Source organism: Kribbella sp. NPDC056345 (assembly GCF_042262745.1).
Taxonomy (GTDB): domain Bacteria; phylum Actinomycetota; class Actinomycetes; order Propionibacteriales; family Kribbellaceae; genus Kribbella.
Window position 1 is genome coordinate 1 of record NZ_JBHJQQ010000006.1, and the last position, 57,671, is coordinate 57,671.

Sequence of the window (57,671 nt, forward strand, 5' to 3'; positions counted from 1 at the left end):
GCTCTACGAACACGCCGAGCTCTACGAACACGCCGAGCTCTACGAACACGCCGAGCTCGACCAACACGCCGAGCTCTACGAACACGCCTGCATCGCAGACGTCGCCGAAGCTGGACTCGCTCCAGCCGACGCCGGGAACGCCGAACACGCCGGGAACCCCGAACACCCCGAACACGCCGACGTCGACCCACACGCCGGGGACGCCGAGCTCGACGCACACGCCGACCTCGACCAACACGCCGAGTTCCACGCACACGCCGACCTCGACCAACACGCCGAGTTCCACGCACACGCCGACGACTCCGGATGCGCCGTCGACGCCGTCGAGCACGCACACGCCGGACACCGTCTCACCGCAGACACGTGCTCCGGAGGCGCCGGCCGCGCGGGCCGCCGACCCGGTGACGCCGATGCCGATGAACACCGGCACGCCCATGCACGGCGGCACCCCGAACACAGGGACGCCGAACACCGGCAGCCCGGACGCACCTCGTACGCCGGACGCACGCCGTACTCCGGATGCACCGCGCACCCCCGATGCACCGCGTACGCCGGATGCTCCGGTCCGCCCCGGCCGGACGCCGGACGCGGAGGCGCCGCGCACGCGTGGCGACTACGACGCGGACGCGCCACGCCGTACCGACAGCGACGCGGATGCCCCGCGGCGTACGCCGGATGAGCCGAACAGGCCGAACCAGACGATCGGCGAGCGGCTCGACGGCAAGGAGCCCACGATCGGGCAGCGCCTGGAGCCCGACGGCCCGGTCCGGCCGACTCCCCGCCAGTCGATCGCCGACCGCCTGGACGGCAAGGAGCCCACGATCGGCGAGCGCCTCGACGGCGTCCCACCGGTCGGCTCCCGCACCCCGGACACCCCGCGCACCCCAGACGGCACGCGCACGCCGGATGGCACTCGCACTCCCGATGGCAGCCGTACGCCGGATGGTTCGCGTACTCCGGACGGCAGCCGTACGCCGGATGGTTCGCGTACTCCGGACGGCAGCCGTACGCCGGATGGTTCGCGTACTCCGGACGGCAGCCGTACGCCGGATGGTTCGCGTACTCCGGACGGCAGCCGCACGCCCGATGGCCCTCGTACCCCCGACGGCACGCGTGCTCCCGATGGCACGCGGACGCCGGATGGGCCGCGGACTCGGGAAGGGCAGCCGGTTCGGCCGCGGGGGGAGGACCCGCTGTTCCCGCAGGGGGATCGTCGGCACGAGGGATGGGAGTCGCCGGACTACCGCGACCCGTCGGGTCTGAACAACACGCCGGGCCGGCCGCACCAGCCGGACTACGGGCCGGAGCCCGACCTGACCGACCCGAAGAACCTGCCGTTCGACTACGACCCCAAGAACCCGCCCCCGCAGTTCAACCTGTGGGAGCAGCGCGCCCCCGATTTCGACCCGGACGCGGTACGCCGGACGCCGGATCACCCCGACGCCGCGAACGACCCGCACTGGGACAGCCCGCTGAACCGTCAGCGCGAGATCGACGCGATGAAGCCGGACTACCTGCGCCCGGAGCCGGGCAAGCCGCGGAACCAGGTCGACCCGCACTCGTTCATCGACCCCGACCCGCGGGACGTCCGCCGGGGCGAGCTGCGCGACTCGGTCGGCGACCCGCCGCACAGCAACCCTGAGGTCTGGGCCGACAACATCAACCCGGACTACCACCGCAGCGAGCACTACCGGATGAACTGCGCGGACGTCTCGCGCCGGACCGCGGATACTCTCAACGGCGACACCCCGGACCTGGCCTCCGGCCGGAAGATGGCGAGGGGTGAGGACCCCGAAGGCACGCTCGAGTGGATGGACCTGGAGAACTTCCCGGCCGAGAACCAGATGCGGGCGGATCCGTCGCGCCCGCCGGCCGAGTTCACCAACGCCGCCTACCAGCGGCTGCACGACGCGCTGGCCGGCCGGAAGCCGGGTACGCACGCGAACGTCTTCGTGCAGTGGGCCGGGTCGATGCCCGGTATCCCCGGTGGTGGGCACGTGTTCAACGCATTCGTGGACGAGGCGGGGAACGTCAAGTTCCTGGACGCGCAGCCCAAGCCCGCGAGGATCGTGGACGCGTACCCGCCTGGCCACACCGGTCCGCCGGTGAACCCGTACGCGCGCCCCGACGGGAGCGGGAACATCATCTCGATCCAGTTCGCCATCCGCGAGAAGGGTGGTCGCTGGGAGGGCCCGCCGCGCCCGGCGAACATGCCGCCGGCGTCGCAGATGTCGCACATCCGTAAGACCACCTTCCGTGGTGTCGATCCGGTACCGGGCCACGCCAGTGTCAACACGCCGGACCTGAACCCGGGCGGAATGCACACGCCGGGGGCCGGCAGGTTCGGTACGAACACACCGGACAACAACCCCGGACAGCCATCAATAGCCGACCGCCTGGCCGGCGTCGACCGCCCGTCCACACCCCACCACGCCGACGCACCGAACACCCCGGACGGACGCACCCCGGACACGCACGCACCCGATGCGCGCACCCCGGACACGCACGCGCCGGATGGGCGCACGCCGGATACCCAGACACCTGACAGGCACACCCCGGACGGGCGTGCCCCAGAGACGCACACGCCTGAGGGGCGTACCCCGGACGCACACGCGCCGGACGGACGTACCCCGGAGACCCACGCACCCGATGGGCGTACCCCGGACGCACACGCGCCGGACGGACGTACCCCGGAGACCCACGCACCCGATGGGCGCACCCCGGACGGACGCACGCCGGACACGCACGCACCGGATGGGCACACCCCCGACACGCACGCGCCGGACGGGCGGATGCCGGACACGCACGCACCCGATGGGCGTACGCCGGATGGGCGTGCTCCTGAGGGGCGGGATCAGTTCGGGTCTCATCCGACTGCGGACGAGGGTCCGTTCCGGGGGTCGGAGTTGGCTGACCCCAACTTCCGGGCTTCGGATGCGGATGTCGCCGCGTTGCGTGCGCAGGGCGAGATGCACGGTGGCAAGCTGAACGAGATCCGCAACCGGGGACGGCAGCAGCTGGGTGACCAGATCGACGAGCTGTCTTCGGCCGAGATCACCTCGCTCGAGCGGATGCTGATCGGCCACGACCACCAGGACGTGAACGATGCCTACCGTGCGGGTGACCGCTCGGTCGAGCAGAAGCCGGTCGTCCGCGTCGCGGCGTCGGTGCTGAAGAAGCTGCCCGACTTCCACGGCGAGATCCACCGCGGTATCAGCTTCCGCACGGCGGAGGACCTGGAGAAGTTCCTCAACCGGTACCTGCCCGGTCGGACCGCGACCGAGCCGGCGTTCACGCACTCTGCCAAGGCGCAGAACGGCGCGGACGACTTCAGCGGCGGACAGTACGACGCGGGCCGCGTCGTACTGCACATCGACGCCCAGCACGGCAAGGACCTGTCGTTCATGCGCGACCCCGCGGTCGGTATCGACGAGGTCATGCACGGGCCGCACACGCCGTTCTACCCGACGAAGATGGAGCAGGACGCGGACGGCGTCTGGCACATCCACGTCCGGGACCACGGCGGTCCGGTCGAACTGCCGCCGGGCCACACGCCGGAGCCGATCGTCGTGGAGCGCCCGCCGGCACGCAGCCAGCAGCCCGCCGGTCCGTTCGGTCCAGGTGGTCAGCCGTCGTACCCGGCGCCCGACTACCGTCCGCCGCAAACACACCCGGTACCCGACTACGGCCCGCCACCAGGCCACCCTGGCTACGGCCCGCCGCAGAGTCACCCGACCCCGGACTACGGCCCGCCGCAAGGCCACCCCGTACCCGACTACGGCCCGCCCCAGGGCCAGTACGGTCCCGGCCAGCACCAGCCCGGCCAGTACGGTCCGCCTGGACACCAGCAGGGTCACAACCCGCCTGGGCAGAACCCGCAGGGTCAGTTCGGTCCGACGGGACACCAGAACCCGCAGGGTCAGTTCGGTCCGACCGGACACCAGAACCCCCCGGGTCAGTACGGCCCGCCTGGGCACAACCCGCAGGGTCACCCGACGCCGGACTACGGCCCGCCGCAGGGCCGGCCGCAGTACGACCAGGGGCAGTACGGTCCCGGGCAGCACCCCAGCCAGCACCAGCCGGGCCAGTACGGTCCGCCTGGACACCAGCAGGGTCACAACCCGCCTGGGCAGAACCCGCAGGGCCAGTTCGGTCCGACCGGACACCAGAACCCACCGGGTCAGTACGGCCCGCCTGGCCACCAGCCGGGTCACAACCCGCAAGGCCGGCCCGGACACAACCCGCAGGGCCATCCCACGCCGGACTACGGCCCGCCGCAAGGCCGGCCGCAGTACGACCAGGGTCAGTACGGTCCGCCCGGACATCACCAGGGTCAGAACCAGCCGGGCCAGTACGGTCCGCCCGGACACAACCCGAACTACAACCCGCAGGGTCACCCGACGCCGGACCACGGCCCGCCGCAGGGCCGGCCGCAGTACGACCAGGGTCAGTACCAGAACCAGCAGGGTCAGTACGGTCCGCCGGGGCACTACCCGGATCCGAACCAGCCGGGCCAGTTCGGCCCGACCGGGCATCACCCGGATCCGAACCAGCCGGGTCACCCCGCCTACAACCCGCAGCAGCCACACCCTGGCTACGACCCGCGGAACCCGAACCCGTACAACCAGCCGAACCAGCCGAACCCGTACAACCAGCCGAACTACGGACCGCAGGCACGGCACACGCCGGACCAGTCCCCGTACGGCGGTCAGCCTCAGGGCGGCCAGTACGGCGGCCAGCCGCACGGCGGACAGCCGTCGTACGGTGGGCAGCCGCACGGCGGACAGCCTTCCTACGGTGGGCAGCCGCATGACGGTCAGCCGTCGTACGGGGGACAGCCGCCACAGGGTGGGCAGCCTTCGTACGGTGGTGGGCAGCCGCCGCATGGGGACCAGCCGGCCTATGGGCAGCCAGATCCGCGGTCGGTGGGTGCACCGCCGAACACGGTGATTCGGCAGGGGACCGGGGCGAATGCCGGGTATCCGGTGCGGACGCCGGAGAAGGGCGAGTTCGTCGAGTTCGACGACGACCTCGACGGCGAGTACGTCAAGATCCGCAACCGGACCGACGATGTGCCCAAGATCGCGGAGGCACTCGACCTGCACGACGAGGACCCGGCGAAGCTGGCCGAGATCGCCGAACTGGTCGACGTGGCGAAGCGGAACATGTTCGTGAACAAGCACGACGTGGCGATCGGGCCGGGAGACATCCGGCACGGCAACTTCCAGGCGATGCCGGGGATCGCGGAGCTGTGGAACAAGGCAGCGCGGGGTGACCTCACGATCAGGGAGGAGAACGCCGTTCGCTCCCTGGTCGCCCATGAGTACGTCGAAGCCAAGTTGCTCGAGGCCGGCGCGCCGTACAAACTGGCCGATCCGGACATGTGGGAGGGTCCGGCGGACGACCCGACCTACCTGTACAAGAAGAACCCGGGGCCCCACGAGCTGGCGCCGTTGTCGCTGAAGGGCGGTGACGACTCCAGTCTGCTGGAACTGTGGAAGACGCGGTACGGACTGACCTCGCCGTTCGGGGACGAGCCGTTCACGCCGGGTGACTTGTCGAAGGCGAAGCTGGATGCGATCGTCCAGGCGATTAAGGAGCAAAAGGGATGGTGACCGACACGGCCGCCGCGGAGCGGATGGTCGAGCGTCTGCTCGCGGTCAAGTGGGACGACGACGCCATGTCGGCGCACCACCGGTCACGGGCCCGGCTGGCCCGTGAGTTCCTCCGGCGGACCGCGCAGTGGGCGCAGGCCCTCGGGGCCGAGCGAGGCTGGCCGGCGAGCGATCTGGCCGGCGCTCTGGATCCGGATGTCGCCGTTGACCCGGCGTTGCTGGCCAAGCTGGAGCTGGACGAGACGTCGAGTGATCTGTTCCCGGTCCCGGAGGACATCGCCCCGCTGATGGTGCGCTGGGCGGCGCTGGGTGATCTTCCGCGGCAGCGGTTCCCGGAGCTGGATGATCCCTACGAACCGTTGGTGGAGTTCTTCGCCCGCGGTGGTGGCTATGCCTACGGTCCGGGGGAGCTCGATCTCGGCTTTGCCTCCATCCCGCTCCGGAAGGTGGCCGACCGGGCTGCGTTGGAGCCGTTGCCGATCGACGCCGCGTCGTTGGATGCGCTGGATCAGGAGAGCTGAGTGTCGGGTACATATGGGACTCAGGTCATCGAGTCCGTTGCGGTACGGCGGCGCCGGTTGCGCGAGGCCTGGTTGTTCGGGGCCGAGCGGGCCAAGAACACGCTGAACGAGCAGACCGGCCGGGTGCTGGCCAGCGTGATGATCGGTGCACTGGCTTGCGCGGGCTGTGCGGGTGTCGCGTACTTCAAGTCCTCGCAGGCCAAGGAGAAGCAGCCGACACCGACCTCGACGACGGGGCCTGTGAACCCTTCCCCTTCGAAGTAGTCAGCGCCCGAAGAGGTGCCGCAGCCACGTCCGTCGTGGCTGCGGTTTGAGGGCGGCCGGGAGTACGGCGGCCGGGGGAGTGGCCAGCGTCACAGGGATCTGCACCATGTGGTCGCCTTGTAGCCAGAACAGGTCCGGCGAGCACTGGTCGGGCGCACCGCGGTAGCTGTCCGCCACCCAGGCGGCGAGCGCATCGGCACGCGCCTGTCCTGCGTCGGCGGGGCAGTAGGCGATCGTGCCCAGCCGCGGTACGCCGATCAGTACGCCGGCCCCGGTCGATGCCTGGGGCAACAAGGTGTCCCGGTCGACGACCGCCATCGACACCAGCGGATCGCCGTCGCGCCGGAGAACCGAGATCCCGTTCTGTTCGGCCGGGACGAGATCCGCGATCTCGTGCAGACTCAGCTGCACCGGCGACGGTACGCCGGGATCACCGAGCCCGAGCATTGACCGCCGGACGACGGTCAGCCGCCGCAGCTCGCTGCCCGTGCGGATGAAGACCACGACCTCGAAGTGGTCACCGAACGGAATGAGCGCGTCGGCCACCGGGCCCGCGGTCCGGGCCGACCAGCCGCGCTGGACGAGCAATGCGCGTTGCCGTTCGGCGACGTCGCCGAACCGGTGTTCCTCGGTGGCGAGCTCACCCTCTGCGACGACGGCGCGCAGCCAGGCCTCGATCTGCTCGGCCCAGCGTGCCTGTGGTAGCTGTAGGCAACGATCGACGATCTCGCCGACGCCCACGACCGCCGACATCTGCAGCGCGCCGCGGCCCCAGCCGACCTCCACGGTTCGCTCCGCGGCGTCGACCACGCAGCCCGGCAGCCAGATCGGCGCAAGCTCCGCGATCACGTCGACTATCGCCGAATCGTCCGTCCCTGTCATGTGTTGACCTCACCCACCACTACAGTGTCTCGCACGTCCGTCGGTAAGAAGTACGAAGTCTCCCCGCGCAACCGCGCGGCACGCCCAGCGGAGGAACACCTTAGTGGCAAGCCGGATCGTGCACCGCCCGGCGCGGCGCACACCTCCACCCGGGGTACAGCAGCAGCGCGTGATCGAACCAGCACCTCATCTCGGAGGTGGTGGCGGAGGCGGCGGTGGTGGCGCGATGCAGACGCTGCTGCCGATGGTGGGCAGTCTCGGATCGGTCGCCATGATGACGATGGGCCGGTCCGGCCCGATGGTGATGGTCGGGGCCGGTCTGCTCGGGCTGACCCTGGTCGGGTCGGTCGGCGGCATGCTGGCCTCGCGCGGCAAGGGCGGTAAGGACCGCAAGAGCCAGCGCACCCGCTACCTGGACTACCTCGAGCGCATGCGTGACGAGTTCTCCAAGGAGGAGCGGAAGGCGCGGGCCGAGGCGCTCGAGCTCAACCCGCCGCCGGACGCGCTGCTCGACTGTGTGGCCGATGTCTCGCGGTTGTGGGAGCGGCGCCGGACCGACAGCGACTTCCTGCAGCCGCGGTGTGGTAGCGGCCGGGTTCCGGTCGTGCCGGCGCGGCTGGGGCAGGGTGGTTCCGCGATGGAGCCGCCGGATCCCTTCATGACGGCCGAGGCAACCGCGCTGGTACGGCGTTTCACCGAGATGCCGGACATGCCGCTGACCGTGCCGCTGGACCACGTGGGCAACGTCAGCATCGTCGGTGACCGGGAGGGCGTCGTACGGGTTGCTCGTTCGCTGCTCGTCCAGACCGCGGTGTTCCACGCGCCGGAGGACGTCGCGATCGCGGCCAGTTTCCCGCAGCGTGCCCTGCCGGACTGGGACTGGATGGCGTGGCTTCCGCATGCGCAGGATCCCGAGCGCAAGCAGGGTCCGATGCCGTTCCGCCGGATCGCCGAGTCGCCGTACGAGCTGACGCAGTTGCTGTCGGCCGATCTCGCCGAGCGTGTTCAGTGGGCGACGGAGTCGCGTCGTGGGTCGGTGAACTTCGAGGACCGCCGGAAGCTGACCAAGCGGCTGCTGGTGCTGCACGACACGTACGGCGACGTCGCGGCCGAGGTTCGTCCGGGCGCGGACGACGGGATTCTCCCGGGTGAGCTCGGGGTGACCGTGCTGCACCTGGTGGCCGACCGGGTCCAGGAGCCGAGTTCGGTGACGATGCGGATCACCGTGTACGGCGACGAGGTCCGGATCGAGGACCTGCGGGGTGCGTACCCGATGGCGGCCAGTGGCCGGGTCGACCGGATGGAAGCCCCGGTTGCCGCGGGGATCACCCGTGAGATGGCGCCGCTGCGGTTGTCGGCGGAGTCGCTCGAAGAAGAAGGACATGTCGACGACGTCGACTTCATGGGCCTGATCGGGATCTCCGACATCGGCCAGCTGGACTTCAAGCGCCTGTGGCAGGAGCGGTCCGACCGGGCGTTCCTGCGGGTCCCGCTCGGTGTCGACGACACCGGAGCCGTGGTGCAGGTCGACCTCAAGGAATCGGCCCAGCTCGGTATGGGTCCGCACGGCCTGTGCGTCGGAGCGACGGGTTCCGGTAAGTCCGAGGTGCTGCGGACGATGGTGATGGCGCTGATGGCCACCCACAGTCCCGAGGATCTCTCGTTCGTCCTGGTCGACTTCAAGGGTGGTGCGTCGTTCGCGCCGTTCGAGCGGGTGCCGCACGTGTCCGGCATCATCACCAACCTGCGCGACGACGCGAGCCTGATCGAGCGCGCCTACAAGAGCCTCGAGGGCGAGGTGCAGCGTCGTCAGCAGGTGCTGAAGGACGCGGGCAACATCGCGAACATCACCGACTACCGGCTGCACCGCAAGCAGAAGCCGGAGATGGCGCCGCTGCCGCACCTGTTCATCATCATCGACGAGTTCGGTGAGCTGCTGAACGAGCGCCCGGACTTCATCGACCTGTTCCTGTCGATCGGCCGCATCGGCCGTTCGATCGGTGTCCACCTGCTGCTGTCCAGCCAGCGGGTCGAGTCCGGCAAGCTGCGCGGCCTGGAGACCTATCTGTCGTACCGGCTCGGTCTGCGCACGTTCTCCGAGGAGGAGAGCCGGACGGTGTTGGACACCACCGACGCGTTCCACCTGCCGCCGCTTCCGGGCTTCGGGTTCCTCAAGGTCGACACCAGCGTCTACCAGCGGTTCCGCGCGGCTTATGTGTCCGGCGCGTACACCCCGCCGACCGACGTGATCGTCGAGGACGAGGGCACCGAGGCGCGGCCGATGCTGCTCCCGCCGTACCAGCAGACCGAGGCCGAGATCGAGGCTGCGCAGTCGGCTGGGAAGCCGGCGCCGGGCAGCAAGGCGACGGAGCGTACGACGGGCCCGACCGAGCTGACCGTGTTCGTCGACCAGGTCCGGAAGGCCGCCGAACAGGTCCTGAAGATCTGGCTCCCGCCGCTGCCGACCGCCTGCACGCTGGACGCGCTCGGCGGCCGGACCGACTTCGTCGAGGGACGCGGCCTGCAGCTGGCCGTCCGGGTGCCGCCGATGCAGCCGCCGGTCGGTGTGGTCGACGACCCGGTCAACCAGACCCAAGAGGTCTTCCGGCTGGACCTGACCCGGGCCGGCGGTCACGCGGCCATCGTGGGCGGTCCGTCCTCCGGCAAGACGACCGCACTGCGGACCATCGTCACTTCGCTGGCCCACACGCACACCCCGCTCGAGGTCTCGATCTACGCGCTCGACCTGGCCGGCGGCGGTATGCAGGCGCTGTCCGAGCTGCCGCATGTCGGTGGGGTCGCACTGCGGACCGACCGCGAGCGGATCCGGCGGACGGTTGAAGAGATCCGCACGATGATCGACCACCGCGAGCGGGTCTTCCGCAACCACGCGATCGACACCATGGAAGGGCTGCGCCAGGAGCACGCGGCGGGCCGGATTCCGGAGCTGCCGTCGGCGGACGTCGTACTGGTGATCGACAACTACGGTGCGATCCGGACGACGTTCGACGAGCTGGACGAGCCGATCAGCGACATCCTGCAGCGGGGCAGCAGCTACGGCATCCACGTGGTGACGTCGATGATGCGCTGGAACGACGTCCGGATGCAGAACCAGGCGATGTTCGGCACCATGCTCGAGCTGCGGCTGAACGACCCGACCGAGTCCAACATCGACCGGCGGCTGCAGGAGGTCCTGCGCAAGGCCGGTCCCGGCCGGATGCTGGTGCCGGGCGGCAAGCTGTACGGGCAGTTCGCACTGCCGCGGATCGACGGTGTCGCCGACGACGAGAACCTGTCCGGCATTCTCGAGGCGCAGGCGGTCACGGTCCGCTCCACCTGGCAGGGCCCGCGGGCCCCGCAGGTCCGGATCCTGCCGCTGCAGCTGCCGCGTAACCAGGTGGGCGACGACATCCGCCAGCCCGGTGTGGTGCCGATCGGTGTGGACGAGCGAGGGCTGGCGCCGGTCTACCTGGACCTCGCCGGTCGCGACACGAACCTCGTCGTGTTCGGCGACAGCGGGTCCGGCAAGACCAACATGGTCCGGCTCATCGTCCAGCAGCTGCTCGACCAGCACACCCCGGAGCAACTGGTGTTCGCCGTACTCGACCCGCGGCGCGGTCTGCGCGAGGTCGTCCCGCAGGCGTACGTCGGTGGTTACGCACCGACCGGCCGAGTCGCGGCCGGTCTCGCGGCCGGTGTGTCGCAGGAGCTGGCCAAGCGGATGCCGGACGACAGCGGCGCGATCCCGGAGGCCGGTCAGGGTGGCCCGCGGATCGTCGTACTGGCCGACGACTACGACCTGCTGACGTCGGGCGGTCAGTCGCCGATGGACCCGTTCCTGCCGTACGTCGCGGCCGGCCGCGACATCAAGCTGCACTTCATCGTGGCCCGGCGCGCCTCCGGTGCGTCGCGGCAGCTGTACGAGCCGTTCCTGTCCGCGGTGATGGAGTCCGGAGCAGCCGGTCTGGTGCTGTCCGGCGACCGCGCTGAGGGGCAGCTCTTCACCGGCGCGTACCCGGGCGACTACCCGCCCGGCCGCGGATTGTTCGTACGACGAGGCGATGGACCGGAGCTGGTCCAGACGGCACTGGCCGATCCGGTCCAGGCTGCCGCCCAGAGCAGTGGAGGAACCACATGACCTACGACCTGGTGGCGCTCGTCGACGGGCGCCCGTCGAGTGACGACGTCATGGCGGGCCTCACCGCCGCGGGCAACGAGCTCGGTGTGCGCGCGGTGAGCGGCGGCGCCGTTGTTCAGTTGTGCGGCGACGACGACCAGCCGCTGGTGTCGGTCGAGCTGCCGTTGCTGATCCAGGTGCCCGGTGAGGTCGAGCGGATGCTCGGCTCGACGGTCGGCGTGGTGGACACGCCGGCCTGGTGGGTGGAGATCCGGGCGACGACGCGGGACGGCGCGCGTGAAGTCGCCGAGCAGTACGCGAACACCCTGATCGACCGGCTGGGTGGCAAGGTCTGGACGTCGGAGGGAATCCGGACGTCCGAGGCCCCGAGCGAGGAGACCCACTGAGATGCCGAACGAACTGATCTTCAGCCCCGGCGTCGACCTGATCACCGAGAAGGTCGCCGTCGTCATGCAGGACCGCCCGGTGATCGGGATGTCGGCCTGGCTGGGCGACGCGCTGGCCTCGGCGAAGATGGCCGGCCGCGACCTGCAGCTGGTCACCCCGAAGACCTCCGCGCTGACCTACCCGGTCCGGGCGAGCATCTTCAAGGGGGCGTACTCCAAGTGGGTCGTCACCGACGACGACGGCGAGTACTTCGACGGCCTGAACGGTGTCCGGCTGAAGTGGAACGGCGAGATGTTCCTGGCCCGCGCGGCCGCCGCCACGAAGGGTGAGCCGACCTCGGACCTGCACCCGGACTACGTGGTCAAGGACGAGATGTTCGGTCAGCTCCAGTTCACCGTGCGGGTCCGGCACCGCGCGGTCGAGAGCCTGGTGCTCGGCAAGATGACCGAGCGGCTGTTCACCGCGGCGACCGGCAGCGGCCCGGCCGGCTGGTCGACGTCCGAGCCGGTCACCCAGCCGTGGAGCCCGCAGGCGCTGACCGAGTACTGCCGCGACCGGGCCCCGCAGCCGACCTGGCTGGTCCTGTCCGGGCAGCCGGGCAAGGAGTTCCCGCCGTCGGTCGGCACCCTCGAGGTCCGCCGGACCATGTCGGGTGTCGACGAGACCGTCACGCTCGCGGTCACCCAGCCGGGGATGGACTTCCCGGACGCGAACAAGGTCGGTGAGTGGATCGACGAGATCGCCGACAACTACGAGCTGATCTCGGCGATGGTGATGGGCGCGTACGGCGAGGCCGACGGCAGCTACCGGCCGCGCTTCGTCGGCATGGCCTGCCCGATCGGCGTCGGGGCCGGGAACGAAGCGGTCCGGGCGTCCAGCGTCGCCGAGATGGTGAAGGTCCCGGGGATCAGCCGGGCGATGGCGATCGGGCCCGCCCACGCGCCCGCGATCTGGTACCCGATCGGCAACGGGCGCCAGCCGCGCGACTGGGAGGCCTACGCCGCGCTGATGAAGAAGCTGATCCCGGCCGAGGCGCTGGCAGGTAAGCAAGGGAGTTACGGAGTATGAGTACGTACAGCCGGGTGACGGTGATCGGTCAGCGGCGGCGGATGGACGCCGTGCTGCCCGCCGATGAGCCGCTCGGTGTCCTGCTGCCGGACCTGCTCCGGATGCTCGACGAGCCGCTGCAGCAGACACCGCAGCGCCGGTTCCTGACCACGGCGACCGGTGTCCTGGTGCCCCCGGAGGGCACGCTGGCGTCCGCGCAGATCATCGACGGCGCGGTGCTGCGGCTCGCGGCCGAGGGTGAGCTGCCGCCGCCCCCGACCGTGTACGACGTGACCGAGGAGGCCGTCGAGGACCTCAAACGGCGCGGTACGACGTTCAAGCCCGCGCACCGGCGTGTCCTGGCCGGGTGTGGGCTGGTCTTCTCGCTGGTCGCCGGCGCGATCTCGCTGCTGGTCGCCGCGCCGAACGCGATCGCCGCTGCCGCACTGCTGGTGCTGGCCGCGATCTGCGCGTTCATCGGTATCGCGCTCGGCCGGTCGGGCAACAAGCTGATCGCGATCCCGCTGGTCATCGTGGCCTCGGTCCTGCTGGCGCTGGCGGTCGGGTTCTGGGCGCTGGATTCCGGGGCGAGCCTCGGTCTGACTGTCACGATCGGCGCACTGTGTCTGGCGTTCGGTCCGCTGCTCTTCTCGGCGGCCGGCCTGGTCGGTGGCGGCCTGGTGGCCGGTGCGACCTCCTTGCTGTTCGTTGTGGTCTGGATGCTCGGTGTCGGGACCGGCCTGGCCGCGGACCGGGTCGGTGCACTCGCTGCACTGCTGGCCGTGCTGCTGCTGGGCCTGCTGCCGCGGATGGCGCTCGCACTGTCCGGCCTGGCCAGCCTGGACGACAAGCGGGCTTCCGGGCAGGAGATCATGCGCGGCGACGTGCAGAGTGCACTCAACGCCGCTCACCTCGGTCTGGCGCTGGCGACGGTGCCGATCGCGGTGTCGTCGGGTGTGGCGGGAATCATGCTGCTGAAGGCCGGCGGCCCCTGGGCTGTCGCGCTGGCGCTGGTGCTGGCGTTCCTGCTGGCTTCGCGGTCCCGGCTGTACCCGCTGGTGCAGGAGGTCGCGACGCTGTTCGCAGCCGCGTTCACTGTGGTTTCCGGGTGCGTTCTGATCGCCGCAGTGAACGGTCAGGGCGGTGCGTTCATCGCGTTGGGGCTGCTGGTTCTGGTCGCCCTGTTCTGTGCCTTCGGTCTCGGTTCTGCACCGGCGGAGCATGTCCGTGCGCGGCTGACGCAGCTGCTGGACTATCTTGAGGTTGGCGCGATCATCGTGACGGTCCCGCTGGCGCTGGGAGTATTCGGCGTCTACTCCAACCTGCTGAACGCATTCTGACGACCGGATGGAATGACTGAATCCAACTGGCAGGGTGACATGCTGCGCCGGATGTCGGCGGAGCAGTCACCAGCCGAAGAGCCGTCCAACACCGACACCCCGCCACCGGCCGACCAGCCGGTAGCGGAGGCGCCGCCCGCTCCGCCTGCGCCCGGACCTGACCCCGCGCCCGGGCAGCAGCAGCCGCCTCCGCCTGCGCAGCAGTACCCGCAGCAGGGACCGCCGCCGCAGTACCAGCAGGCGCCGTACCAACAGCAGGGGTACGAGCAGTACCCGCCTCAGCAGTATCCGCAGCAGCCGCCGTACCAGCCGCCGCCGCAGCAGCAGTACCCCCAGCAGTACCCGCCGCAGCAGGGCTACCCGCCGCCGCCTCCGCAGTACCAGCAGCCGCCGCAGTACGGGCAGGCGCCGCCGGTGGAGCCGCCGCCGTACGCGGTGCCCCAGTATCCGCAGCAGCAGCAGCCGTACCCGCCTGCGCCGCCGCAGCAGCAGTACCCACCGCAGCAGTACCCGGAGCAGCAGTACCAGCAGCCCTATGCGGATCCGCAGTACCAGCAGCAGCCCCCGCCGTACCACCAGCAGCACCCGGGGCAGGCGCCGTACCAGCAGGGCCCGCCGCCGGTGCCGAACACCGGGTGGGGACCGCCGCCGACGCCACAGTCCGACCAGCTCGGTACGCCGATGGCCGACGGCGACTCGGTCTTCCGGCGCTTCCGCCGGTTCGCCTCCGAGGCGGCCTACCTGGTCGGCGCCTCCGGGCGGATCCAGCGCGACGTCGACAACATCGCGATGATCCGCCGCCCGATCGCGATCATGCGCCGGGTCGGTGTCCTCAGCCCGGTCACCAACGCCGGTACGTCGACAGTGAGCGCCCTGCTCGCGATGATGCTGGCAACCCAGCGGTCGGACCGTGTTGTCGCCATGGACGCGGATCCGGGTGGTGCCGAGCTGTCCCGCCGCCTCGAGCTCACAGTGGGCGCAGGCCCGATCGAACGCGTCAGCCTGGTCCGCAGCGACGGCAGCGCCGACGCGGTCCGCAGATCACTCGCCGAGGCGCAGAGCCAGGGCGCGCGTGATGTCGGGCTCGCCGTCGTCGACTGCCCAGGCAGCATGTACGACGAGATCAGCATGGAGATGGCGTCGTCGGCGCACTGCATCGTGCTGGTCGTCCCGTCCGTGCAGCATGTCGCGAACTACTGCCTGCAGCAGCTCGACCAGCTCACGCCCGACGGTCAGAATGTGCTCCTGACCCGTGGCGTCGTGGTGATCACGATGGTGCAGCCTGCGCCGCCGAGCTCGGTCGACTGGCTGCTGGAGGCGTTCCGGCAGCGCGGTCTCGAGCCGCTGGTGCTCCCTCATGACGCCCATATCGCGCAGGCTTGGCCGCTGCACGCGGAACAGCTTCAGGACGAGACCCGCCGGTCCGTGCTGGATCTGTCCGCGCGAGTGGTCCAGACAGTCACCGGCGCGGCCGGCTGAGACGAAAAAGTCTCAAACGACGGTTCAATCGCGCAGTGGATTGAACCGTTCGGGCCGCCGGGCCGTTTGTCAGAGCGTTCAACTATTTTGCCGGCAAGCTCCTGGAGGTCCAGATTCATGAGCGATGACACGATGGCACCACCCACCTCGCCACCCGACGCCGCACCCGACGGCCTGATGCGCGACCGGAGGTCGGTGCTCCGCTGTGCGGCGATCGCCGCGATGGTGGGTGCCAGCGCCCCGATCCTCGCCGCCTGCGGTGGCGGCGACACCCCCGGTGCGACCCCGACGACCGGGACCAGCACCGGCCCGACCAGTGCCCCGACCACGGGCGGCAGCACCGGTCCCTCGTCTGCGCCGCCGTCGAGTGCCGCAGGTGGCAAGGTGCTCGGCCCCGTCGCCGACATCCCGGTCGGCGGCGGCAAGGTGTTCACCGACGCCAAGGTCGTCGTCACCCAGCCGACCGCCGGGCAGTTCAAGGGGTTCTCCGCGGTCTGCACGCACCAGGGCAACCCGATCGGCTCGGTCGCGGACGGTCAGATCATCTGCCCGTTCCACCAGAGCCACTTCAGCATCACCGACGGTGCCCCGGTCAGCGGGCCGGCCCAGACGGCGCTCCCCGCGGTCAACGTCGCGGTCAACGGCACGAACGTCGTACAGACTGCCTGACCTCCCCAGTACGTCGAAAGGCCCGGCCAGATCTGGCCGGGCCTTTCGGGGGTGGGGTTTACTGCTGAGCCGGATCCGCCTTGCCGGCGAACAGCAGCTTGTTCGGCGAACCGGTGCCGGGGTCGCCGACCTTGTCCGGCGTGGCCGCCCCGACCAGTGCGGTCGCGACATCAGCAGGCTTGGCGTCCGGGTGGTCGGCCAGGTAGAGCGCGATCGCTCCTGCGACATGTGGCGTGGCCATCGACGTACCGCTCATCTTCGCGGTCGAGTCCGGCCCGGTGATCCCGACCGACATAACGTCGACGCCCGGGCCGAAGAGGTCGACGCACTTGCCCCAGTTCGAGAACGACGCCTTCTGGTCCCGCTCGTCGGTCGCGCCGACCGTGATCGCGGACGCCTCCCGCGACGGGGAGCCCGTGCAGGCATCCGAGCTTTCGTTGCCAGCAGCAACCGCATAGGTGATACCGGCACCGATCGACGCCTTCACCGCGGCGTCCAGCGCATCGTCGGCCGGGCCGCCGAGGCTCATGTTCGCGACCGCCGGCTTCTTGGCGTTCTTGGTCACCCACTCGATCCCGGCCACCACGGTCTCGGTCGTGCCCGAGCCCTTGCAGTCGAGCACCCGGACCCCGAAGACCTGCGCGCTCTTGGCGACACCGAACGTCGTACCGGCGATGGTGCCGGCGACGTGGCTGCCGTGACCCATGCAGTCGACGCCGTTCTGGCCGTCGCCGACGGTGTCGGTGCCGACCGACGCGCGGTCACCGAAGTCCTTGTGCGCCGCGTAGATCCCGGTGTCGATCACGTAGACGTTCACCTTGTCCGCGGGCGACGACGGCGTGTACTTCTTGTCGAGCGGCAGGTCCCGCTGGTCGATCCGGTCCAGGCCCCACGGCGGTTCGTCCTGTTTCACCGTGAACTTCTGGTTCTGCTGCACGAACGCGACCCGGGAGTCACCGGCCACCTTCTTCGCCTGCTCCTCGGTCATGGTCGCCGAGAAACCCTTGATCGACGCGTCGTACTGGTCCCGGAGCTTGACGTCGTACTTGGTCGACAGGCTCTGGTTCGTGGCGCGCGTCTCACCCTGCGTGCGCTGGCCGGCGAGGACCACGATGTAGCTGCCGGGTACGGCGGCCGGGCTGCCGGCACCGCGGATCGCAACACCGGTCTGCTCCGGCTGCGCCGCCGTACTGGTCGCGGCGATACCGGTCACGGCCAATCCTGCGGCGGCGAGCGCACCGAGCGCCACGCGCGGTCTGATGAATCTTAGGGACATGGGCGGAAACTCCCTCGAGTCGACGCAAGGCCTTGTTGCCTCACGCAAAGGACCTGCGCATCTACCCTGGGTGACAGGCTACGGACCGCGCTCATCCCAATCGGGGGTCAACTCCGCCTTATGACCCAACCCGCAATACGACCGCCGTCCAATCGCAAGGTCAGAAGCGTCCCCAACGGATCGGCCGGTCGATCCCGCCGTACCGGTGGATGATGTAGCCGTGGGCGCGCGCCCAGCGCTCGGCGCCGCGCGCGAGTGCCTGCGAACCACAGTTCAGGAAGTCCTCGGCGAGTTGCCGATCACCCCAGATCCGCAGCAGTTCGAGCAGCGGCTCCTCCGAGCTCGCGCGGCCAAGCTTGACCGCCAGTACGACGATCAGCCGGCGCAGGTCCGGATTGGCGACCGCGGTCCGGGTGAGCGCGGGCTGGTAGAACCGCTGATGGGCCCGGCGCAACTGGTTGTAGCTCTCCCGTGCTGCCGGACCGTCTGCTGCCCAGGATCCCTGCGGGGTGAGCTTGCGTGCCGTGTTCACCAGCATGCGTTCGTACGATCCGAGCTTCGCCATGTCGGCGGGGGTGAAGCCGAGTTTGTTGACCAGGGTCTCATCGGCTCCCCGCGCGATCAGCCTGCGAACTGCCTCCTCACGCTGGTGGTACCGCGCGAGGTGCAGCGCGGTGTTGCCTTCGGAGTCGCGGAGGTCGAGGGTGTAACCGGACTCGACGAACTCGTCGAAGCGAGTGCTGTCGCGATCGTCGATCGCCGCGCTGAAGAAGGCGGTCCGGTCACGGAGTGCCGGTTTGCGCGACCGCGTCCGCACCACGATGACGATGATCAGCAGGCTGATGCCCAGGCCCGCGACAGTGACGATCCAAGCGGCGTGCATCCCACCATGATCGGCTGCCTGGCGCGCGTGCGCAGGCGCTGGCAGGTTGCGGTCAGTGCGCGAGGCGGCTCTCGTGGTTGGCGTACTTGCGGGCGGCGAAGTCGTAGGCGTCGGTGATCAGCGGGAGCAACGGATCGAGGTCGGTGGGGGAGACGATCGCGACCCAGTACTGCGAGGCGTAGAAGGGGTGCGGCATCAGGGTGTCGCGGGCGGCGTAGTCGTGGCCGGAGTCGAGCACCCAGTCGGCGTCGCGCTCGGTCGGCGGTGTACTGAACAGACTCGTGTACGTCGCCTTGGTCAGGCCGAGGTTGAGTCGCCAGGCACCGGGTTCGTCGAGCCGGGAGACCTGCTCGTAGTGGTCGCCGGTGACGATGGTGGCGAAGGGTTGCTGCCGCTCCGGTGGGAGGTCGGCAGCCGGGTCGTACAGGTAGAACAGGTCGTCCTGGGCGTCGAGGACCCGGACGCCCGATCGGTCGCGGATCAGCCGATCCAGTTCGTCAGCAGTCATGCCTTCAAGTCTGTCATTGAACCTGCGATGGAGACTTCGGCAGAATTCAGGTTTTGTCGGCGGCCCGAACTAGGGTTGTCGGGTGGCTGATCCATCGTCCTACCGACCCGCCCCCGGGTCGATTCCCGACTCGCCCGGTGTCTACCGCTTCAGCGACTCCGCCGGGCGGGTGATCTACGTCGGCAAGGCGAAGAACCTGCGGGCCCGGCTGTCGTCGTACTTCCAGGACCTGGTCAACCTGCACCCGCGCACGCAGGCGATGGTGACGACCGCGGCGAAGGTCGAGTGGACCGTCGTCGGCACCGAGGTCGAGTCGCTGCAGCTGGAGTACTCCTGGATCAAGGAGTACGACCCGCGCTTCAACGTGAAGTACCGCGACGACAAGTCCTACCCGTGGCTCGCGATCACGCTCGACGAGGACTTCCCGCGGGTGATGGTCGGCCGCGGCCAGAAGAAAAAGGGCGTGCGGTACTTCGGCCCCTACAGTCACGCCTGGGCGATCCGGGAGACGGTCGACCTGCTGCTCCGGGTCTTCCCGATGCGCTCGTGCAGCAAGGGCGTGTTCAACCGGCACCGCCAGATGGGCCGGCCCTGCCTGCTCGGCTACATCGGCAAGTGCGCGGCGCCCTGCACCGGTCAGGTGTCCCAGGAGGAGCACCGCAAGATCGTCGACGACTTCTCCGCGTTCCTCTCCGGCCAGACCGCGACGTACGTGCGCCGCCTGCAGCAGGAGATGAAAGCCGCGGCTGCGGAGCTGGAGTACGAGCGCGCAGCCAAGATCCGCGACGACCTCGCCGCCCTCGAGAAGGCCCTGGCCAAGAACGCGGTCGTCCTCGGTGACGGTACCGACACCGACGTGATCGCGCTCAGCGAGGACCCGCTCGAGGTCGCCGTCCAGATCTTCTACGTCCGCGGCGGCCGGATCCGCGGTGAGCGCGGCTGGATCGCCGACAAGGCCGACGGTACGGCGACCACCGGTGACCTGGTCTCGCAGTTCATCCAGCAGACGTACGCCGGTGATTCGGGCGACGCGATCCCGCGCGAGATCCTGGTGCCGGTCATCCCGGACGATGTCGAGGCGCTGACCGAGTGGCTGGAGCGGACCCGTGGGACGCGGGTGGCGATCCGGGTTCCGCAGCGTGGTGACAAGAAGGCGCTGATGGAGACCGTCGAGCGCAACGCGTTGCAGACGCTCACGATGCACAAGACGAAGCGGGCCAGCGATCTGACCACCCGCAACCAGGCGCTGGAGGAGATCCAGGCCGGTCTCGACCTGCCCGAGGCCCCGCTGCGGATGGAGTGCTACGACGTCTCGAACCTGCAAGGCACCGAGGTGGTCGCCTCGATGGTCGTCTTCGAGGACGGCCTGCCGCGCAAGAGCGAGTACCGGCGGTTCGTCATCAAGGGCGTCGAGGGGCAGAACGACGTGGCCTCGATCGCCGAGGTGCTGACCCGGCGGTTCAAGCGGATGATCGAGGACCGCGCCGACATCCCGCCGGGGGAGGACCCGACGGCGTACCTGGTGGATCCGGAGACCGGCCGGGCGAAGAAGTTCGCCTACACCCCGGGCCTGGTCGTGGTCGACGGTGGCCCGCCGCAGGTCGCGGCCGCCCGGCAGGCGCTCGACGAGCTGGGGCTCGGCGACATCCCGATCTGCGGTCTGGCCAAGCGGCTCGAAGAGGTCTGGATCCCCGACGAGGAGGACCCGGTGATCTTCTCCCGGACCTCCGAGGGTCTGTATCTGCTGCAGCGGCTGCGGGACGAGGCACACCGGTTCGCCATCACCCACCACCGCAACCGGCGCTCCAAGACCATGGTCGAGAGCGTTCTGGACGACGTACCGGGGCTGGGGGAGGTCCGGCGCAAGACGCTGCTGCGGCACTTCGGCTCGCTGAAGAAGTTGCGGCAGGCCACGATCGACGACGTGGCCGAGCTGCCCGGATTCGGGCGCCGGACGGCGGAGTCCGTCGTACTGGCGGTGAACGCTGCCGCAACGACGGCCGAATCCGGCCGGGCGCCGTCGGTGAACACGGCCACAGGCGAGATACTGGAGGAAGACGCTCCGGTGGCCGGGGCGGCCAACGGGGATCCAGGGAGAACAGAGAACTGATGGACGACACGAGCGGCAACCTGATCATCGTGACCGGGATGTCCGGGGCGGGCCGGAGTTCGGTCGCGGACGTGCTGGAGGATCTCGGCTGGTTCGTGGTCGACAACCTGCCACCGATGTTCCTGACCACGATGGTCGAGCAGACCATCGGCACCGGGACGCAGCCGCGGCTGGCGGTCGTCGTCGACGTCCGGACCGGGATGTTCTTCGACGAGCTGAGCTCCGCGCTGCACGACCTGCGGATCAAGGGCTACCGGCCGCTGACCCTGTTCCTGGAGGCCTCGGACGACGTCATCGTGCGCCGGCAGGAGGGCGTGCGCCGCCCGCACCCGCTGCAGGGTGAGGGCCGGCTGCTGACCGGCATCCAGCGGGAGCGCGAGCTGCTCGGCGACATCCGGGCCGGTGCCGACCTGGTCATCGACACCTCGAACATGAACGTCCACCAGCTCGCCGCGAAGATCGTGAACGCCTTCGGTGACGAGGAGAACGCCGAGCTCCGGGCCACCGTGGTCTCGTTCGGTTTCAAGTACGGCATCCCGGTCGACGCCGACGTGGTCGCGGACATGCGCTTCATCCCGAACCCGTACTGGCAGCCCGACCTGCGCCCGATGACCGGGCAGGACAAGCCTGTGTCAGACTTCGTGCTCGGCCATCCGCTGGCCCAGCAGTTCCTGCAGAACTATGTGGACGTGCTGGACACCCTGCGGACCGGCTACCTGAACGAGGGCAAGCGCTTCGTCACCGTCGCGATCGGCTGCACCGGGGGTAAGCACCGCAGCGTCGCGATGTCCGAGGAGATCGCCCGCCGACTGCGCGAGAAGGGTTCACCCACCTTGGTCGTCCACAGAGATCTCGGGCGCGAGTGACACGATCCCCCAGGGTCGTTGCATTAGGCGGAGGGCATGGCTTGGCGGCCTCGCTGTCCGCTCTCAGGCACGTCACCGATCAGCTCACCGCGATCGTCACCGTCGCCGACAACGGCGGCTCGTCCGGCCGGCTGCGCAAGGAGCTGGGGGTGCTGCCGCCGGGTGATCTGAGGATGGCTCTGGCCGCGCTGTGCCGCGACGACGAGTGGGGCCGCACGTGGGCCGACGTCCTGCAGCATCGCTTCCGCAGCAACGGTGACCTGCACGACCACGCGGTCGGCAACCTGCTGATCGTCGCTCTGTGGGAGCTGCTCGGTGAGGCCGTCGACGGCCTCGACTGGGTCGGCCGCCTGCTCGGCGCCCAAGGCCGCGTGCTGCCGATGTCCGCCGTACCGCTGGACATCACTGCCCGCGTAATCGGTCTCGACCCGGAGCACCCGGAGGCGATGACCGAGATCCGCGGCCAGGCCGAGGTCGCGACCACCAACGGTCATGTCGTCGACGTGGCCCTCGACCCGGCCGACCCGCCGGCCTGTCCCGAGGCTCTGGTGGCCGTCGCGGAGGCCGACTGGGTCGTGGTCGGTCCGGGCTCGTGGTTCACCTCGGTGATTCCGAATCTGCTGGTCCCCGCGCTGTGCCGCGGTCTCGAGCAGACCAGCGCCCGCCGCCTGCTGACGCTGAACCTGGGGGAGCAGAAGGGCGAGACCGACGGCTTCTCACCCGAGACCCACCTCGAGGTCCTCGCCGCCCACGCACCCGACCTGCGCATCGACGTGGTGCTGGCCGACGAAGGCCACGTGCCGGACCCCGAGTCGCTCCGTCGGACAGCGGAATCCCTCGGGGCCGACCTGGTCATCGCCGACATCGCCGACGACGACCAGCACCTCCACCACGCCCCCGACAAACTCACAAAGGTCTACCGGGAGCTCCTCGTCTAGCTGGCGTCCACACTGATCTTCTGGTCGTAGATCAGCTTGGCGTCGGCGTCGTACCCACGCACCCGCACCTTCTTGAAGTTCTCGCTGCCGCCAGTGGTGCCCCACAGGTAGTAGCCGTTCGAGATCGCCGCGCGTACCGGTCCGGTCGGCAGGTCCACGATGATCTGCGCGACGCCTTCCGGAACCGTGGCCCACATGGAGAACCCGCTCTTGGTGGGATCGCCGAACGTTCCGTCGGCCTGCACCCCGGTGCGGGTGTAGTCGTAGGCGCTCTGCTCGGCGCGGTAGCACCAGGCCAGCACGTTCTGACCGGGGGAGACCAGCAGCGCGGTGAACCGCTTGGCGCTGCCGACCTTCAGTGCGACCTGCCAGTCGGGGCTGATCGGGCCCGCGTTGTACGGCCGCTCGTCGCCGGGGCCCTTGCCGCTCTCCATGAAGGAGTCGTCCGGCTTCTTGCACTCGGTCCGGACCTGCTCGTCACTCAACGGGCTGAACGGTACGACGGTCAACGGCTTCCCGCTCTCCGGGTCCTTGGTCAGCACGACCTTGGGCTCGATCTGCGGCTGGGTCCTGATCTTCACGTCGGCCGGGATCTGCGGCTCCTTCGGCGGCTCGACCTTCACGTACTTCCAGTCGTAGATCCGCTTGCCGTTCGCGTCGTAGCCGCGGATCCGCTGGACGGTGGGTTCGTAGTTGTCCCACGCCTTCGAGTTCGGGTCGATCTTGCGCATCTGCTCCCACTCGGGGAAGCCGAGCGTGAAGTAGCCCTCGGGCCCGACCAGCGCCTGCCGAGGCGCAGACTCACCGGCGAGGCTGACCAGCACGTGGGCGACACCGGCGGCCGGAACCTGCAGGCCCGCCTCGACGACCTGCGGACGCGGCTCCGGGGCGCCTTCCATCGCCTTCGGGAACGGGCGGATGCTCGTGCTGATCCGTCCGCTTTGTCCTTCCCCGCGCTCATCCTTCTGCGAGCACAAGCTGACGATGGACCGGTCGGGTGCGAGGAACAGCGCCTCGAGACGCTTCCGGTCGCCGCTCTTGACCAGTACCCGCCAGCCGGCGTTGATCGGGCCGGCCTTGTCGTAGGCGTTCGACCCGCGTTCCTTGTTGGCCTGCACGTTCTCGTTGTCGGACCATTGGCAGCGCTTCAGTACGGCGGCGTCGGAGAGCGGGCTGGCCGGTGGCGGCAGCGTGGCCTGGATCCCGGTCTCGTTGTCGGTGATCCGGCCGGTCTTCGCGTCGACCGTGATGGTCTCGCTCTTCGGCGTCCGGGCCGGTCCCTCGCTCTCCTGCAGTGTCTTCGACCAGACGCTGAGACCACCGACGATGGCGAGGGTGGTGAGGACCGAGGTCGAGGCGATCGCGATCCGGGTCCGGCGGACCGAGCGGCGGCCCCGGGTGAGGATGTCGTCGATGTCGGTGTGCAGTGGCTGGTCGGTGTCGTCGGCCGCTGCGGCCAGCAGCCGTTCGATGTCGTTGCTCACGAGGCGCTCCTTTCGGTGTGGCCGAGTAGTTCGCGGAGCCGGTCGAGTCCGCGGGACGTCTGGCTCTTCACGCCGCCCTGGCTGACGCCGAGGATGTCGGCGGTCTCCTCGACGCTCAGGTCGTTGTAGTAGCGCAGGACCACGCACGCACGCTGGCTCGGGGCCAGCTGGGCGAGGGCCTTGATCACGAGCAGCCGGTCGTCGACCGGCCCGCCGATGTCGGGCGCCACCAGGGCGGCCTCGTCGGTCTCGTCGGGCCGTTCGCGCCGCCAGGGTTTGCGGGCCTGGTCCAGGACCGACGTGACCACGGCCCGGTGCGCGTAACTCTTGACGCCTTCCCGCCGTTCGATCCGGTTCCACCGGCGGTACACCTTCACCAGGGCGTCCTGGGCCGCGTCCTCCGCACGATGCCAGTCACCACACATCAAGTACGCCGTACGGCGCAGTGGGCGGATCATCGTCGCGGCGAATTCGGTGAACTCGGCGTCGTCTCGTGCTCTCATGCCCCTCCTCTCGTGCTGTCGCGGAAGGAACGCAGCCGGCCGGGTGTTGGGTTGCAGTGAATCCGTAACGCGGTTCACCCGGGCGCAGTTGGAGCTTCTGCCCGGGGTTCTCCAGGAGGGTCTTTGACAACGGTGGGAGGATGCCTTCTATGGCGATGACAGCACAGGTGAAGTCCGAGTTGACCAGCATCCAGGTCACGAAACCCTGTTGCCGCAAGGCCGAGGTGTCGTCCGTGCTGCGCTTCGCGGGTGGGCTGCACCTGGTCTCCGGCAGGATCGTCGTCGAGGCCGAGCTGGACAGCGGCGCCGCCGCCCGCCGGCTGCGCAAGGACATCGCCGAGATCTTCGGGCACCCGTCGGACGTCGTGGTCATCTCCCCGTCCGGAATCCGGAAGCAGACCAAGTACGTCGTTCGCGTCGTCCGCGACGGTGATGCGCTGGCCCGCCAGACCGGGCTGGTCGACAACCGCGGCCGTCCGGTCCGCGGCCTGCCGCCGGCCGTGGTCTCGGGTGCTTCCTGTGACGCGGTGGCCGCCTGGCGTGGCGCTTTCCTCGCGCACGGCTCGCTGACCGAGCCCGGCCGCTCGTCCTCGCTCGAGGTGACCTGCCCGGGCCCTGAAGCCGCGCTGGCGCTGGTGGGTGCGGCCCGCCGGCTGGGGATCGGCTCCAAGGCGCGCGAGGTGCGCAACGTCGACCGCGTGGTGATCCGCGACGGTGACGCGATCGGCGCCCTCCTGACCCGGCTGGGTGCGCACGAGTCGGTGCTGGCCTGGGAGGAGCGGCGGATGCGTCGCGAGGTCCGCGCCACGGCGAATCGGCTGGCCAACTTCGACGACGCGAACCTGCGCCGTTCCGCCCGCGCCGCGGTCGCCGCGGGCGCGCGCGTCGAGCGGGCGCTCGAGATCCTGGGCGACGACGTACCGGATCATCTGCAGGTGGCGGGCAAGCTGCGGCTGGAGCACAAGCAGGCCAGCCTGGAGGAGCTCGGGCAGCTGCACGAGCCGGCGCTGACCAAGGACGCGGTGGCGGGCCGGATCCGGCGGCTGCTGGCGATGGCCGACAAGCGCGCGAGCGACCTCAACATCCCGAACACCGAGGCGAATCTCACCCCGGAGATGCTCGACCCGGCCTGACCCCGGACGCGGGCTCACCAGCGGCACAACTGGTATTCACCGAAAGACCCCGGAGAGTTTCCGGGGTCTTCTGCTGTGTGGTGGTCTGGACCACGACCTACCCGCTGGTCACGGTGGTCTGCTGTGGATAGCACCAGTTGGCCGAGTGGGCGGTTGGGCTAATGTTCGGGGTGAAGAGCAGTGCTGGAACGCTAGTTCGAGGAGACGTAGTCCCGTGACCGTACGCGTAGGTATCAACGGCTTCGGCCGGATCGGCCGTAACTTCTTCCGCGCCGTGCAGGCGTCCGGTGCCGACATCGAGGTCGTCGCCGTCAACGACTTGACCGACAACCAGACCCTCGCCCACCTGCTCAAGTACGACTCGATCCTGGGCCGTTTCCCCGGTGACGTGTCCGCGACCGACACCGACATCACCGTCGGCGACCACAGCTTCAAGGCGTTCGCCGAGCGCGACCCGGCGAACCTGAAGTGGTCGGACGTCGGCGCCGACATCGTGATCGAGTCGACCGGCTTCTTCACCGACGCCACCAAGGCCAAGACGCACGCCGACAACGGCGCCAAGAAGGTCATCATCTCCGCCCCGGCGAAGAACGAGGACCTGACCATCGTGATGGGCGTCAACCACGAGCTGTACGACGCCGAGAAGCACACCGTCATCTCGAACGCGTCCTGCACCACCAACTGCCTCGCGCCGATGGCCAAGGCCATCCACGACGAGTTCGTCATCCAGCAGGGCCTGATGACCACGGTGCACGCCTACACCCAGGACCAGAACCTGCAGGACGGCCCGCACTCCGACCTGCGTCGCGCCCGCGCCGCGGCGATCAACGTCGTGCCGACCTCGACCGGTGCCGCCAAGGCGATCGGCCTGGTGCTGCCGGAGCTCAAGGGCAAGCTGGACGGCTACGCGCTGCGCGTCCCGGTCCCGACCGGCTCGGCCACCGACCTGACCGTCAACGTCGGCCGCGAGACCACCGCCGAAGAGGTCAACGCCGCCGTCAAGGCCGCCGCCGAGGGTGCGCTCAAGGGCTACCTGCGGTACACCGAGGACCCGATCGTGTCGAGCGACATCGTCACCGACCCGGCCTCCTGCATCTTCGACGCCGGCCTGACCAAGGTCCTGGGCAACCAGGTCAAGGTCGTCGGCTGGTACGACAACGAGTGGGGCTACTCCAACCGCCTCGTCGACCTGGTCACCTACGTCGGCAAGTCCCTCTGACGTTCATCTCTTCAGCATGCGTCCGAAGGTGACCCTGGTGTCCTCCTTCGGGCGCATGCCTGTTTCGTAGACAGGAACTGTGAACCGTGAAGAAGATCGACGACCTCGGCGACCTGGCCGGCCAGCGGGTGCTCGTCCGCTCCGACCTGAATGTGCCGATCAAGAACGACGTGATCGGCGACGACGGCCGGATCCGGGCGTCGCTGCCGACGCTGGTGAAGCTGGCCAAGGCCGGTGCCAAGGTGATCGTGACCGCGCACCTCGGCCGCCCGAAGGGCACCCCGAACCCGGAGTTCACGTTGGCCCCGGTGGCCAAGCGGCTCGGCGAACTGCTGCAGCCCGAGGGCATCACCGTGCACTTCGCGACAGATGTCACCGGCGACTCCGCGCAGTCCGCCGTCCAGGAACTCGACGAGGGTGAGGTCCTGCTGCTCGAGAACGTGCGCTACGACCCGCGCGAGGAGAGCAAGGACGAGGCGCAGCGCGACCAGCTGGCCGACGAGCTTTCCGCCCTCGCGGATGTCTTCGTCAGCGACGGCTTCGGTGTCGTGCACCGCAAGCAGGCCAGCGTGTACGACGTCGCCCGCAAGCTGCCGCATGCCGCCGGTGGCCTCGTGCTGGCGGAGGTCGACGTACTGAAGAAGCTGACCGAGGAGCCGGCTCGCCCGTACGTCGTCGTCCTGGGTGGCGCCAAGGTGTCGGACAAGCTCGCCGTGATCGACAACCTGCTGGCCAAGGCCGACAAGCTGCTGATCGGTGGTGGCATGGTCTTCACCTTCCTGAAGGCGCAGGGACACGAGGTCGGCAAGAGCCTGCTCGAAGAGGACCAGCTCGACATCGTCCGCGGCTACCTGAAGGAGGCCGGCGACAAGATCGTGCTGCCGACCGACATCGTGGTGGCGCCGGAGTTCAAGGCCGACTCGCCCGCGACCGTCGTGGCCGCGGACGCGATCCCGGCCGACCAGCTCGGCCTGGACATCGGCCCGGACTCGGCCAAGGCGTTCGCCGCCGAGGTCGCCGCCGCGAAGACGGTCTTCTGGAACGGCCCGATGGGGGTCTTCGAGATGGCGGCGTTCGCGGGTGGAACCAAGGCCGTGGCGCAGGCGTTGACCGAGGTGACTGGCCTGAGTGTCGTCGGTGGCGGTGACTCCGCGGCCGCCGTCCGGCAGCTAGGCTTCGCCGACGATGCGTTCGGCCACATCTCCACCGGTGGTGGCGCATCCCTCGAGTACCTGGAGGGCAAGGAGCTCCCGGGACTCGCCGTACTGGAAGAGGACTGACCTGATGGCAGAAGCTGCCCGTACGCCCCTGATGGCGGGCAACTGGAAGATGAACCTCAACCACGTTGAGGCCGTCCACCTGTTGCAGAAGCTGTCGTGGACGCTGCAGGACAAGAAGCACGACTTCGAGCGCGTCGAGGTGGCGGTGCTGCCGCCGTTCACCGACATCCGCAGCGTCCAGACGCTCGTCGACGGTGACCGGATGAAGATCAAGTACGGCGCCCAGGACGTGTCGACCAAGGACGCCGGCGCCTACACGGGTGAGATCTCGGCGGCGATGCTGAGCAAGCTCGGCTGCACGTACGTGCTGACCGGGCACTCGGAGCGCCGGCAGTACCACGGTGAGGACGACGCGCTCGTCAACGCCAAGACCGCCAAGGCACTCGAGGCGGGCCTGGTCCCGATCATGTGTGTCGGCGAGGGCTTGGAGATCCGCAAGGAGAACGGCCAGGTCGAGCATGTCCTGGCGCAGGTCGACGCAGGGCTGGCCGGCCTGAAGCAGGACGACGTCCGCAAGGTCGTCATCGCCTACGAGCCGGTCTGGGCGATCGGGACCGGTGAGGTCGCGACCCCGGAGGACGCCCAGGAGGTCAACTCGGCGATTCGCGCGCGGATCGAGGAGACGATTTCACCCTCGGTGGCCGACTCGGTACGGATTCTTTACGGCGGATCGGTGAAGATGGCCAGTGCAGGTGGCATCATGGCCCAACCGGATGTCGACGGCTGTCTCGTCGGGGGCGCGAGCCTCCAGGTGGACGAGTTCGCCGGCATCTGCCGTTACCTGGACCTTCAGTTAGGCTACTCCTCGTGATCCTCGCTTTCTCTATCGTCGTGCTCATCTGCAGCCTCATCCTCACGCTGCTCGTGCTGCTGCACAAAGGCCGTGGTGGTGGCCTGTCCGACCTGTTCGGTGGGGGAGTGTCGTCCAGCCTGGGCGGTTCCTCGGTCGCCGAGCGGAATCTGGACCGCATCACGATCGGTGTCGGCCTGATCTGGTTCGCCTCCATCGTCGCGCTCGGCCTGCTCTACAAAATCGGCTGAGGGAGGTAGGGTCCCGTGGCTGGTGGTGGTAGTGCTATTCGTGGCAGCCGGGTCGGTGCCGGCCCGATGGGCGAAGCGGAGCGCGGTGACACCGCGCCCCGTCAGCGGGTCGTGTTCTTCTGTGCCAACGGGCACGAGACGGCGACCGTCTTCGCGGTCGAGGCAGCTGTCCCGGAGGCGTGGGACTGTCCGCGGTGCGGTCTGCCGACCAGCACCGATGTGAACAACCCCCCGCCGCCGACGAAGATCGAGCCCTACAAGACCCACCTGGCCTACGTGAAGGAGCGCCGCTCCGAAACGGAGGCAGCCGAGATCCTCGAAGAGGCCCTGGAGAAGCTCCGCGCGCGGCGTGCCCGCGGCGAAGTCATCTTCTGACCATCAGTAGTACAACCCGGATCGGCCTTCGTGGCCGGTCCGGGTTGTCGCGTTGTGTGGGTGGGTTCTGACTCCTAGTAGGGTCTGTCCATGAAGCCTTCGATCGCCCCCGTGCGCTGGACTCCGCCCCCCGCCGACGCCACTCGCGCCCCGTCGACCATCGAGGTTGCGACTGTCGCCGTACCGGGTCATGGTCCTGAGGACACGTTGATCGACGAGGACGGCAGCGTGCTGACCGGCCTGCTGGACGGCCGCATTCTGCGGGTCGCCGCGGACGGTACGGCGATCAGCGTGCTCGGTGACACCGGCGGACGCCCGCTCGGGCTGGAGTGGCTTCCCGATGGGAAGGTGCTGGTCTGCGACGCCAACCGCGGCCTGCTCACGCTCGACAAGGACGGCCGGGTCACGACCCTGCTGGCCGAGATCGACGGCCGCCCGATGCGCTTCTGCAACAACGCCGCCGTCGCCCCCGACGGCACGATCTACTTCACCGACTCGTCCACCCGGTTCGGCTTCGAGCACTGGAAGGCCGACCTGCTCGAGCACTCCGCCACCGGCAGCGTCTACCGCCTGACCCCCGACGGTTCGCTCACGCGCCTGGCGGGCGGCCGCGCCTTTCCCAACGGGGTAGCCCTCAGCGCCGACCACCAAACCCTCTACTGGGCCGAGACCGCGACGTACGCCGTCTACGAGCTCGACCTCGGTACGCCGGACGCGGAGCCCGGCGTACTGGCCCGTGTCCCCGGTCTGCCCGACAACATCTCGCGCGGCTCCGACGGCCTCATCTGGGTGACCATCGGCTCACCCCGCAACGCCTTCCTGGATCTCCTGCTCCCGAAGCCGCCCGCCCTCCGCAAGCTCGTCTGGGCCCTCCCCGACGCCCTCCAGCCCAAGCCCGCCGACATCATCGAGATCCAGGCCTACGACGAGTCGGGCACCCTCGTCCACGACCTCCGCGGCAACCACCCCGACTTCCGCATGCCCACCGGCGTCCGTGAGCGCGACGGAAAAGTCTGGCTGGCCAGCATCGGCACCACGACCATCGCCAGCTTCCCAACGCCCAAGCGTTAGCGCTCCACAGTACGGGCCGAGTACGGGCAGTGGCGCGTCGATCACAGTTCCTAGGGTCCAGGTTGTCGGTCAGGTGTTTCGGACGTACACGACCCTGGAGGATCGGTCATGGTGCTATCGCGTCGAGTGTTCTTGGGTGGGGCAGCCGGTGTCGCTGCGGTCGGGTTCACAGCGTCGCGGGTGGCGTTCCCGCGGCACGCGTCCGCTCTGGAGGCCGACGGGATGGAGAGCAGGATGCTCTTCGGCGACGCGCAAGCGGGAGCCGCCGTGATTCCCAAGGAGGGCGGCGACGGCAATTACCACTCGTGCCGGATCCCCTCGATCTTCGCCGTCCCCGGGACGGGCGTCGTCATCGCGATCGTCGAAGGCCGGCCCGACGGCAATCTCGACCGCAGCGGGAACTTCAACCTGCTGATGCGCCGGTCGACGGACTCCGGACTGACCTGGAGCGTCGCGACCACCCTGGCGGGAGCCGGCCTTCGCGGCTGGACGAACCCCACGCTGGTCCACGATCGGACCACAGTCATGCCCTCGACAACATGGTTGAACACTCAATCTATTCCCCGGTCGGTAGGGTGCGACCATGCGATTCGGGATCACGATCCTGCCGGAGTACCGGTGGAAAGAAGCAGAGCGGCGCTGGCGGCGGGCGGAGGAGCTCGGGTTCGACCATGCCTGGACCTACGACCACCTGACCTGGGGCGGCCTGCAGGACTCACCCTGGTACGGGACGACGCCGACCCTGACCGCGGCCGCGCTGGCGACCTCGGCGATCAAGCTGGGCACCTTCGTCACCTCACCGAACTTCCGGCACCCACTCGCCCTCACCCGCGAGATCCTTGCCCTGGACGACATCTCGGACGGTCGCTTCCTCTGCGGCCTCGGCGCCGGCGGCGGCATCGACACCACGATCCAGGGCGGTTCCGAGCTGTCCCCGCGGCAGAAGGTCGACCGGCTCACCGAATTCGTCGAGCTGCTGGACACGCTGCTGACGACCGACGGCGTCGACCACAAGGGCGAGTACTTCGAGGTCCGCAACGGCCGCACGCTCCCGGGCTGCATCCAGCAACCGCGCGTCCCCTTCGTGATGGCCGCCAACGGCCCGCGATCCCTCCGCCTGGCCGCCAAGTACGGCGCCGGCTGGGTCACCACCGGCGGCCGTGCCGACGACCTCGACAGCTGGTTCGCCCTGGTCGCCGAGCTGACCCATCGCCTCGACGACGTGCTGGCGGGGGAGGAGCGTCCGTTCGACCGTTACCTCTCGATCGACAACGGCCGCTACGCCCTCACCAGCGTCGCCGCCTTCGAAGACATCGTCGGCCGCGCCGCCGAGCTCGGCTTCACCGACGTGATCACGCACTGGCCGCGCGCGGAAGGCATCTACGCCGGCAGCGAGGACGTGCTCGAGCAGGTCGCCGCGAACGTCATCCCGCGCTTCCGCTCGGCGTAAAGCCTGGGGAAAGAGCTGCAGAAGAAAGGGCCGCACACCCGAAGGTGTGCGGCCCTTTCTTTTCAGTTTCGAGAAGAGCTGATCCGCAGATCAGATCGGGCGGATGTTCTCCGCCTGAAGGCCCTTCTGGCCCTGGGTGATCTCGAACTCGACGCGCTGGTTCTCGTCCAGCGAGCGGAAGCCCGAGGTCTGGATGGCCGAGTAGTGCGCGAACACGTCCGCGCCACCGTCATCCGGGGTGATGAAGCCGAAGCCCTTGTCAGCGTTGAACCACTTGACAGTACCGACAGCCATTGTTGTCTATCTCCTTGATGGCTTGTAACAAGACGCGATCCACACCTCATGGACCGCGTGTCGCCGAAAGGCCCCAGACGACGAAACCGGCCGTACAGCACAGCGAAAGTCAGTGGGAGTCCAAAACTGCAACGCGATAACTGTAGCCGATCTGAGGCCGCGGGGAAGGGGTGATCGAGAACACGTGTCGCTGATTGTCGCCGGTTGCCACGCTCCGTGGTCGGGTGAATTCGCCCTTACCCACCCGCCGGGGGCCTCTGGTGGAGTGCCGATTCCGGCGCCGACCTGCTGATTCGTCCTCCGGAGTGCGGGCCGGTGGATGGCAACGTGAGACAAAGGGGCCGGTACGCCGGGTAATGGGCGCGCGTTGTTGATCGAATTTTCCGGCGTGTCGCGCGGCTCTGGACATTGGTTGCACGGCACGCAATCGTGGTGCCCCAACCGCCGGAGGAGCAGCTGTTGATCGTCACCGTGACCCGCAGTGGAGGGTTCGCCGGGCTCGTCGCCCAGGGCGAGCTCGACACCAGTACCGAGCCGGACGCCGAGCAGCTGGAGGCCGCCGTACGGGCGCTGTACGGCGCCGAGCTTGGCACCGGCCGTCCGCAGCCGGACCGATACGTCTACCGGCTGGAGGTACGCGCGACCCCGGATGGGGCCGCGACGCACCTCACCATCGCCGAGCAGGACCTCAACGAGTCAACGGCCTGGCTGCTCGACCGCATTCTGGGTTAGCGCCAGGCGATCTCCGGCGCCCGGTAGAAGTTGACGCTCAGCACGTCCCAGCGCGAGCCCTGACCGGCCAGACGGTCCTTGTACGCCGTCCAGTTGAGGGCGGAGGCCGGTGACCAGCCGAGCTCGGCGATTCCGGGCAGCCGTGGGAACGCCATGAACTCGACCTTGTCGATGTCGTCCAGCGTCTCCGACCACAGTGGCGCCTCGACCCCGGCGACCGCGCTCTCCGGCAGGTTCGGGATCAGGGTCGTCGGGTTCCAGCTGTAGGCCTTCTCGACGTTGACGAGGCCCGCCCAGGACAGGCCGTACGGGGTGTCCTTGTCGTACTTCATGTCGAGGTAGGCCCGGTTGGCCGGCGACATGACCACCTTGGCGCCCTTGGTCGCCGCCTGGCGGGCGAGGTCGCGGGACTTGGTGTCGTCGGTACCCCAGTACTGGGCCAGGCTCCCGGCCGGGAGAGCGGTGTCGCCGATCTCCTGCCAGCCCATCACGCGCTTGCCGTGGTTCGTGACGATCGCGCTGGCCTTGTTCACGAAGGTGACGTAGTCCGCGTGCGGTGTCGAGTGCGCCTCGTCGCCACCCAGGTGGACGATGTCGCCCGGCGTCTGCGCGCCGACCTCACCGAACACGTCGTCGAGGAACGAGTACGTCAGCTCCTTGCCGACGCACAGCGAGCTGAAGCCGACGTTCGTCCCGGTGTAGAGCGGCGGGGCGACCCCGTTGCAGTTCAGCTCCGCGTACGACGCCAGTGCGGCGTTCGTGTGCCCAGGGGTGTCGATCTCCGGGATCACGGTGAGATACCGCTCACCGGCGTACCGGACGATCTCGGCGAAGTCCGCCTTGGTGTAGTAGCCACCCGGCGTACCGCCCACCTCGAGGCTTCCCCCGTACGTCGTCAGTCGCGGCCAGCTGTCGACCTGGATCCGCCAGCCCTGGTCGTCGGCCAGGTGCAGGTGCAGCTTGTTGAGTTTGTAGCGCGATGCGAGATCGATGTACCGCTTGACCTCCGCGACCGAGAAGAAGTGTCGCGAGACGTCCAGCATGGTGCCGCGGTAGGCGAACCGGGGGGAGTCGGAGATCGCGATCCCGGCGATCTTCCACGGACCGGCCTGCGGGGTGGCGGCGTCCGCCTTGGCAGGCAGCAGTTGCCGGAGCGTCGTGACGCCGCGGAACAGTCCCTCCGGCGTCGCCGCCGTGATCGTGACGGCCGTGCGGTCGACGCGCAACTGGTACCCCTCGGTGCCGAGAGAGCTTGCGCCGTTGGTGGAGAGCCGGATGGTGCCGGCGTCGGGGACGACCGGTACGGCGTACCCGGTCGAGCGCCGCAGCTGCGCGGCCAGCTGATCGGCCACCTTGGTGGCGGCGGCTCGCTTGGCCGGACTGGCGATGACGCCGACGGCTGCCGACGACTGGAGGGTGAAGGTCTGGCCGGACAGGACCTGTTGGGAGACGGGCTTGGGGATGAGCGCGGGGGCCGGGGTAGCTGCCTCCGCAGTTGAAACGGCGGACAGTGGTGATGCCAAGAAGGCGGCGGTCAGAAGACCGATCAGAGGACGACGGGGGCGGAGTAGTCGCTTCATGACCGTAAGTGTTCGGGCATGCGCTGTCCCCGTCAACACGATGCAGGTCCCCGGTGTGAGCTGCTTGACCGGTCAGGAAGGCGTGTCGAAAGGTGCGAACTGTCCCATCGACCTGTCATCGTAGGCGGCCGGGCCTTCCGACCAGATGGGCCCGTAGGTCCTGCTCCGACAGGGGCAGGCTGTCGAAGTGACGAAGCTGGAGGACAGATGACGCAGGTGGCAGAGCAGCCGGGCAGTACTGCCGGGCGGCTCGGCTCGGTGGTTCTGGATTGCCCGGACCCGCTGGAGCTCGCCCAGTTCTACTCGGCGCTGCTGGGGCTGGATGTCGACGAGAACGGTGACGACGACTGGCGGAGCCTGACCGGCCCAGGGTCGTCGCTCGGATTCTCGACGCTGGCCTTCCGGCGCTCGGAGGAGTACTTGCCGGCCACGTGGCCCGGCACCGATGCGCAGGATCTCCACCTCGACCTCATCGTCGAGGACCTTTCCAGCGGCCACGCCACCGTGGTCGCGCTCGGAGCGGAGCCGCTGGACCCGCTCGACCCACCTCCGGCCGACAATGCGCGCGGCTGGCGGATCTACGCCGATCCGGCCGGACACCCGTTCCGGATCTGCCTGGAGTAGCACTTCCCTAACGACACCACGCCCGCCCCGGGCCGCACGCCCGGGGCGGGCCTCTTTATGACTCGCCGCCGCCGGCAAAGGGGCAGCGCCGTCGGCGTCGTACTGACCCCGACGAAACTCGCCACCGACCTCCGCCTGGACGACGTTGCCCCGTTTGCCTCGTTGCTAGCAGCAACCAATCTGCCGATCGTCACCATCGCCGATCGCTGCGGCGACACCAGCCAGTCCTGCTTCACCCGCTGCTTCACCACCGCCCACGAAGTCTCACCCCGAGACTTCAGAGACCGCTCTCAGCGCGCGTTCGTGCCTTGATCTTCCAGGAATGCAACGACCTCGGCCCGCTTGAACCACTGCGCCCATCCCAGGACGTCGGCGTTGAAGCGCGGGTCGGTGATCGACAGATCGGCCCCACGCTCGACCAGGAACCGCACTGTCTCGAGCGCGCCGTTCCCCGCCGCCAGATGTGCCGCCGTGAACCCGTCGGTCGTCTTCTCATTCAGTCCGAAGCCGAGGTCGGCGAGCTGCGGAATGACGTCCCACCGCTGAGCCGCCGCAGCCTCCGCCAGCAACGTCGGACGCTCAGCCGCCGTCACCTCGCCGGCGAAAGCCGCGGCGAACGGGTCCTCCGGATGCAGGCCCCGATAGAAATCGCGCAGCGTCCCGACCTCGGCCCCGTGGTGGATGAGTTCGTCCAGGATGTGCAGGGCGAACGCCGTCCCGTCGTGATCTGCATACGGACCCGCGATCTCGCCCATCGGCCGATCCAGGTCCTCCTGACTCAGCGCCGCCAGCCTCCGCCGCCAGACGTCGTACGAGTGATCGAGCGCCGACAACGCCTCGGCCGCCGACCCCGGCACCGGCGGTTGCCCGTCGGCCGGATTCACCTCATGCCCGAACCACGTCGCCGTCCGGTCCTCCTGGAGGATGTCGACGATGTGCGTGATCCGCCACGCCAGTGTCGTGAACGGCGACGGGGCGGGCGGGATGTCCGACGAGTCGGGCACGAAGCCGTCGCTCGTCTTCCGAATGGTCCAGCACCCGTCGAACGGCTCCCAGAAGTACTCCTCGTCGGTCAGGCCCTGGACCCGCGCCCGCAGCCGCCCCCACGCGAAGTCGGACAGGTTCAGCAAGTTCTCCGATGTCGTGGTCATGAATCCACCGTAGGACGACCTGCGGACAGGATCGGTCCGCAGGTTGCGGCAGACTGGGGGAATCATGGACACCGCGACGAGATTGCTCCGGCTGCTGTCGCTGCTCCAGTCGCGCCCGCAGTGGGACGGCGCCGAGCTCGCGACCAAGCTCGAAATCACGCCCCGGACGGTACGGCGTGATGTCACGCGACTGCGCTCTCTCGGCTACCCGATCGACGCGGAAGCCGGTATCGGCGGCGGCTACCGCCTAGGCCCGGGCGGCCGGCTACCACCGCTGCTCCTGGAAGACGAGGAGGCGGTCGCGGTCGCCGTGGGCCTGCGCGCTGCCTCGACCAGCATGGTCTCGGGCGTCGAAGAAGCAGCCGCCTCAGCGCTGGCCAAACTCAACCAGGTCCTACCTGCCCGCCTCCGCGAACAGGTCAGTGCAATCGGTGCCCAAGTAGCCCAGCTACCCCAAGGCGAACTCCCGACCATCGACGGGGAGACCCTCACCACCCTCGCCGCCGCCTGCCGCGACACCGAAGGCCTCCGCTTCGCCTACAGCACCCACGACGGCACCGACTCGAACCGCAGTGTCGAACCTCTCCGCATCGTCCACACCGGCCGCCGCTGGTACCTGGTAGCCCGAGACCGCGATCGCGACGCCTGGCGCACCTTCCGCGTGGACCGCATCACCAACCCCGAACGAACCGGCATCCGCTACACCTTCGACAACCCACCCGACCCACTCGCCTTCATCACCGAAAGCACCGGCATAGCCCCCTGGAACCTGGTAGCCCGAGTCCGAGTCCAGGTAGACGCCGAAACCGCCCGCCAGCAACTCCCACCCCGAGAAGTCGTCGTAGACCCCATCGACGCCAACACCTGCGAACTCCGCTTTGCCGCCAACGACCTGGGCCCCCTCCTCTTCCAAACCACCCGCATCCCCTGGCCCTTCGAAATCCTCCACCCACCCGAACTCCGAACCGCCGTCCACGCCCTAGGCCAACGCCTCCTCAACACCTAACGCCCGGACCCCCACGCCATCACAATCGCCCGCAACTGCGCACTCCCCGCGGGCTCCCACCACACCCACCCCAATTGTGATGGCCTGCAGATCCGGACCCGCCGCCCACCTGAGCGTGCCGGGCACCGCGACCACAGAGTTGGACGGTGCCGGCGATCCGCCTCAAACCTGAGCCAGGTACCTCGCATAGCTGGTGAACGGCACGAAACCGAGCCTGCGATACACCGGCAGACCGAGTTCGGTCGACTGCAGCGTCACCACGCGAGCGCCGGACTCGAATGCCGCGCGGACCGCAGCCCGCGTCGCCAGCTCGCCATAACCGCGCCGGCGGAAATCCGTACAGGTGGCAACCCAATACACGCCGGCCCCGCTGCCCGACATCACAGCCATCGCGCACGCCACCGGCCGCCCCTCGACCCTGACGACGAACGCTGCCGCCTCAGGTGCGAGCAGCGCCCCGGACGACGCAAAATGTGCCACCACCGAAGCGTCCCCGAGCAGACTCTCGTGAACCGCGCCGAACCCGGCGACACCAGTCGAATCGGCAACCCGGACCAGTTCGACCGAGTCCGAGACCACAGGCAGGCCGGGTGGTTCGTACGTCGCCATCCCGACCGTGGCCGAGCGAAGGCGCAGCCCCGAGGCGACCGCCGCCTCAATCAAGTCGTCGTCGCGCTCGGTCGAGGCCCACAAGATGATGTCGCGGCCCTGCTGCTCCGAGAACGACCGCACTTCCTCAATCGTCGAGTCCGGGTCCGCCCCCGGGTCGAGGCGGACCGCAGCGTTGTGGAATGCCCCGGTGAACGGCGTAGCGGCCGCCACCAGCAGGACGGCCGCTTTCTCCACGATCGTGGCACCGGCGGCATGGGCAGCGAAATGCCGCAACGCTGCCGCGACATTCCGGTCCGCGGCCTCGTGAAGATCCACGCCTCAGGCCTGGGCCAGCGCCTTGCGGATGCGTTTCTCGGAGACTGGGTACGGGGTGCCGATGGTTTGGGCGAAGAGGCTGATGCGGAGTTCTTCGAGCATCCAGCGGACTTCGAGGAGTTCGGGGGAGGGGTACTTGCCGGTCGGTACGGCGCGCAGGCGGTTCTGGTACTCGTCGGCGAGCATCTGCACGATCGCCATCCCCGACCGGTCCCGCATCGCGTTCGCCCCGATCTTGTCGAGCCGCTGTTCCATCCCGCGCAGGTACCGCACCAGATCCGGCAGTCGTGCAGCCCCAGTCCGCGTGATGAAGCCCGGATTGATGAGCGCCTCCAACTGACCGCGGACGTCGGACAACGCCGCCAGCAACGCCGGACTGGACGCACGCGAGATCGCCTTGTCCACTGTCCGTGCGTGCCCGAGCACCTGTTCCACCTGCCGCAGAATCCCGACCACAGTGTCAGCAAGATCCGACCGTACGGCGTCTCGCAGTACCGAGAAGGCGGTCAGGTTCCACGCCGGCCCGTGTGCCGCGGTCATCAGCTGATCGACCGCCGCGGCGATCGCGTCGTCGAGCAGTTCGCCGACATTGCGGTGCGGACCGGCCAGCAGTGTGAGCTTCTGGGCGCTGGTCAACTGACGCTGTACGACGTCGATCACCGACGGCATCGTGAGCAGCAGCAACCGGCGCGTGCCGTTCCACATCGCCGCGGCCTGGTCGCGCTCGGTCTCGTGCAACCGGATCGCCACCGTCTTGCCTTCGTCGACCAGGGCCGGATACCCAGCCACGGTCAACCCGTTGCGATGCTCGGAGAAGCTCCGCGGCAGATCACCGAACGTCCAGTCCGTCAGCCCCGAACGCTCCAGCCCGCTGACCGCCTTCGACGCGACCTTCGAGATCGCAGCCGTCGTCTTCGGCTTCAGCCGTTCCTTGAGCTTGGCAAGATCCTTGCCCTCGGCCACTGTCTTGCCCTGGTCGTCGACCACCCGGAACGTCATCCGCAGGTGTTCCGGAACCCGGCTCCAGTCCCAGTCGGTCTCCTCGATGATCACTTCGCGCAGGTTCCGCAGCTCGTGAGCCATCGCCGTCGTCAGCGGTCCGGACGACGGATCCAGGAACGGCAGGATCTGCCGCGCATGATCCGGCGCCGGCACGATGTTGCGCCTGATGGCCTTGGGCAACGACTTGATCAGCGTGGTGACCAGCTCCTCGCGGAACCCGGGCACACTCCACTCGAACCCGTCCGCGGTCACCTGGTTCAGCACCAGCAACGGCAGGTGCACGGTCACCCCGTCGGCGTCCGTACCAGGCTCGAACGCGTAGGTGAGATCGAAGGTCATCCCGTTCTGCGACCAGTGCAGGGGGAACTCCTCCTCCTTCACCTCCGCGCCTTCACGCACCACGAGTGACCGTTCGAAGTCGAGCAGGTCGGCATCGCGCTGCCGGGCCGTCTTCCACCACGTGTCGAAGTGCCGCCCGGTGACGACCTCCGCGCCGATCCGCTCGTCGTAGAACGCGAACAGCGTCTCGTCGTCGACCAACAGGTCGCGTCGCCGGGTGCGCTCCTCGAGCTCCTCGACTTCCTCGATCAGCTTCCGGTTCTCGTGGAAGAACTTGTGGTGCGTGTCCCAGTCGCCCTCGACCAGCGCATGCCGGATGAACAGTTCGCGGGAGGCCTCCGGGTCGACCTTCCCGTAGTTGACCTTGCGCCGGGCAACGATCGGTACGCCGTACAGGGTGACCTTCTCGTAGGCCATCACCGCACCGGCCTTGCGTTCCCAGTGCGGTTCGGAGTACGACCGCTTGATCAGATGCGGAGCGAGGTCCTCGGCCCATTCGGGCTCGATCTTCGCGTTCACCCGCGCCCACAGCCGCGAGGTCTCGACGAGCTCGGCCGCCATCACGAACTGCGGTGGCTTCTTGAACAGGCCGGACCCCGGGAAGATGGCAAACCGCGTTCCCCGGGCACCGAGGTACTGGTGCTGGTTCGCCGGATCCTTCATCCCGAGGTGCGAGAGCAGCCCGGACATCAGCGCGATGTGCACGCTCTGCGGGTCGGCCGGCTCGCCGCTGTTCAGCGTGACACCGATCTGCGCAGCGACCTGCCGCAGTTGCGCGAAGATGTCCTGCCACTCGCGCACCCGCAGATAGTTCAGGTACTCGCCACGGCACATCCGGCGGAACTGGTTCCCCGACAGCTCCTTCTGCTGCTTCTTCAGATAGGCCCACAGATTGAGGTAGCCGAGGAAGTCGCTGTTCGGGTCGCGGAACCGCGCATGCGCCTGCTGAGCCTGGGCCTGCGCCTCGGTCGGGCGCTCCCGCGGATCCTGGATCGACAGCGCGGCCGCGATCACCATCACCTCGCGGACACACGCGTGCTTGTCCGCCTCGACGATCATCCGCGCCAGCCGTGGGTCGAGCGGGATCTGCGCGAGCTGCTTCCCGATCGGCGTCAGCCGGCGATGCCGCTCGCCGCTCTTGGCCGGCTCGATCGCGCCGAGCTCGGTCAGCAGCTGCAGACCGTCGGTGATGCTGCGCTTGTCCGGCTCGTCGATGAACGGGAACGCCGCGATGTCACCGAGCCCGATCGCGGTCATCTGCAGAATGACGGAGGCGAGGTTGGTCCGCAGGATCTCCGGGTCGGTGAATTCGTCCCGGCTCTCGAAGTGCTCCTCGGAGTACAGCCGGATACAGATACCGTCGCTGGTCCGCCCGCACCGGCCCTTCCGCTGGTTCGCGCTCGCCTGCGAGACGGCCTCGATCGGCAGGTGCTGCACCTTGGTCCGATGGCTGTACCGCGAGATCCGCGCCGTACCGGGGTCGATCACGTACTTGATCCCGGGCACCGTCAACGAGGTCTCGGCCACGTTGGTCGCGAGCACGATCCGGCGGTTACCGCTCGGCTGGAAGACCCGATGCTGCTCGGCATTCGACAACCGCGCATACAACGGCAGCACCTCGACCGCGCCCGGCCGGCCGCGCTGAGCGGCGTACTTGTCACTCAAAGCATCCGCGGTGTCCCGGATCTCCCGCTCACCGCTGAGAAACACCAGTACGTCGCCCGCCGCCTCGTACTCGAGTTCGTCGACGGCGTCCAGGATCGCCTGGGTCTGGTCGCGATCGATCGTGCTCGGGTCGTCGGGGTCGTTGATCGGCCGGTACCGCACCTCGACCGGATAGGTCCGCCCGGACACCTCGACGATCGGCGCCGGCGTACCGTTGCCGTCGGCAAAGTGTTCGGCGAACCGCTCGGGATCGATGGTCGCCGAGGTGATAATGACTTTCAGGTCGGGGCGGCGAGGTAGCAGCTGCTTCAGGTAGCCGAGGATGAAGTCGATGTTGAGACTGCGCTCGTGCGCCTCGTCGATGATGAGCGTGTCGTACCGGCTCAGGTCGCGATCCCGCTGCAACTCGTTCAGCAGAATGCCGTCGGTCATCAGCTTCACCAGCGACCGCTCACTCACCTTGTCGGTGAACCGCACCGCGAAACCGATCGTCTCACCGAGCTCGGTGTCCAGCTCCGACGCGATCCGCTCCGCCACCGTCCGAGCCGCCAGCCGCCGCGGCTGCGTGTGCCCGATCATTCCCCGGATCCCACGCCCCAGCTCCAGGCAGATCTTCGGCAGCTGCGTCGTCTTCCCCGACCCGGTCTCACCGGCCACAATCACCACCTGATGGGCCTGGATCGCCGCCGCGATCTCGTCCTTCAGCTGACTGACCGGCAACTCCGCCGGATAAGTGATCTCCGGTACGGCGCTCCGCCGGAACTCGACCCGCCGCTCAGCCTGCTCGATCGCCCCGATCACACCCTGCAGCGCATCAGCCCGCTTCCGAGCCTCCTTCGTCCCCCGAACCCGCTCCAGCCGCCGCCCCAACTGCTCCCGGTCATAAGCCGTCAACTCGTTCAGCCGCGCCACAACCTCAGCCAGATTCACCTCAACCCCATCACCCCCGTCCCCACCCTCCACATCCCCCCGCCCACGAGCACGCCCTGCGCCGTTGTCACGGCCCGCGCCACTCTCAACCGGCGTACCGCCCTCGCGCTGCGCACTGCCCTTACCGCCGGGCCGACGCCGACGACGAGGCCGCGAACCACCACCCGCGGCGCGATCCTGCGCGGCACCCCGCCCTCCGGCGTGGTCAGCGGGGACGCGACCACCTGGCGCTCCACCGCCCGGGGCGTCACCCGCGCCCGTACCGGCTGCGGGAGCATCACCTGCGCCGTCGGCACGCGGCGTGCGCCCGCCACCTGCGGGACCGGGGGTAGGCGTGGGGGAGTCCTTGGCAGGACCGGGGGCTGGGGAAGGACTCGACGACTCGGTCCGGGCATCAGGCATGGCAGCACCAAGTTTAGGCGGCCCGCCCCAACCACTCACATGGTTTACCCCGGAGCCGTCAGTCGTCGTGGGCTGACGGCGCCTTGACCGCGAGGACGGGGACCGGGGATTCGAGCAGCACGCGCTGGGCGGTGCTGCCGAGGATGAGCTTGCCGACGGGGGACCGGCGGCGGAGACCGAGCACGATCAGGCCGACATCTTCGGCGGCGGCTGCCTTCAGGAGCTCGCCGGCGACGTCGCCGTTCGAGACTGCTTGCTGGATGGTGACCTCGACGCCGTGTTCACGCAGTTTGGCCGAGGCGGCCTCGAGCTCGGCCTCGTTGGCGTAGCGGGCGTCGATGTAGGCGTCGCCGCGGCTGGTGTTGAGCAGCAGGACCGAGGCGCCGCGCAGGGCGGCCTCGGCTCCGGCCGCCGTCAGCGCGGCCTCGCCCTCGGCGGTTGGCACGTACCCGACCAGAATCTTCACGAAGCCCAGCCCTTCTCTGACCAAGTGATCAGCATCAGTCGTCCTCACCGAAGGTCAGCCGCTGGTGGGCGGGCTGGGTGCCGCGGAGGCGCGCGACGATTCTCGGCAGGTACGGCACGAACAGCGCGAGCACGGTCAGCACGATGATGACCAGGCTCAGCGGTCGGGTGAAGAATACGCTGCCGTCGCCGTTGGAGATGACCAGTGCCCGGCGGAACTGCTCTTCCATCGTCGGACCCAGGATCACGCCGAGGATGACCGGCGCGATCGGGAAGTCGAGTTTGCGCATGAAGAAGCCCACGACACCGATCAGGAGCGCCATCAGCACCTCGTAGCCCGACCCCGACAGCGAGTACACCCCGAGGCACGCGAAGACCAGGATCCCGGCGTACAGGAGTGGGCGCGGAACCTTGAGCACCTGCACCCAGAGCCCGATCAGCGGCAGGTTCATGATCAGCAGGATCAGGTTGCCGATGTACAGCGAGGCGATCAGCGTCCAGACCAGCGTGCTGTTGTTCTCGAACAGTTGCGGGCCGGGCTGCACGTTGAAGATCTGGAACGCCGCGAGCATCACCGCGGCGGTCGCCGACGTCGGCAGCCCGAGCGTCAGCAGCGGAACCAGTACGCCGGAGAACGACGCATTGTTCGCGGCCTCCGGACCAGCGACCCCCTCGATAGCACCGTTCCCGAACTCGTCCCGCCCCTTCTTCCGGGCCCGCCGCCGCTCGATCGAGTACGACAGGAACGTCGGTACCTCGGCACCGCCGGACGGGATAGCCCCGAACGGGAAGCCGAGCGCCGTACCGCGCAACCACGGCGCCCACGACCGCTTCCAGTCGGACCTGGTCAAATACCCCGTCCGCAGCCGCCCCTTCTCCAGTACGGCGGGCCGGTCCGGAGTCGACCGCAGTTTCGATGCCACGTGCAACGTCTCGCCGATCGCGAACAACCCGACGATCACGATCACCACGTCGATCCCGTCGAGCAGCCGCAGCGAACCGAACGTGTACCGCGGTGCGCCCGACAGACTGTCGAGCCCGATCAACCCGATGAACAGACCGACGGTCAGCGACAGCAACCCCCGGACCATCGAGTGACCGACAAGCGCCGTCACCGCGACCATCGCGAGCAGCGTAACGGCGAAGTAGTCGGTCGCCTGGAAGTGACTGGCCAGACTGCCGATCGGCTTGGCCACGAACGTCAGCAGCACGGTCGAGATCGTGCCGGCCACGAACGACCCGATCGCCGCCGTCGCCAGCGCCGCCCGGGCACGCCCCTTCAAGGCCATCTTGTGGCCCTCGATCGCGGTCGCGACCGACGCCGATTCGCCCGGCGTGTTGATCAGGATCGAGGTCGTCGAACCGCCGTACATCGCGCCGTAGTAGATCCCGGCGAACATGATGAACGCGCCGATCGGGTCGGAGAAGTTGAAGGTGATCGGCAGCAGCAGCGCGATCGTCAGCGCCGGGCCGATACCGGGCAGGATGCCGACGAGCATGCCGAGGGTGACACCGAGGACGGCCCACAGCAGGTTCATCGGGTCGAGGACGGTACCGAATCCGTGCAGCAGGTCGCCGCCGACACTCAGGGTGATCACAGGCCCAGCACCCCTTCCGGCAGCGAGATGTCGAGGAAGCGGGTGAAGGCGACGTACACAAGGATCGTCAGGACGAGCGAGACCACGATGTCCCGCACCAGTTGCCTACTGCCGAGGACGCGGGCGGCGGCGAAGAACAACAGCGCGGTCGCGATCACGTAGCCCAGCGGTACGACGAGGAGCGCGTACAGCACGAGTAGCGCAGACAAGGAGACTGGCTCGAACCAGGCCCGCTCTCCCTCGGCCCTGGCGGTCTTCGGCGACCGCAGTCCCTCGATCAGGTAGCCGATCGAGAAGAGTAGCCAAGCCGTTGTCACGAGCAACGGAAAGAATCGCGGCCCGGCCGGGTCGAAACCCTTGGGACTGCGGATGTCGAAGACGCCCACCAGGAACGTCGCGCTCAGCACGATCAGCACGAGCGCCGCGATGATCCGGACCAGCCTGGACGCCTCGACCTCGACGTCTGCTGCTCTCACCTCAGCTGTTTCTTCGGAGGCGCTCATACGATCCCCAGCTCCTTCAGGAGAGCCTGCACCCGGGTGGTCTCGTCGGCGATGAACCTGCTCGCGTCGTCACCGGTCTTGAAGAACTCGGTCCAGCCCTGCTTCTTCCGGATCTCGGCCCACTCCGGCGAGGTGTTCACCTTCGTCACGAACTCGACCAGCCGCTGCCGGTCGGCGGCCGGAATATCGGGCGGTGCCACGATCGCCCGCCAGTTCTGGACCTCGGCGTCGTACCCCTCGGACTTCATCGTCGGCAACTGCTTGCCGGCAACGGTGACCGGCTCGGCGCCGGTGGTCGCGAGCACCCGCATCTTGCCGGCGGTGATCTGCTCCTCGAACTCGCTCACCCCGGAGATGCCGACGGTGACGTCACCGGACAGGATCGCGGCGGTCGCCTCACCACCACCGGAGTAGCTGATGTACTTCACCTTCGCCGGATCCAGCCCGGCGGCCTTCACCAGCGTGCCCGCCGTGATGTGGTCCGTCCCGCCGATCGTGCCGCCGCCCCAGCTGACCTTGGCGGGGTCGGACCTGTAGAGCTCGACCAGGTCCTTGAGAGTCTTCAGCGGGGAGTCGGCCTTGACCACGATCACCTCTTGCTCGGCGGTGATCGTCGCGATCGGAGTGGTGTCGGAGACCCTGATCTGGGATTGGTTCAGAGTCAGCGCGCCGACCATCACCAGCCCGGTGATCATCAGCGTGTGCGGGTCCTTGCGGTTCTTGGTGACCAGCTTGGAGATCCCGACCGCGCCACCGGCACCGGTCACGTTCACGACCGACACGGAACGGTCGGGCAGCAGCTTGTCCTCCTGGACCACGTGCTGGAACTGCCGCGCGGTCAGGTCCCAGCCGCCACCAGGCGCGGCGGGCACCATGATCTCGACATTGCGGCTGGGGAAGTCACCGGCGACGCTGCCGCCTTCGAGTGTCTTCGCCAGCGCGGAACAGCCGCTGAGCAGCAGGCTGAGCGCCAGGCCTGCGGCGACCAGCGCCATCCTGGTTCGCGCCATGGGATGCCTCCGGGGGCGTGGGGTCCGATGATCGAAAACGTAGCAGCATTCCACCAGGGGGTACAGAGATTCCGTTCTGCGGTACGGCGGTCTATCGTCGAAGGGACGCTTCTGCTTCCCAGGCGGCGTGGAGAGGGGTACGGGAATGGCCGACGGTGACGGGGTCCGCAGTGTGCACCGTGCGCTGGACCTGCTGGAACGCTTCGATGACGAGCACCCTAGCTGGACGCTCGCGGCACTCACCACCGCCAGTGGGTTGCCGAAGACAACAGTTCTCCGACTCGTGACCACGCTCGAGCAACGCGGCCTGGTTGCAGCGATCGGCCCCGGAAAGTACGCGATCGGCCCCGGCTTCCTCCGCTGGTCCCGACTGAGCAGCGCGACGATGGAGATTCCGCCGGCCGTCCGCGCCGCGATGGGCCGGCTGGCCCAGGAAACGGGGGAGACCGCCAACCTCTACATCCGCGTCGGCCGCACCCGAGTCTGCCTCGCACAGGCCCAAGGCACGTTAAGCATCCGGCACACAATCGCAGTCGGCTCGTCAATGCCGCTGTGGAGCGGCGCCGCGTCGAAGGTGCTCCTCACCGATCCGCCGGTGCTCTCGGTAGATCCGTCCGTGATCGAGGAGATCGCCCTCGAAGCCCCCCGCCCACCCGGCTTCGCCAAACGCCTCCGCGCAGCCGCCGCCGACGCCGACACCCGCGGTTTCGCCATCAGCCACGGAGAACGCGAGCTAGGCGCCTCAGGCGTAGCCGCCCCGATCCGCCGCCCCGACGGCCGCGTAGTAGCCGCCATCGCCATCGGCGGCCCCACCACCCGCTTCAGCGACGACCGCCTCCCCGCCTACATCAACGCCGTCCGCCGCTGCGCCGCCACCATCAACACCACCAACTGGAGCGGCTTCAGTGCAACCTGATCTGTTGGCCGGAGTACGCGTACTGGACCTCACCAACGTCCTGGCCGGCCCTTTCGCGGGGTACCAGCTCGCCCTGATGGGCGCGGACGTGATCAAGGTCGAGGTCCCGGGAACGGGTGATCTCGCGCGCAACCTCGGCGGAGATCCAGAGCTCTCGCGCGCCGGCCTGGGAATCTCATTCCTCGCTCAGAACGCCGGGAAACGCTCTCTCACGCTGGATCTCAAGAACGCCGACGCTCGAGAAATCTTCGAGCGGCTCGTTCACGAGGCCGACGTTCTCCTGGAGAACTTCCGCCCCGGCGTTCTCGCGCGGCTCGGTTTCCCGGTGGAGACCCTGCATCAGCTGAACCCCGGTCTCGTGTACTGCGCGGTCTCCGGCTTCGGCCAGACCGGCCCGATGCGCGGGCGCCCGGCGTACGACCAGATCATCCAGGGTCTCTCCGGCATCATGAGCGTCACGGGTACGCCAGAGAGCGCTCCAACGAGAACGGGTTTCCCGATCGCCGACACCCTCGGCGGATACGCCGCCGCCTTCGCGATCTCGGCCGCTCTCGTGAAACGCTCTCGCACCGGGATCGGCAGCTTCCTGGACGTCTCGATGCTGGAGACCGCCGTCGCCGCCATGGGCTGGGTGGTCTCCGACTACCTCATCGGCGGTCGTGTTCCCCAGGCCATGGGTAACGAGAACGCGACCTCCGCCCCGTCCGGCACCTTCCGTACCGCCGACGGCGCCCTCAACATCGCCGCCAACAAACAGGAGCAGTACGTCGAACTCTGCCGCGTACTCGGCCGCCCCGACCTGATCGTCGACGAGCGCTTCGCCACCCGCGAGTCCCGCAAGGCCCACCGCACCGAACTCAAAGCCGAGCTGGAAAAGACCCTGGAGCAGGCCTCAGCCGCCCACTGGGACAACCTGCTCGCCAACACCGGCGTACCGGTCGCCCCCGTCCTCACCGTCGAGGAAGCGCTCTCTCTGGATCAGCTCTCCGAGCGCGAACTCTTCCACGATCTCCCCATGCCTGACGGCAGAGAGCGCTCTCTGCGAGTCCTCGGCAGCAGCGTCCACGTAGACGGCCAAGCCGTAGGCCCCACCACCCGCCCACCCCGCCTAGGCGAACACACCCCCGAAATCCTCACCGAACTCGGCTACACCAAAGCCGAGATAGAAGCCCTAGCAGCAAAGGGAGCAACATGACCGCCCCAGAAACCCCCAACCCCAACGCGGCCCCCGACAACCCCGCGCCCGCCAGTGGGCCCACCCCGGGGGAGTCCGGTGGCACCTCCACCACCGACCCCGGTACGGCGGCGGCGGACTGGTGGGCTACTGGGATCTCGGACATCGGTCGCGGGAGCATCCGGTTCCACGGGTATGCGATCGAGGAACTGATCGGCGCGGTCACCTTCCCGCAGATGATCTGGTTGATGGTCCGCGGCGACCTCCCGTCCCCAGCCCAAGCCCGCCTGCTGGAACTGACCCTCGTCGCCGCCGTCGACCACGGCCCCCAGGCCCCGTCGATCGCCGCCGCCCGCATGGCCGCCTCCTGCGGACTTCCGCTCAACAACGCGATCGCCACCGGCGTCAACCTCCTCGGCGACGTCCACGGCGGCGCCGGCCAGCAATGCCTGGAACTCCTCTACGACCTGGCCGCGTCCGAGCAGGACCCCGACTCCGCCGCCCGGGACCTCGTCGCGTCGTACAAGTCCCGCAAGGCCTATCTCCCCGGCTTCGGGCACCGCTTCCACCCCCGCGACCCCCGCCGCGACCCCCTCATCACCGCCACCGAGCAAGCCGTTGCCGAAGGCACCATCTCCGGTAAGCACCTGCAGATCGCTCTCGCGCTGGAGACCGCGCTCGCCCCCATCCCCATGAACGTCGACGCCGCCACCGCGACTATCTACGCCGAACTCGGCTTCGACCCCCCACTCGCCCGCGGCCTCTTCATCCTGTCCCGCTCGGTCGGCCTCCTGGCCCACGCCCACGAACAATCCCAGGACCCCACCCGCATCAAAGGCCCCCTCCCGAAGAGCATCCTCCCGACGTACACCGGGACCCCGCCCCGCACCCTCGCGACCTGACCCCCGCGAGTCACCCACCTCAGAGCCACCACCTGTGGCGTGAGCGGACCGCTCCCACTCACCAACCCGGCATCCGACCGCCCAAGCAGCCACCGCTGAGCGTGAACCGTCTGCCTCACGGGAGGTTGGTGAGTGCTGGCGGTCCAGCTCGCTCGCGCGGTCGAGCCGGACCGATTCGCGCGGGTGAGCAGACCCCGCAGAGGGCTTGAACAAGTCACGACTTGTCTCGGCCCACCAGTTCCTGTGCATACCCCCGGCAACTGCCCCTCAGCTTCGGGGGTGGGTGTCCTTCGTGCCGCGCCCGAGCCACCGGTCGTCCTCGAACTCGGCAGGAACCTCGTCCGAACCCGGATCGATCCCGAGGCGTTCCAGCGAGTCGAACCACCGGTCCCGTTCCGATTCGGGCAGGCGCTGTCCGCACCACGGGCAGAACTCGATGCCGATGACGGACGATCCGCCGTCGTGGATGATCAGCCCGTACTCCTGGAACTTGGCGCTGAACGTCACCAGCATGTCCGCGCATTCGAACGGATCGTCGTGCTGATCGCAGGTCACGTTCACCTGCCGGTCCATCGTCTCGCAGCAGTGCGCGGTCATCCGCCGAACCTATTACGCAGAACCTTCCCAGTCGCGTTCCGTGGGAACTCGTCGACGATCACGATCTCGCGAGGAGTCTTGTACCGAGCCAGGTTCGCCCGGACATACGCGATCAGCTCATCCGGAGTCGCCTCCCCACGCAGTACGACGTACCCCACCAGTCGCTGACCGAAGTCCTCATCCGGCACACCCACCACCACGGCCTCCGCCACCGCGGGATGGCTGGCGAGGCTGTCCTCGACCTCGGCCGGATACACGTTCTCCCCGCCGGACACGATCATGTCGTCCTCGCGCCCGTCGATGAACAACCGCCCCGACCGATCCAGATGCCCCATGTCTCCGGTACTCATCCGCCGGCCGACGACAGTCTTGCTCGATCCATCGGAGTACCCACCGAACACCAGCCCGCTGCTCACAAAGATCCGCCCAGTCTCCCCAACAGGCACCGACTCGCCCGAGTCGTCCAGGATCCGCACCGAGCTCCCGAGGCATGCCCGCCCAACCGTCCCCGGTGCCGCGAGCAGATCCGCCGACGTGGCGATCGTCGCGATCCCGACCTCACTCGACCCATACGCATCACACAACACCGGCCCGAACTGCCCAATGAACTGCGACGCCAACGGCGCCCCCAACGCCGACGCCCCCGACAGCACCACCCGCAACGACCCCAGATCGTGCCCCGCGGCACCGACGTCGAGCATCCGCCGCAGCATCACCGGTACGGCGACAATCACGCCCACTCGGTGCGCCGAAACCTGCCGAAGCACCTCCGCAGCGTCGAACTTCCGCGCCAACACCAACGGCGACCCAAGAAACAACGCCAGCATCGACGTCAGCAACCCAAGCCCATGGAACAGCGGCGGACCGATCACCACCGGCTCCCCGGACCGCAACCCGCACCGCGCCAACGCACTCCCAGTCAACCCAGCTAACCCGAGCGCAGTCGGCACCCGCGGCGCGGCCTTCGGCGTACCGGTCGTTCCAGAAGTGAGGATCGTGATATGCCCCGGCCTCGCTGGCTTCGGCGCCTCCTCCGCAGCCGACGCGACCAACGAGGAAAGATCGGACAGTACGGCGGGAATCCCAGCAGGCACGTCGAATTCAGCATCATGCACCAGCAGATCCGGCCGATGCCGCTCGAGTACGGCGGCCAGCTGCGGGGGAGCGAACTCCGTATTCACGAACAGCACATCCGCCCCGACCCGCGAAGCCGCCAGCGTCGCCTCCAGGAACCCCCGGTGGTTCCGGCACAACACCGCAACCTTGCTCCCGGCAACGATCTTGTGATCAGCGTGCAGACCGGCCGCGATCCGCTCGCAGCGCCGATCCAGTTCGCCGTACGTCGTCGTACCGTCCTCGTCGATCACCGCCGCGCGATCGGGATACCGCACCGCGGCCACCACGCCGAGCGCAGCCATCGACTGCCCCCAGTGCCGCAGCGCCCGCTCGATCCCGACGACATGCCCAGGGTGCATCGGCCGCCAGATCCCGGAGCGAGCCACGGCCACCGGCATCCCACCGAGCTCCGCGACATTGCGCAGCACCGAAGCGATCACTCCGAACTCCGCGGTTTGCGCGACCGATCCGATCGCCGGAAGTAGGACTCCAGCAACCGATCCGTCGGTACCCGGAACAGGTTCCCGAGTACGTCGGCCGGCCGGACCATCGGCGGGGTGATGTTGTTCGGCCGCTGGGCGATCGCCGTACAGACGTGGTCCGCGGCCTGCTCCGGACTCAGCCCCGGCATCTTGTTCAGCAGCGGCGTCGGCTCGCTCATCCGCGTGTGCACCAGCCCCATGTAGACGGTCGAGGTGGTGACCCCGTCGCCACGGATCTCCTGCGAAACACACCGCAACCACACGTCGAAAGCCGACTTCGACGCCAGGTACGCCGACCAGCGCGCCATCGGGGGAGTCCGCACCCCGGCGGTCGACACGTTGACGATATGCCCGGAGCGTCGCGAGCGCATCGACGGCAGGAGTTCGAGCACGAGCTTGGCCGGGCCGAGATAGTTGACCGCGTTGGTCCGCTCGATGTCGTGGAACCGCTGGTACGAATCCGCGACCGACCGCCGGATCGACTTCCCGGCGTTGCTGACGAGAACGTCGACCCGCCCGTGCTCAGCAAGAATCGTCCGAACCAGCGCCTCAACAGCTGGCGGATCAGCGAGGTTGGTGGGATACGCGAAGGCCTTCCCACCCTCGGAATGGATCTGCGAAGCGACCGCGGTCAGCTGATCAGCCGTCCGTGCTACCAGCAGCACCGTCGCACCGGCTCGCGCCAGCCGGCGTGCGGTCGCCTCACCGATCCCGTACGACGAACCGGACACCAGCACGATCTTGTCCCGTACGGCGGCCGCGAGCTGGTCATCCGGAATCCGGGACCGGCCGTTCGTCAGAGCGACGAGCAACGACCATCCGGGCGGGCGCTTCGCGGTCACCATGTGAGCGACATTACCCGCAAGTAGTGCCCAGCGACAGAGGAAAGGTTAAACCGAGTTTACAGCCGAGCAGCCGAGCGGCGGAGCTGCCGGGGTCGACGGCCACCAGACCCCGGCCCGCTCCGCAAGTAGCACAGCCGCACGAGTACTACGAAACCTCAGACAGTCCCGCCGGCCGCGGTCGGCGCGGTCGGGTCGTCGCCGTTGTCGCCGACGGTCTCGCGGGCCATGAAGTCCTCGAGGTGGAACAGGTTGTCGCCGGCGCGCTTGGCAACGTTCACCAGCGTGTTCATCGCGGCGACCTCCTCGACCTGCTCCTTGAGGAACCACTGCATGAACTGCTCGCCGACGTAGTCGCTCTCGTCGCGCGCCGTCCGGGCCAGCGTCTCGATCTGCTTGGTGACCGTGATCTCCTGCTGCAGCGCGAGCTCCAGCGGCTCCAGCGCCGTCTTGAAGTCCGACGCCACCTCGCCGACACCAGGAATGTGCGGCCGGATGTCCTTGTCCAGCAGGTACTGGACCATCATCATCGCGTGGTTGCGCTCTTCCAGGGCCTGCTTGTAGAAGTGCGCGGCCAGCTGCGGAAGGTCCTGGTCGTCGAACCAGACGGCGACCGCCACATACTGCTGGGAGGCCGTGAATTCGTTGCGGATCTGCTCCTGCAATAGCTTCTCGTACGTGCTCATGCAGCCAATGTAGTTCTCCCGCGCAGATTTATCATCGTTGGCGAGGCTGGCCTAACCACCGAGCGTGACAACCTCGGAACCCCCACCAGGCAGCGTGATCCGGACCGTCGTCCCGGTCACTTCGACATCGATGCCTTCGGCAAGCGCTTCCGGGCGGAGTGCGTCCCGGGTCAGCACCACGGCGCTCACGAGCACCAGCGGTTCGCCGCGATGCGGAGCAGTCAGGTACGGCGTCGCTGAGTGCGGCCCGAACGCATTGGCTCCGAGGCCCCGGTGCACGCCGGCGCCGTCGTACCCGTGCAGACCGACGATCGCGGACAGTAGTCCTTCGTCGTTCCGCGCAGACGCCGCACTCAAGGAAGCTGTTGCCTCAGGCAATGAATCGCCCGCGACCGTAAAGCCGCCACTCCGGACGAGCGCACCGTCCGGACCGTCAACCAGTGCGCACCGGATCTCCCAACCGCCGTGCACCACCGACGTGGTCTCGATCCGCCACGGCCCCTCGGACCCGAGCCAGGCGTTGTGCCACGACGACGCCGTACGGGCTGTGATTCCCAAGCGCCGGATCCGCCCGCGCCCACTCGACTTCCCGTCGCTGACCAGTGTGATCAGGTTGTCGATCCGCGGCGCATCGTCACTCAGCTCAGGCCCGGCGTGGTTCGCATACGCAAACCGGTTGTAGTGCGGGTCACCTTCCGGCTCAGCACCGGAGGGCTCGGCCAGCGGCTGCTTGTCCGCGCCATGGTTGATCAGGTGCACGACCTGGTCGTGCCGACTCGCGTGCACGAGCCACCCCGGCGCCGGCATCGCCCGCACCTGGTCGGCCTCGTCCAGCGGAATCGTGTCCTCCGCGTCCGCCCAGACCGGGTGCTCCGGCGGCAGGATCAGCCCGACGAAACCCTTCGAAGCCCAGTACGGCGAACCAGGTCCGGAGTACGACTGCGTCGTCGGCAGGAAGGTGTCGTACCAGCCGAGTGTCAGCAGCCCACGCTCATCCGGTACGCCGTGCTCCACGAAATGCCGTGCGATTCCGGAGCACAGCCGCCGCGTCTGACCGGGCGACAGGGGAGTGGCGTCGAGCAGCGCGCCCATCCAGTACGGCGCCGCCGCGGCCATCCGATAGGTCAGCGAACGACCCTGGTAGATCGGCGCACCGTCGTTGCCGACCAGGTGGACGGCGTCCTCGAGGAACAGGCTCAGCCGCTCCTTGTAGACCTTCAACCGATCCTCGTACGCCGCGCCCGGGGTGGCCGCCGCCATCCGCGCCCACAGCCCCGGATACAGGTGCATCGCCCAGCCGATGTAGTTGTCGAACGCCTGCCCATCGCCATCGGAGTACCAGCCGTCACCGACGTACCAGTCCTCGATCCGGTCGAGCCCGCCGTCGATGTCCTCCTGCGAGTACGGCGCACCGACCGAGGCGAGGAACTGCTCGCTGACAACCTGGAACAACCGCCAGTTGTTGTCATGCGTGGTCGACCCGATGAACCCACCGAGCCACTCGGCGACGTGCTGCTGCGCGCGATCGTCGAGTCGCTCCCAGATCCACTCCCGCGACTCGTGCAGCGCAACCGCGATCGCCGCGGCCTCGACCATCTGCTGCGAACGCGGCGTCAGCCGCAGCCACGACTCCGGGTGCTCCGGGTTGGCGCCGTTCGCGACGCCCCGCGCGTACCGCTCGATCAGCGCCTCGCACCCCTTACCCCGCACCCCGGCAATCCGGAACGAGGCCAGCATGAACGACCGCGCAAACCCCTCCAACTGATCCGACGCCGTACCAGACCGGCTCGGCCGCCCCGGCGGCGCGATCAGCGCCGAACCAGGCGAGAAGTACGGCACCAGCGAGTCCAGCAGATGATCCGCCAACGCCTCCCAGTGCGCCCGGGTCCACCCCGTCTGCCGGGAAAGAACGCGGTCAGTGTCCGGCAGGATCAGGCGGGTCATGCGAGCCTTCCCAGTTCTGTGGGGCTGATGGCGTGTTGCAGGGGGCGGCCTGCGGTGAGGTGTTCGAGTTCGCTGACTGCGAGTTCGCCGAGGCGGGCGATCTCGTTGCCGACGGCACCGGCGACGTGCGGGGTGATGAAGACGTTCGGGAGGTCGAGCAACGGGGAATCCGCAGGCAGCGGCTCGGGATCGGTCACGTCCAGTACGGCGTCGATCCGGCCGGCCACGCACTCGGCCTCGAGGGCGGCGGCGTCGATGATCTTGCCGCGGGCCGTGTTGATCAGCACCGAGCCGTCCTTGAGCAGCCCGAGCAGGTGTGCGTTGACCAGCCCGGTGGTTTCCGGCAGGAGCGGCGCGTGCACGCTGAGGATGTCGCTGCGCCGGAACAGGTCGTCGTTCGAAACGAGTTCGGCGCCGAGCCCGGCCGCCTCGTCCGCATTCAGGTACGGGTCGCTGATCAGGACCTCGAGGTCGTACGTCTTCAGCCGCTCGGCCACCAGGCGCGCGATCCGCGACGCCCCGAGCAGGCCGACCGTCGTACCGTAACTGCCCGGCATCCCGTGCGGGTCCGCCTTGCGGCGCTCGATCCGGTACTGCGCTGCCAGGCGGAAGGCTCGTTTCCCCGCCAGCACGATCGCGGCGACCGTGAACTCGGCCACCGGCAGCGCATTCGCAAAGGCCGCCGACGACACCTGGATCCCACGGTCGAACGCGATCGGATCGACGATGTGCTTCACCGAACCGGCCGCGTGCAGGATCGCCTGCAGCTTCGGCGCCGCCTCCAGCACCTCGGGCCCGATCCGCGGGCAGCCCCAGCCGGTCAGCAGGACGTCCACCTCCGGCAGTGCGGCGACGATCGCGGGGTCGTCGAGGAACGACGCTCCCGGTCCGACGGGCAGCACGGTCGCGACCGCGTCCAGGCGGGCCCGGACGCGCGGAACCAGGACACGATCGCGGCTGGCGTCGTTCATGGCCAGCATCACGGTCAGGGCGGAAGCGGATTCGGTGCGCACGAGAGCAACTTAGCAAGCGCTTTCCCAGCCTGTCTCCCGGTGTACCGCATCCCGGGCGTGGCGGGCGAGAATTTTGTTCAGGTTTTTCCCGAAGGCCGGAATGTCCGGCCGGACTCCGGACGTTGTCACCAGACAGGGCAGGATGGAGCAACGCCGAACCCGCCCGGATGGCGACGATGAAGGAGACGACGATGCTGCGACCGGACGACCTCTACGAGATCGTCGACGAGTCGGTGGCGACCGGCCCGGCGGCAACCCCCAAGGTGCTGGTGCACTCCCTGGACGGTTTCATGGACGCCGGCCAGGCCGGCCGCGTGGCCGCGGATCACCTGCTGGAGACGCTGGAGAGCAGCCTGCTGGCGCGCTTCGACGTGGACCTCCTGCACGACTACCGCGCCCGCCGGCCCGAGGTGACGTTCTCCGAGGACCACTTCACCGACTACACGCCGCCGCAGCTCAACCTGTGGCTGCTCACGGATGACGCCGGCGTCGACTTCCTGCTGCTCGAAGGCCCGGAGCCGGACAACCACTGGAACCGGTTCGCCGGTGCGGTGCGGCAGCTGATCGAGCTCTACAACGTGAACCTGACAATCGGCGTACACGGCATTCCGATGGGTGTTCCGCACACGCGGCCGCTGGGCCTGACCGCTCACGCGACTCGTCCGGAGCTGGTGACGCGGTCGAACATCTGGGACGGCGAGATGCGCCTCCCGGCCAGCGCGGGCACGATGCTGCAGGTTCGCCTCGGCGAGGCCGGCAAGGACGCGATGGGCTTCGCGGTCCACGTCCCGCACTACCTCGCGGAGAACCGCTTCCCGGGCGCAGCCCTCGCCCTGGTGCACGCAATCTCGGCCGCGACCGGCCTGCTGCTCCCTAGCAAGGCCCTCCTCGACGAGGCTGCCGTCACCGGCCGCATGGTCGACGAGCAGGTCGAGGCCTCCGACGACGCCTCCGCCGTCGTAAACGCGCTGGAAACCCAGTACGACGCGGCCGCCGGCTCGCTGAGCCGCAAGAGCCTCCTGGCCGACTCCACCCCGTCCGCGGAGGAGCTCGGTGCCGAGGTAGAGCAGTTCCTCGCCGAGCTGAACCGCGAAGAAGACAAGTAATCCCACAAGCAGCGTCGGCCCACCCCGGGGCGGGGGTGGGCCGACGCTTTCGTTTGCGGTCCTGCTGTACAGAAGGACTGTTAGTAGGTCACTCTCGCGACGCAACTGTCCGCGTAGGTGGGGCCTGCCGAGGCGTTTGAGCCCGCTCTTTAACAGTCCTTGTGTACGCCGCTACGCCGGCACGGA

52 protein-coding genes (1 of these 52 running past the window's edge) are annotated in these 57,671 nt (G+C 68.6%); 28 read left to right on the forward strand and 24 right to left on the reverse strand.

Annotated features, from left to right (window positions below; all coding sequences use genetic code 11):
* The coding region (locus ACFCV3_RS21735) for a hypothetical protein (RefSeq protein ID WP_376032455.1) at positions 1-436 on the reverse strand (436 nt) is incomplete at its 3' end.
* On the opposite strand from ACFCV3_RS21735, the gene ACFCV3_RS21740 reads away from it, so the two are divergent.
* From ACFCV3_RS21740 to ACFCV3_RS21750, 3 genes are read left to right on the forward strand one after another with little or no spacing between them, the layout of a single operon-like run.
* Positions 411-5,615: a toxin glutamine deamidase domain-containing protein gene (locus ACFCV3_RS21740; protein WP_376032457.1), complete on the forward strand. Its 5,205-nt coding sequence runs from the start codon at positions 411-413 to the stop codon at positions 5,613-5,615. The genes ACFCV3_RS21735 and ACFCV3_RS21740 overlap by 26 nt on opposite strands.
* The gene (locus tag ACFCV3_RS21745) at positions 5,609-6,136 is read left to right on the forward strand and encodes a hypothetical protein (RefSeq protein ID WP_376032459.1); all 528 of its coding nucleotides are present in this window, start codon (positions 5,609-5,611) and stop codon (positions 6,134-6,136) included. Before ACFCV3_RS21740 ends, ACFCV3_RS21745 begins: the two co-directional genes overlap by 7 nt.
* A complete protein-coding gene (locus ACFCV3_RS21750; protein ID WP_376032461.1) occupies positions 6,137-6,400 on the forward strand; it encodes a hypothetical protein in 264 nt (87 codons plus the stop codon). It abuts the gene before it with no gap.
* Here the strand turns inward: ACFCV3_RS21750 and ACFCV3_RS21755 are convergent, their stop codons facing one another.
* Positions 6,401-7,282, reverse strand: a complete 882-nt coding sequence (locus tag ACFCV3_RS21755; protein WP_376032463.1) for a hypothetical protein — start codon at positions 7,280-7,282, stop codon at positions 6,401-6,403. It abuts the gene before it with no gap.
* Positions 7,283-7,508: 226 nt separating this feature from the next.
* On the opposite strand from ACFCV3_RS21755, the gene eccCa reads away from it, so the two are divergent.
* From eccCa to ACFCV3_RS21785, 6 genes are all read left to right on the forward strand, one after another.
* Entirely contained in the window at positions 7,509-11,420 is a 3,912-nt protein-coding gene (gene eccCa, locus ACFCV3_RS21760; protein ID WP_376032465.1) for a type VII secretion protein EccCa, read from the forward strand.
* Positions 11,417-11,806, forward strand: coding sequence for a hypothetical protein (locus ACFCV3_RS21765; protein ID WP_376032467.1), 390 nt, complete (start codon positions 11,417-11,419; stop codon positions 11,804-11,806). Before eccCa ends, ACFCV3_RS21765 begins: the two co-directional genes overlap by 4 nt.
* A 1-nt stretch (position 11,807) precedes the next feature.
* Positions 11,808-12,875 carry a DUF6177 family protein gene (locus ACFCV3_RS21770; RefSeq protein WP_376032469.1) on the forward strand — a complete coding sequence of 356 codons (1,068 nt, stop codon included), beginning with the start codon at positions 11,808-11,810 and terminating at the stop codon, positions 12,873-12,875.
* On the forward strand, positions 12,872-14,194 hold the full coding sequence (locus ACFCV3_RS21775; protein ID WP_376032471.1) for an EsaB/YukD family protein: 1,323 nt from the start codon (positions 12,872-12,874) through the stop codon (positions 14,192-14,194). Before ACFCV3_RS21770 ends, ACFCV3_RS21775 begins: the two co-directional genes overlap by 4 nt.
* Before the next feature lie 12 nt (positions 14,195-14,206).
* Positions 14,207-15,673, forward strand: a complete 1,467-nt coding sequence (locus ACFCV3_RS21780) for a hypothetical protein (protein ID WP_376032473.1) — start codon at positions 14,207-14,209, stop codon at positions 15,671-15,673.
* A 117-nt stretch (positions 15,674-15,790) separates the two neighbouring features.
* Positions 15,791-16,342, forward strand: a complete 552-nt coding sequence (locus ACFCV3_RS21785) for a Rieske (2Fe-2S) protein (RefSeq protein ID WP_376032475.1) — start codon at positions 15,791-15,793, stop codon at positions 16,340-16,342.
* A 58-nt stretch (positions 16,343-16,400) separates the two neighbouring features.
* Here ACFCV3_RS21785 and ACFCV3_RS21790 read toward each other — a convergent pair whose 3' ends face one another.
* From ACFCV3_RS21790 to ACFCV3_RS21800, 3 genes are all read right to left on the reverse strand, one after another.
* Positions 16,401-17,618, reverse strand: coding sequence for a S8 family serine peptidase (locus tag ACFCV3_RS21790; protein WP_376032477.1), 1,218 nt, complete (start codon positions 17,616-17,618; stop codon positions 16,401-16,403).
* Positions 17,619-17,778: 160 nt separating this feature from the next.
* Complete coding sequence (locus ACFCV3_RS21795) at positions 17,779-18,501, reverse strand: hypothetical protein (protein ID WP_376032479.1); 723 nt, start codon at positions 18,499-18,501, stop codon at positions 17,779-17,781.
* Positions 18,502-18,553: 52 nt separating this feature from the next.
* Positions 18,554-19,009: a DUF6194 family protein gene (locus ACFCV3_RS21800; RefSeq protein WP_376032481.1), complete on the reverse strand. Its 456-nt coding sequence runs from the start codon at positions 19,007-19,009 to the stop codon at positions 18,554-18,556.
* Between the two features lie 82 nt (positions 19,010-19,091).
* On the opposite strand from ACFCV3_RS21800, the gene uvrC reads away from it, so the two are divergent.
* From uvrC to yvcK, 3 genes are read left to right on the forward strand one after another with little or no spacing between them, the layout of a single operon-like run.
* Positions 19,092-21,119 (forward strand): excinuclease ABC subunit UvrC, encoded by a 2,028-nt coding sequence (uvrC, locus tag ACFCV3_RS21805; protein WP_376032483.1) that lies wholly within the window; start codon positions 19,092-19,094, stop codon positions 21,117-21,119.
* A complete protein-coding gene (gene rapZ, locus ACFCV3_RS21810; protein ID WP_376032485.1) occupies positions 21,119-21,985 on the forward strand; it encodes an RNase adapter RapZ in 867 nt (288 codons plus the stop codon). The genes uvrC and rapZ overlap by 1 nt, the downstream gene beginning before the upstream one ends.
* Positions 21,982-22,923: a uridine diphosphate-N-acetylglucosamine-binding protein YvcK gene (yvcK, locus tag ACFCV3_RS21815; protein ID WP_376032487.1), complete on the forward strand. Its 942-nt coding sequence runs from the start codon at positions 21,982-21,984 to the stop codon at positions 22,921-22,923. Before rapZ ends, yvcK begins: the two co-directional genes overlap by 4 nt.
* On the opposite strand, the gene ACFCV3_RS21820 is transcribed toward yvcK, so the two are convergent.
* Positions 22,920-24,407, reverse strand: a complete 1,488-nt coding sequence (locus tag ACFCV3_RS21820) for a hypothetical protein (RefSeq protein ID WP_376032489.1) — start codon at positions 24,405-24,407, stop codon at positions 22,920-22,922. The genes yvcK and ACFCV3_RS21820 overlap by 4 nt on opposite strands.
* On the reverse strand, positions 24,404-24,910 hold the full coding sequence (locus ACFCV3_RS21825) for a SigE family RNA polymerase sigma factor (protein WP_376032491.1): 507 nt from the start codon (positions 24,908-24,910) through the stop codon (positions 24,404-24,406). Before ACFCV3_RS21825 ends, ACFCV3_RS21820 begins: the two co-directional genes overlap by 4 nt.
* 149 nt (positions 24,911-25,059) lie before the next feature.
* Between ACFCV3_RS21825 and whiA the strand changes: the two genes are divergently transcribed.
* From whiA to ACFCV3_RS21860, 7 genes are all read left to right on the forward strand, one after another.
* Entirely contained in the window at positions 25,060-26,043 is a 984-nt protein-coding gene (gene whiA, locus ACFCV3_RS21830; RefSeq protein WP_132403991.1) for a DNA-binding protein WhiA, read from the forward strand.
* Positions 26,044-26,257: 214 nt separating this feature from the next.
* Complete coding sequence (gap, locus tag ACFCV3_RS21835) at positions 26,258-27,262, forward strand: type I glyceraldehyde-3-phosphate dehydrogenase (protein WP_376032493.1); 1,005 nt, start codon at positions 26,258-26,260, stop codon at positions 27,260-27,262.
* A gap of 86 nt (positions 27,263-27,348) precedes the next feature.
* Positions 27,349-28,542: a phosphoglycerate kinase gene (locus ACFCV3_RS21840; protein ID WP_376032495.1), complete on the forward strand. Its 1,194-nt coding sequence runs from the start codon at positions 27,349-27,351 to the stop codon at positions 28,540-28,542.
* A 4-nt stretch (positions 28,543-28,546) separates the two neighbouring features.
* Complete coding sequence (tpiA, locus tag ACFCV3_RS21845; protein WP_376032497.1) at positions 28,547-29,353, forward strand: triose-phosphate isomerase; 807 nt, start codon at positions 28,547-28,549, stop codon at positions 29,351-29,353.
* Positions 29,350-29,583 (forward strand): preprotein translocase subunit SecG, encoded by a 234-nt coding sequence (gene secG / locus ACFCV3_RS21850; protein ID WP_132403979.1) that lies wholly within the window; start codon positions 29,350-29,352, stop codon positions 29,581-29,583. The genes tpiA and secG overlap by 4 nt, the downstream gene beginning before the upstream one ends.
* 15 nt (positions 29,584-29,598) lie before the next feature.
* Positions 29,599-29,958: an RNA polymerase-binding protein RbpA gene (locus tag ACFCV3_RS21855; RefSeq protein ID WP_344163993.1), complete on the forward strand. Its 360-nt coding sequence runs from the start codon at positions 29,599-29,601 to the stop codon at positions 29,956-29,958.
* Between the two features lie 90 nt (positions 29,959-30,048).
* Complete coding sequence (locus ACFCV3_RS21860) at positions 30,049-31,029, forward strand: SMP-30/gluconolactonase/LRE family protein (RefSeq protein ID WP_376032500.1); 981 nt, start codon at positions 30,049-30,051, stop codon at positions 31,027-31,029.
* Positions 31,030-31,325: 296 nt separating this feature from the next.
* Here the strand turns inward: ACFCV3_RS21860 and ACFCV3_RS21865 are convergent, their stop codons facing one another.
* Positions 31,326-31,556, reverse strand: a complete 231-nt coding sequence (locus tag ACFCV3_RS21865) for a hypothetical protein (RefSeq protein ID WP_376032502.1) — start codon at positions 31,554-31,556, stop codon at positions 31,326-31,328.
* 56 nt (positions 31,557-31,612) lie between these two features.
* Here ACFCV3_RS21865 and ACFCV3_RS21870 point away from each other — a divergent pair, with 56 nt between their 5' ends.
* A complete protein-coding gene (locus ACFCV3_RS21870) occupies positions 31,613-32,479 on the forward strand; it encodes an LLM class flavin-dependent oxidoreductase (protein WP_376032504.1) in 867 nt (288 codons plus the stop codon).
* A 90-nt stretch (positions 32,480-32,569) separates the two neighbouring features.
* On the opposite strand, the gene ACFCV3_RS21875 is transcribed toward ACFCV3_RS21870, so the two are convergent.
* Positions 32,570-32,773, reverse strand: a complete 204-nt coding sequence (locus tag ACFCV3_RS21875) for a cold-shock protein (protein WP_012921273.1) — start codon at positions 32,771-32,773, stop codon at positions 32,570-32,572.
* A gap of 459 nt (positions 32,774-33,232) precedes the next feature.
* Between ACFCV3_RS21875 and ACFCV3_RS21880 the strand changes: the two genes are divergently transcribed.
* Positions 33,233-33,505: a protealysin inhibitor emfourin gene (locus ACFCV3_RS21880; RefSeq protein WP_376032506.1), complete on the forward strand. Its 273-nt coding sequence runs from the start codon at positions 33,233-33,235 to the stop codon at positions 33,503-33,505.
* Here ACFCV3_RS21880 and ACFCV3_RS21885 read toward each other — a convergent pair.
* The gene (locus tag ACFCV3_RS21885) at positions 33,502-35,085 is read right to left on the reverse strand and encodes a beta-N-acetylhexosaminidase (RefSeq protein ID WP_376032508.1); all 1,584 of its coding nucleotides are present in this window, start codon (positions 35,083-35,085) and stop codon (positions 33,502-33,504) included. The two genes, ACFCV3_RS21880 and ACFCV3_RS21885, sit on opposite strands and share 4 nt — an antisense overlap.
* Before the next feature lie 207 nt (positions 35,086-35,292).
* Between ACFCV3_RS21885 and ACFCV3_RS21890 the strand changes: the two genes are divergently transcribed.
* Positions 35,293-35,709 carry a VOC family protein gene (locus ACFCV3_RS21890; protein WP_376032510.1) on the forward strand — a complete coding sequence of 139 codons (417 nt, stop codon included), beginning with the start codon at positions 35,293-35,295 and terminating at the stop codon, positions 35,707-35,709.
* A 57-nt stretch (positions 35,710-35,766) separates the two neighbouring features.
* On the forward strand, positions 35,767-36,021 hold the full coding sequence (locus ACFCV3_RS21895; RefSeq protein ID WP_376032512.1) for a hypothetical protein: 255 nt from the start codon (positions 35,767-35,769) through the stop codon (positions 36,019-36,021).
* Here ACFCV3_RS21895 and ACFCV3_RS21900 read toward each other — a convergent pair.
* Positions 36,000-36,860, reverse strand: a complete 861-nt coding sequence (locus ACFCV3_RS21900; protein WP_376032514.1) for a DinB family protein — start codon at positions 36,858-36,860, stop codon at positions 36,000-36,002. The genes ACFCV3_RS21895 and ACFCV3_RS21900 overlap by 22 nt on opposite strands.
* Before the next feature lie 64 nt (positions 36,861-36,924).
* Here ACFCV3_RS21900 and ACFCV3_RS21905 point away from each other — a divergent pair, with 64 nt between their 5' ends.
* Positions 36,925-37,866 carry a helix-turn-helix transcriptional regulator gene (locus tag ACFCV3_RS21905; protein WP_376032516.1) on the forward strand — a complete coding sequence of 314 codons (942 nt, stop codon included), beginning with the start codon at positions 36,925-36,927 and terminating at the stop codon, positions 37,864-37,866.
* 162 nt (positions 37,867-38,028) lie between these two features.
* Here the strand turns inward: ACFCV3_RS21905 and ACFCV3_RS21910 are convergent, their stop codons facing one another.
* The 6 genes from ACFCV3_RS21910 to ACFCV3_RS21935 all read right to left on the reverse strand — a co-directional run bounded on the left by ACFCV3_RS21910 (position 38,029) and on the right by ACFCV3_RS21935 (position 46,707).
* Entirely contained in the window at positions 38,029-38,793 is a 765-nt protein-coding gene (locus ACFCV3_RS21910; RefSeq protein ID WP_376032518.1) for a GNAT family N-acetyltransferase, read from the reverse strand.
* Between the two features lie 3 nt (positions 38,794-38,796).
* A complete protein-coding gene (hrpA, locus tag ACFCV3_RS21915; RefSeq protein ID WP_376032520.1) occupies positions 38,797-42,729 on the reverse strand; it encodes an ATP-dependent RNA helicase HrpA in 3,933 nt (1,310 codons plus the stop codon).
* A 460-nt stretch (positions 42,730-43,189) separates the two neighbouring features.
* A complete protein-coding gene (locus ACFCV3_RS21920; protein WP_376032522.1) occupies positions 43,190-43,597 on the reverse strand; it encodes a universal stress protein in 408 nt (135 codons plus the stop codon).
* A 34-nt stretch (positions 43,598-43,631) separates the two neighbouring features.
* Complete coding sequence (locus ACFCV3_RS21925; RefSeq protein WP_376032524.1) at positions 43,632-45,194, reverse strand: tripartite tricarboxylate transporter permease; 1,563 nt, start codon at positions 45,192-45,194, stop codon at positions 43,632-43,634.
* Positions 45,191-45,697 (reverse strand): tripartite tricarboxylate transporter TctB family protein, encoded by a 507-nt coding sequence (locus ACFCV3_RS21930; protein WP_376032526.1) that lies wholly within the window; start codon positions 45,695-45,697, stop codon positions 45,191-45,193. Before ACFCV3_RS21930 ends, ACFCV3_RS21925 begins: the two co-directional genes overlap by 4 nt.
* Complete coding sequence (locus ACFCV3_RS21935) at positions 45,694-46,707, reverse strand: Bug family tripartite tricarboxylate transporter substrate binding protein (protein ID WP_376032528.1); 1,014 nt, start codon at positions 46,705-46,707, stop codon at positions 45,694-45,696. Before ACFCV3_RS21935 ends, ACFCV3_RS21930 begins: the two co-directional genes overlap by 4 nt.
* A 145-nt stretch (positions 46,708-46,852) precedes the next feature.
* On the opposite strand from ACFCV3_RS21935, the gene ACFCV3_RS21940 reads away from it, so the two are divergent.
* From ACFCV3_RS21940 to ACFCV3_RS21950, 3 genes are read left to right on the forward strand one after another with little or no spacing between them, the layout of a single operon-like run.
* Positions 46,853-47,623 (forward strand): IclR family transcriptional regulator, encoded by a 771-nt coding sequence (locus tag ACFCV3_RS21940; protein WP_376032530.1) that lies wholly within the window; start codon positions 46,853-46,855, stop codon positions 47,621-47,623.
* 4 nt (positions 47,624-47,627) lie between these two features.
* Positions 47,628-48,818, forward strand: coding sequence for a CaiB/BaiF CoA transferase family protein (locus ACFCV3_RS21945; protein WP_376032532.1), 1,191 nt, complete (start codon positions 47,628-47,630; stop codon positions 48,816-48,818).
* On the forward strand, positions 48,815-49,699 hold the full coding sequence (locus ACFCV3_RS21950; RefSeq protein WP_376032534.1) for a citryl-CoA lyase: 885 nt from the start codon (positions 48,815-48,817) through the stop codon (positions 49,697-49,699). The genes ACFCV3_RS21945 and ACFCV3_RS21950 overlap by 4 nt, the downstream gene beginning before the upstream one ends.
* Before the next feature lie 267 nt (positions 49,700-49,966).
* Here the strand turns inward: ACFCV3_RS21950 and ACFCV3_RS21955 are convergent, their stop codons facing one another.
* From ACFCV3_RS21955 to ACFCV3_RS21980, 6 genes are all read right to left on the reverse strand, one after another.
* The gene (locus ACFCV3_RS21955) at positions 49,967-50,296 is read right to left on the reverse strand and encodes a DUF6980 family protein (RefSeq protein ID WP_376032536.1); all 330 of its coding nucleotides are present in this window, start codon (positions 50,294-50,296) and stop codon (positions 49,967-49,969) included.
* Positions 50,293-51,852 (reverse strand): AMP-binding protein, encoded by a 1,560-nt coding sequence (locus tag ACFCV3_RS21960; protein WP_376032538.1) that lies wholly within the window; start codon positions 51,850-51,852, stop codon positions 50,293-50,295. The genes ACFCV3_RS21955 and ACFCV3_RS21960 overlap by 4 nt, the downstream gene beginning before the upstream one ends.
* Positions 51,849-52,739 (reverse strand): SDR family NAD(P)-dependent oxidoreductase, encoded by an 891-nt coding sequence (locus ACFCV3_RS21965; protein WP_376032540.1) that lies wholly within the window; start codon positions 52,737-52,739, stop codon positions 51,849-51,851. Before ACFCV3_RS21965 ends, ACFCV3_RS21960 begins: the two co-directional genes overlap by 4 nt.
* Before the next feature lie 155 nt (positions 52,740-52,894).
* Positions 52,895-53,422: a ferritin gene (locus ACFCV3_RS21970; RefSeq protein ID WP_376032542.1), complete on the reverse strand. Its 528-nt coding sequence runs from the start codon at positions 53,420-53,422 to the stop codon at positions 52,895-52,897.
* 51 nt (positions 53,423-53,473) lie between these two features.
* A complete protein-coding gene (locus ACFCV3_RS21975) occupies positions 53,474-55,366 on the reverse strand; it encodes a DUF2264 domain-containing protein (protein WP_376032544.1) in 1,893 nt (630 codons plus the stop codon).
* Positions 55,363-56,379: a hydroxyacid dehydrogenase gene (locus ACFCV3_RS21980; RefSeq protein WP_376032546.1), complete on the reverse strand. Its 1,017-nt coding sequence runs from the start codon at positions 56,377-56,379 to the stop codon at positions 55,363-55,365. Before ACFCV3_RS21980 ends, ACFCV3_RS21975 begins: the two co-directional genes overlap by 4 nt.
* A 191-nt stretch (positions 56,380-56,570) precedes the next feature.
* Here ACFCV3_RS21980 and ACFCV3_RS21985 point away from each other — a divergent pair, with 191 nt between their 5' ends.
* Positions 56,571-57,485, forward strand: coding sequence for a proteasome assembly chaperone family protein (locus ACFCV3_RS21985; RefSeq protein WP_376032548.1), 915 nt, complete (start codon positions 56,571-56,573; stop codon positions 57,483-57,485).
* Positions 57,486-57,656: 171 nt separating this feature from the next.
* On the opposite strand, the gene ACFCV3_RS21990 is transcribed toward ACFCV3_RS21985, so the two are convergent.
* Positions 57,657-57,671 carry the 3' portion of a DoxX family protein gene (locus ACFCV3_RS21990; RefSeq protein ID WP_376032550.1) on the reverse strand. The gene runs 420 nt beyond the window's last position, so only the last 15 of its 435 coding nucleotides appear in the window; the start codon falls outside the window, past its right edge; it ends in the stop codon at positions 57,657-57,659.

Bases quoted from the DNA above. Each gene is read 5' to 3' on its own strand.
- rapZ (WP_376032485.1), top strand. From the start codon at position 21,119: ATGGACGACACGAGCGGCAACCTGATCATCGTGACCGGGATGTCCGGG.
- ACFCV3_RS21965 (WP_376032540.1), bottom strand. From the start codon at position 52,739: ATGGTGACCGCGAAGCGCCCGCCCGGATGGTCGTTGCTCGTCGCTCTG.
- whiA (WP_132403991.1), top strand. From the start codon at position 25,060: ATGGCGATGACAGCACAGGTGAAGTCCGAGTTGACCAGCATCCAGGTC.
- ACFCV3_RS21870 (WP_376032504.1), top strand. From the start codon at position 31,613: ATGCGATTCGGGATCACGATCCTGCCGGAGTACCGGTGGAAAGAAGCA.
- ACFCV3_RS21950 (WP_376032534.1), top strand. From the start codon at position 48,815: ATGACCGCCCCAGAAACCCCCAACCCCAACGCGGCCCCCGACAACCCC.
- ACFCV3_RS21800 (WP_376032481.1), bottom strand. From the start codon at position 19,009: ATGACTGCTGACGAACTGGATCGGCTGATCCGCGACCGATCGGGCGTC.
- ACFCV3_RS21935 (WP_376032528.1), bottom strand. From the start codon at position 46,707: ATGGCGCGAACCAGGATGGCGCTGGTCGCCGCAGGCCTGGCGCTCAGC.
- ACFCV3_RS21885 (WP_376032508.1), bottom strand. From the start codon at position 35,085: ATGAAGCGACTACTCCGCCCCCGTCGTCCTCTGATCGGTCTTCTGACC.
- ACFCV3_RS21795 (WP_376032479.1), bottom strand. From the start codon at position 18,501: ATGCACGCCGCTTGGATCGTCACTGTCGCGGGCCTGGGCATCAGCCTG.
- ACFCV3_RS21740 (WP_376032457.1), top strand. From the start codon at position 411: ATGCCGATGAACACCGGCACGCCCATGCACGGCGGCACCCCGAACACA.
- tpiA (WP_376032497.1), top strand. From the start codon at position 28,547: ATGGCAGAAGCTGCCCGTACGCCCCTGATGGCGGGCAACTGGAAGATG.
- ACFCV3_RS21905 (WP_376032516.1), top strand. From the start codon at position 36,925: ATGGACACCGCGACGAGATTGCTCCGGCTGCTGTCGCTGCTCCAGTCG.
- ACFCV3_RS21775 (WP_376032471.1), top strand. From the start codon at position 12,872: ATGAGTACGTACAGCCGGGTGACGGTGATCGGTCAGCGGCGGCGGATG.
- ACFCV3_RS21955 (WP_376032536.1), bottom strand. From the start codon at position 50,296: ATGACCGCGCACTGCTGCGAGACGATGGACCGGCAGGTGAACGTGACC.
- ACFCV3_RS21770 (WP_376032469.1), top strand. From the start codon at position 11,808: ATGCCGAACGAACTGATCTTCAGCCCCGGCGTCGACCTGATCACCGAG.
- ACFCV3_RS21875 (WP_012921273.1), bottom strand. From the start codon at position 32,773: ATGGCTGTCGGTACTGTCAAGTGGTTCAACGCTGACAAGGGCTTCGGC.
- ACFCV3_RS21975 (WP_376032544.1), bottom strand. From the start codon at position 55,366: ATGACCCGCCTGATCCTGCCGGACACTGACCGCGTTCTTTCCCGGCAG.
- ACFCV3_RS21785 (WP_376032475.1), top strand. From the start codon at position 15,791: ATGAGCGATGACACGATGGCACCACCCACCTCGCCACCCGACGCCGCA.
- ACFCV3_RS21900 (WP_376032514.1), bottom strand. From the start codon at position 36,860: ATGACCACGACATCGGAGAACTTGCTGAACCTGTCCGACTTCGCGTGG.
- ACFCV3_RS21940 (WP_376032530.1), top strand. From the start codon at position 46,853: ATGGCCGACGGTGACGGGGTCCGCAGTGTGCACCGTGCGCTGGACCTG.
- ACFCV3_RS21895 (WP_376032512.1), top strand. From the start codon at position 35,767: ATGACTCGCCGCCGCCGGCAAAGGGGCAGCGCCGTCGGCGTCGTACTG.
- ACFCV3_RS21890 (WP_376032510.1), top strand. From the start codon at position 35,293: ATGACGCAGGTGGCAGAGCAGCCGGGCAGTACTGCCGGGCGGCTCGGC.
- ACFCV3_RS21860 (WP_376032500.1), top strand. From the start codon at position 30,049: ATGAAGCCTTCGATCGCCCCCGTGCGCTGGACTCCGCCCCCCGCCGAC.
- ACFCV3_RS21765 (WP_376032467.1), top strand. From the start codon at position 11,417: ATGACCTACGACCTGGTGGCGCTCGTCGACGGGCGCCCGTCGAGTGAC.
- ACFCV3_RS21745 (WP_376032459.1), top strand. From the start codon at position 5,609: ATGGTGACCGACACGGCCGCCGCGGAGCGGATGGTCGAGCGTCTGCTC.
- eccCa (WP_376032465.1), top strand. From the start codon at position 7,509: ATGCAGACGCTGCTGCCGATGGTGGGCAGTCTCGGATCGGTCGCCATG.
- ACFCV3_RS21780 (WP_376032473.1), top strand. From the start codon at position 14,207: ATGACTGAATCCAACTGGCAGGGTGACATGCTGCGCCGGATGTCGGCG.
- ACFCV3_RS21970 (WP_376032542.1), bottom strand. From the start codon at position 53,422: ATGAGCACGTACGAGAAGCTATTGCAGGAGCAGATCCGCAACGAATTC.
- ACFCV3_RS21930 (WP_376032526.1), bottom strand. From the start codon at position 45,697: ATGAGCGCCTCCGAAGAAACAGCTGAGGTGAGAGCAGCAGACGTCGAG.
- ACFCV3_RS21790 (WP_376032477.1), bottom strand. From the start codon at position 17,618: ATGTCCCTAAGATTCATCAGACCGCGCGTGGCGCTCGGTGCGCTCGCC.
- ACFCV3_RS21755 (WP_376032463.1), bottom strand. From the start codon at position 7,282: ATGACAGGGACGGACGATTCGGCGATAGTCGACGTGATCGCGGAGCTT.
- ACFCV3_RS21865 (WP_376032502.1), bottom strand. From the start codon at position 31,556: ATGACTGTGGTCCGATCGTGGACCAGCGTGGGGTTCGTCCAGCCGCGA.
- ACFCV3_RS21825 (WP_376032491.1), bottom strand. From the start codon at position 24,910: ATGAGAGCACGAGACGACGCCGAGTTCACCGAATTCGCCGCGACGATG.
- ACFCV3_RS21985 (WP_376032548.1), top strand. From the start codon at position 56,571: ATGCTGCGACCGGACGACCTCTACGAGATCGTCGACGAGTCGGTGGCG.